The following is a 57,671-nucleotide window of genomic DNA, read 5'->3' as shown; positions in this document are numbered from 1 at the left end:
AGATTGTCAGGAAAACCGTGCATCATGACGTAAGCTGGATCTTGCCCCGGATATTCACGGGCGTAGACCATGTGGCCGTCATGCATTATGTGATGCTCGACAACCGCCGAGGCCATTGGAGGCTCAAGACCGCCTGAAGCTGCTGCGGCGCGCTTCGAAATCGCCAGGGAGAATACCAGACCGCCGGCGGCCGCGCACAGCATATCGCGACGAGACTTCAGGATTTGGTCTGCTGGATGGGTCATTTGAAAGTTCCTCATTTGGACAGACTAAATGCTGATGTTGGCTAAGTGACATCACAGCGGCATGCTTCGCCGCGAGTCTGCTCGTCCCTATGTCTGCGAAACGGGCTGATGACCGTCGAAAACGCGCTTCCAGACGCTTCCAGACTGGGGCTGCAACGATTGGAGTGGCGTCCATTACCAAGCAACGCCCAGTCGATCGCGTGGGGTACGGCGCCGCACATGCATCCGCTCGATATTTGATCGGGCCCTTGGGGCTCGCTGGCTTTGCGGTTGTTTCCGGGTCATCCCTCGTTGCGTGTCTTGTGGACAAATCCCGGAACTCGCTTCGGGTTTTGAGCAACGTAGTGACACGGGGGATTGGGCTCTAGTATTGAACCATCCTCTTTGGGACGATCCGACAGTGTTGATCACATCGTCCCCGCAAAACCTTCGCCAGCCTCGTCGAGTTGTGCGGGATTGCGAGTTTGATAGCGCTTTTGCAGCCCGGAGGTCCGAGATTGTTCAGGGTTGAAAGGCTACTCTGAGTGCCGCCGCCGGCGCCACTGAGCGGGACTGATGCCATCCAGCCTGAGGAAATGCCGCCCCAGATGACTTTGGTCGACGAACCCACACATGATGGCGATCTCGGCCAGGCTTTCCATGGTCTGGACCATCAACGATTTTGCCCGCTCGATCCTACGACTTGTGATCCACTGGTGAGGCGTCATGCCGAGCGTGACGCGAAAGGCTCGCGCAAAATAGCTCGCGGATATACCGCACTCCCGACTTAGCTCAGCAATGGAGGGATCGTCAGCGAGATTCGCCTCGATGAAGTCGCAGGCGCGACGGACTTGCCACGGTGTCAGTCCGCCGCTTGCGCGAGCGCCTCTGCGAATGTCGCCATAGGTATAAATGACGTGATCATGCAATGCTAAAGCAATATACTCCATAAAAGCTGTGGTTACCGGCACCGAATGGAGAATTGCGGGCCGTAGTGTGAGAGCTAGATGATAAAGAACCGCATCGTCTTGTCCGAGGCAAAGGGCCCGGAGACCTCCGACGCGGGGAAGGCCTTTCTCATAAGCCATGCAGTCGATGGCAGTTTGTGGCAGATGAATGCGTATGCTGTCGTAAGTCGTGTCCAGACTAACTTCGTTTCTCGAAGTTAGATCGAATAAATAAGCCTTTCCCGGATCCTGAATGACGGATTGCCGCCTGCCATCGATCGACACGATCGGATAGCGTGCAGGTGCCAATGGGACATTGAAGACGAAAGCCTCCTCGCGGGGAGATGGCACAGACAGGCCAGGCTGAGGTTCTAGGCTCTTGAAGTGCGAAAACGCAATCTCCGACGCACCTGCAATTCGAGCGGCGACGGTTGGAGGCGGCGGGATGTTGTATCCCCTGCCAATGGCGACGGACACCCGATCGGCGAGCACGCGAACCTCCTATCCGGTCTCGATCCTCTTTGGATCTCCTCGATCCGCTCCCGAGACTTGCCACGCGAAGGAAATGAGAGACATCCACCAAAGTGCAAAACGATGTCGGATGGATGATACCAACTTAGGCGCCTTCCTACCAGATCCCATCCCACCACGGCCCTATCATCCGACAAACGCAAGTGTCCGCAATAAGCAGCAGGTCCCGAGTAGCCTAGTAAGGTCCCCAGGCAGAACCGAGCGAGACTAATCGTGCGCGCGACCATGCGAGCGATGCATTCCCGGTGGTGCATCGTCGAGTGGTGCGCGCGAAGCCATCAGAGGATGCGTCAACAGATTACAAGCATATGCTCTCTTGAATATGCGAGCATATGCTCTTATGTTCTGTCTCAGGCGAATTCTCCTGAACAGGAAAGGAACAGATTATGAGCGAAGCAACCATCCTGATCAGCGGTGCAACCGGGCGGACCGGTGGCGCGGCGATCGACGAGCTCCTCAAGATCGGCAAGCACGTGCGCGCTTATGTGCGCTCGGATGACGAACGTGCGGCGGCCCTCAGACAGCGCGGGGTCGATATCGCGATCGGCGATTTCGCCGACATCGATGACATTAGGGCTGCGATGGAGGGCGCCACGTCGGCCTATTTCCTGCACCCGATCGCACCCGGCATCATCGGCGCCGCCGCGTATTTCGCTCAGGCGGCAAAGGAGGCTGGTGTCTCGGCGATCGTCAACATGTCGCAGATCTCGGCACGGCGCGAATCGGCGAGCCATGCCGCCCAGGATCACTGGGTCTCCGAACGGGTCTTCGACTGGTCGGGCGTGGCGACTACCCACCTGCGTCCCACCTTCTTTGCGGACTGGCTCGTCTATCCGCATTTCGCAAAGGAAATCTGGGCAACGCGGAAGATCGAGTTCCCCTTCGAGAACGGTCGCCATGCCCCTATTCCTACTGACGACCAGGGTCGGGTCATCGCTCACCTTCTGGCAAACCCGAAAGGCCACGAGGGCAAGATTTATCCCCTCCATGGACCGATCGAGATGAACCACACCGAGATCGCCGCCGCCATGAGCGACGTGCTTGGCGCGAAGATCGAATACGCGCCAACCTCGATTGAGGTGTTTAAGGACAAGATGGAAAATCTCTACAAGTTCCCGCCTTTCCTCGTGCAGCACCTGGTCGAAGTCGCCCAAAACTATCGTGATGGCGTTTTCGCGGGCACGAACGATGCCGTCGAGAAAATCACCGGAACGCCAGCACTCTCGGTCCAGCAATTTATCGCCAACAACCGTGCCGCCTTTGCGTGAGCACCGTCGAGGTAAGGAGCTTGAACAATGCCGAACAATCAAGGCGAGCGTCATCCGTTTCTGGACGACCTGACTGCGGACGCGGAGCTGACCAGCTCCGTGCTGCGAGGTTCCGTTATCGGACGCGACAAGATTAAGCTGGCCGTCAACACGGTCGGGACCTTCTACGCTTCGCAGAACCCCACGTTTCTCGAGACTGTTGGCTCACGCCTCTTTCTCGAATACGAGGCCGTCCTGACAAGCGGGGAGAGCCTGAACGCCGTCGTCGTTGTCGACCGGAACCCCGATGGTTCGGTGCCACGCGTCAGCGTGCGGATGAAGCCGCTTGGTGCTGTGTTGTCACTCGCCGCCAATCTTCGCGGGGCACTGTCCGACCAGTTGCCGGAAGACCTTTTTCTTTAAACCCAATGCCCGCGGGCGGGCATCGATATTGGATGCCCTGGTCTGTGGCTTTAGAGAGGTAATTTGTCATGGATGTCACCAAAGCCACCGTCTTCATCACCGGGGCCAATCGCGGCCTTGGCCTCGCCTTTGCGCGCGAGGCACGCCGGCGCGGAGCGAAGAAGGTCTATGCCGGCATGCGCAATACGAACGGCTTCGACGAACCGGGCATCATCCCCGTCCGGATCGATGTCACGGATAAAGCATCAATCGCCGCAGCAGCGGAATTGGCGGCGGATACTGATCTGCTGGTCAACAACGCGGGCATCGCTGCTCTTATCGACGGGCCTCTGGCAAACGATGCCGAAGAGCAGTCGCAGCGTCTATTCGATACCAACTATTATGGCGTCGTCCGCGTCACGCAGGCCTTCGAGCAGATCCTGTCGGCCAAGCCGCGTGCTGCCATCGTCAACGTGCTATCCGACATCGTGTGGCTTCCGCGGCCTATTTTGACACCCTATGCGGCATCAAAGGCGGCGGCATGGAGCTTTACGAACCAGCTTCGCTTTCACCTTCAAGATCGTAGCATCCAGGTTCTCGGTCTGCATGTCGGTTTCGTGGACACCGACCTGACCAATGGCATCGATGTGCCGAAGGCCAGCCCAGAGGATGTGGTGCGCCAGACCTATGACGCACTCGCCGCTGGCAAGAGCGAAATCATGGCCGACCGGGGAACGGCACTGCTGAAGAGCACGCTTTCAGCCGAGGTGCCCGGTTATATCACACCGCCGCCAGGATTGTTCTAAGCGCCAAGATGGTAGAGAAACCGCAAAGCCGCAGGCTATGGGATGCGGAGTCTTGGACATTGCGCCATACAGCCTGCGGACAATAAGCAGGATTCGAAAGGAAAACGACTTGTTGTCGGCGAACCAACCGCTTGGAATCGATCAATGCAACTGCTCCGCCATGAGAAAGGCGAGCCGGCAGATCACGCGGTTCTATGATGCCCATCTTGAGCCCGTCGGGCTGCGTATCACGCAGTTCCTGACCCTGGCGGCTCTTGACGAGGCTGACGGTGCCGCTGTCAACGCTCTTGCCGAACGGCTCGATATCGAGCGGACGGCGATGGGAAAGATGGTTGGCTTCCTGGAACGCGACGGCTTCGTCACGATCAAGCCATCACCCATGGACGGCCGAGTTCGTATCATTGAACTCACGGACGAAGGCCGACGCTTGCATGAAAGAGCGGCTCCTCTCTGGCAGGATGCGCAGCAAGAATTCGAGCGACTGAACGGTAACGCCAGCGTCGCAACGCTCCGGCAGAGCCTGAGAGAGATCGTCGTTGGCGACTTGCCGGCCCTCTCGCCCGGAGACTGAGCCTTCGGAAGAGATCCGCCGATGACGGACCAATCAAATGGACGAACGCCAACCGTCTTTGCCTATATCCTTCGGCAGGGGCTCTTCAGCAAAACACGCACATCGTTCGGGAGCCTAGCTGTCGGCCACGGCGCGTTGCAGGACCAACATTCGTGCTCTTGAACAGAATCGAACCGGCGACACCTTATTCAAATCTGAGATTGTTCACTTGCAACAGGCTTGCAGTCGATCCTTGACTCAAAAGCACCGCAACATTTTCACCGTTCAAACCGCTCCAGCATTTTTCTTTACTGCGCATTTTGCAGCTTCAGCTTTCCGGCCAGCTGACCCCTGAGCACCCTGATCTCTTCATCCAGGTTCATTTCATCTGCAGCGTGCACGATCTGGGAGGCCTGGGAACCGTTCGAAATCGCCACCGCTTCTTTGCCGCGACTTCTTTGCTTGCGCGGTGCGACTTTGACAGTTCGCCTGATCTGCGTAGCATCATCATGTGCAGCGGTGACGTCGATGCCAGTACCGCCGGATAAAGCCGGATAAGCGGCCCCGACGGGTTTGGTATCTTCGAGATCGACCTTATCGCCGCCACCGTTTACGGCTTCTTCGGAATGCACAGGCTCGACGGAAATTGCAGCGACTTGACCGTGACGAGATAGCTCTTCGCTTGCCGGTCGATCAGTGCCATTCACGCTCTCCTCGGCAGGCGCTTCAGTCGGACCCGCTATAGCCAACGCGTCCGGCGTAGCCTTCGTGGTCGAGCCATTTTCTCGCTTTTGTTCTCGCCCCGGTGAGATCAGTCGGGCAAGAATTTTCCACGGAGACGCCATCTATCCGACCTCGTGCTTTATCCCGCAAGCAGGCAGTGAGTTTTAGTTCCGGCAACGGCATCCACCGCCGCCAAAATGTATGCTGGATAAGCATGGAAATGCGGCCGGCGGTTGACCGGCTGCCTATATCAATCGAGCTTGAGCCGCTTGCGCAGATCGGCATTTTCAGCGCGAAGCTTTTCAGCCAGAAGCTTGCGCAGCCGCTGATTTTCCTCTTCCAACTGCAAGAGATCCGCCATCTCATCGATGGCCGTCATCGGCGCGGTCGGCGCTATCTGCACAGCCTTTGGAGCACGGCGCACAGGTGCGCGTTTGGCGCTCGCCGTAGCTTCGATCACCCTTGCCTTGCGCCCTCTCCTCTTCACACCACCGGTCCCGGCCAGAGCAGCTGCTGGCTCTGCCATAGCGTCAGCTGACGCGCTCTCGAGTGCTGCCGCTTTCTTGGCGCGGGGTTTGCGCTGTGTCTTCGGCGCAATAGGCGTTTCAACAACGATCGGCGCATCGGCACTGGTTGCCGTATCAGTCTCGTCGGCCATGCTCATCTCCTGTGTATCTGATGCTGTTGTTGACGCCCCGAGAGGCGGTGTCAACAACGCCTCGGCTTGATCTGGTTCCGGTAAAGACATCTCATTGTTGGATTTGCCACTCTGAGAGCTACCCGACAGAAACGGCAATGCCTCTTCCTCCAGGTCACGAGCGACGGATTTTAGATCCATGTTGCCCCAGATCGAGTTCGACCTGGCATCAAGCTTTCGCCTGCCGCTTTTGTACTCGACGGCAAAACTGCGTTGCACTTTTTTCAATACAGGAGGGCCTTGGAGGATCCGCGGGATGGTTTGGTGAAATGCTGGTATACCCGCAATAACGGTTAGCGTGCTGCCAGTCTATAGGCATGCTCATATCAGATCCACCGCACCATTCCGGGAGCAGAATTTGTAGCCAATCGAATGGAAGCTGACGACATTCTATACGCTCAACGCTCTGGAAAGGAAACGGCTACCAGCAGTTCGTCCCGAGACGTTTTCACAGGTTCCCGACGATCCATTATGCGATCATTTTAGCCCAGACCGTGAACATCCTTGCAACACGGCGTCCACCGGCTCCGTGAACAACGGCTCGCTTCGGACGGCCGCCTCGGCGCCACCCACCACGTGGATGGCCGGCATCCGAAACCCTGCACCGAAGCAGACTCAGAGCGATGTAGTGTTGGCCGCTTTGCGCCCCCATGTCGGTCATAGTTAGCGTCATTGCGCGCGCCGTAAAGCGGACATCGCTTCGCGGCGGCCTTGAAGACCTTCCTCTCAAGCATCGGCGCTCCGTATCGGTATCCTTCGTTGGTCACTCGCGCTCCTTCATCTTGATGATGAAGGCGGTCTAAATAGCCCACCCTGCCTTCTATATCGGTGCAGAACAGGCGGGAGCGGCCGTTGAACTGACCCGGATCGAAGGCGAGATCACAAGCCATCCGGCCAACAATAGGGAGGGGGCGTCAGGCTCCTCGGCGGAACTGAAGCGGAGATATCCCCTGCCGTTCAGGAGCATCCTGCGGGTTTGCACATTGGCGATTCTGGCATGTTCGAGAGCGGAAGAATAGCAATTTCGGAAAGTCATCGAAGGCAGGCTTGGCACGAGATTTTCGAAGGGCTGTTCACGTTTACCATCGCTCGCATCACGTAATATTCCTTTGCACTCCTATAGTTGAAGTTGAATGGCGAATCATTCTTCTATCGCAGTGTAATATCCACCGTCTGCCGCCGCGGTTACGCCGCGCACCGCACATATCAATACGAAACAGAGTAATGCCGATAAAATTTAATTTGCAGCTCTCGCCTGAGTGCATTTTTTCCGAATGGGATCTTTTATCTGGCCGCCAGAAGGTGGTCACAGCAATAGCGTATCTGTACCTGCAGCAGGAGAAAAACGCTCAACGTGTCATTGATGATCTTGATACGGTCACGGTCCAGCCCAAGGGGAAAATTGTCGCGAACATCGTGAGGAAGCTCACCGCCGCAAAGGGTGAGGATGTCGCACGTCTCATGGACCCCGACCCAAAGGTCCGCAAAAGCGCTCAAAACAAAATCAATTCGGACACTTGGGCGAGGGATGGATTGCTCTTTCAACATATCTCTTGGATTGCAGTCCGACTTCAAATGCCAGGCGCTCACATGACACCGCCGCATGTCCGGCAATCTGATAAGGGCTTCGACGGTTTCATCGTTGATATCGATCCAACGGACAACACACTAACCCGCCTCGTCCTTTGTGAGGACAAGGCGTCGCACGATCCGCGAAATTTAATAACGCAAAGCGTTTGGGCGGAGATACGAGACATCGTCGGTGGTGGACGTGACGATCAAATCACGGCAGGCATCATAAACCTAGTTCGAGCTCTCCCCGAGATCGACGAAGAGGAATTCATCAACGATATCTTCTGGGGTGACGACCGCGAGTTCCGGGTATCCGTTGCAACAGGAGAAGACATTCGCAAGGACGGTTTCTTCGGTCACCTGATGGAAGGCTTCGAGAAAGCCGCAGGCGGCAAACATGAGAGTCGCGTCGGAGCTGTGCTTGCATTTCCGGAGGTCCGCTCCGGACTACAAAGCCTTGCCGATGAAGTCTTACAGAAGGTTGAGGAGATCGCCAATGTTTGACAAGACTTCGCGCGATCTCCTGAAGTCTGCTCCCGGTCTACCGGGGCTCGACGCGGACGTCTTGGACGAGCTTCTGACCCAAGCACATATCGACCTCGCCACCATCCGCATGCAGCAGACCGAAGGCTTTATCGTCAACGAAGACGAAGCTTTTAATCGCGTCCGTCGGCTAGCCACCACTTTCGAAGCCTACGTTGCCCTCGAACTCCAACCCGAACGAACTAGGGCTGCGGCCTTTGTTGCCGGGACGGCTCACCAGATCCTCGCTCGCGCTAGAGTGAGCGCGGATGCGCCGTCCAATCTGTCAGGTGGGGTGGTAGATCCTGCTATCGCCAGCGTTCTTCTTTTTATGATTGCCGAACGATTGGCAGACGCCTTCGAAGCTGCGCGGTATCTGCGTGCACGTGGCGAACCGCGCGCTATCCGGCGTGCTGTAATTCTGTCCATTCGTGAGCTTGCGCGAGGTGACTTGCTCGGTCTTTCTACCCGAGATTTTGATGGCGAGGCGGTAGCGACCGATGACAGCAATGAACACGCCGTAGATCTGCTGTATCGCGAATGCGGTCGCGCGCTACAATCATTAGCTCGGGAAGCGTTAAGTGAAGACTTCAGTGACGACGCCGAGCACCGACTGAACAGAGTGATCGCACTTTCTGCCGCTTCCAGTCACGATCTACCAAATGAGCTCGCGAGGACGGCGCGATTTGGATTCTCGGGGCCACATCATCTTGCGACACTGATCTTACGTCTGATCGGAAGCCTTCGTGCCGCAATGATCGTGAAGATCCCCATACCGTCGGGCGCCGCTGCGACGTCTTGGTCAAGTTGGTTGAAAATGCAGGCAAAAGCACGCCCGTTTCTTTGGACCAATCATTTGAAAGCCATTGCCCTTCAGTACCTCGACCAGGGCCGCTCTTTAGTCATGACTTCACCGACAGGGTCGGGCAAGACGACATTGTCGGTACTGAAGATCGCGGCAACACTGTGCTCAGGAAAAAGCGTGGTTTATCTTGCCCCGACGCATGCCTTGGTAGACCAGGTCGAAAGCGATCTTACCCAGCAGGTATCAGGTCTTGAGCCCGCAGCCTCTCTGGAAGAGACGACTTTGGACGAGATCGGACAGCGTCTACCACCACTATCGGTGATGACGCCCGAACGGTGTCTCGCGCTTCTGGGATTCGCTCCCGAGTTGTTTGCCGACGTTGGCCTCCTGGTATTTGATGAATTTCATCTAATCAGTATTGACGACAAGGCACGGGCAACATCCGATGGACGCTCGCTGGATGCGATGTTGGCGTTATTGACGTTCATGGCCCGGCAGAAGAGTGCAGACCTCCTCCTGTTATCTGCCATGGTCTCGAATGGCGACGCGATTTGCGCTTGGTTGGCGGACGTCACAGGACGGCCAGTCGATCATTTCAACGATCCGTGGAAGCCAACGAGGCAGCTTCGATCCTGCGTGATCTATGATCGCGTCGAAGTAAGTGAAGCGATCGCCGCGGCTTTGCATAAGCCGACCGTAGCAGAGAGTAAATTGGTGCCGTCGTCCCCCTACGGTCTATTCTCTCTTATCCCCGGGTGGCATCCCAAACGGAAGGAAAAGTTGGTCCTGCGTAAAATGACGGGACGAAAACCTCCCCTTACAAGAACCGGCTCCCGTGCGACATCCAACCGGAATATTGTCGCCGCCCAGATCGCGGCAGACTACGTTGCTGTGGGCAAGAGAGTGCTTATTTTCTGCGCAGACGTAAAGGGTTGCGGAAGCGCAGCGAAGGAGCTTCGCAAACTCCTGCCGCCGTCAAATCAAGATCTCACGGGGGAGCAGATCGAACTTAGTGAAGCTCTCGTAGAAGAAGTTGGCTTGGCCAGCGCCACCTATGATGCATCCGGACTTCGCGCAGGAGTTCATCACGGAGATATGCTGCCGATCGAGCGAAAGCTTGTCGAGGCTTCCTTCCGGGCGGCTCGCGAACCCGGTGTTCTCGGTCTTGATGCCATAGCCGCGACGTCCACGGTCGCACAAGGTCTCAACCTGCCGTGCGACGTGGTGATCCTTGCGGGAACGGATCGGAGCGTGGAAGACGATCCAAGTGGCAATCCACGTCAGAACCTTAAGCCACACGAAATTCTAAATGCTGTCGGCCGCGCTGGTCGAGCAGCATATGCAGCGACCGGTCTGGGGATCGTCATCCCGGGCACTCCGATCGTCGCCAGCTTGGAAGGTCTGAATTTCCCTGGAAATTCGCCGTTGCCGATTGTCTTCTCGGATAACGATGCTTGCGAAGCTATCAGCGACCCGCTGGAACTTCTCTTGGATCGGATCGAAGCGGATCCCAGTGCAAAAATGGAAGGATTGATCCGCCGGCTGTCGGACGTGAGCGAGAACGCGGAATTCGGTTTCGAGCGCGTGGTGACGAGATCTTTCGGTTATTATCTTAGGTCTCTTGAGAGCGCTGAGGGCGCCAATCACTGGCTGGAAAACCGACGACAAGCGCTATTGACGGCGGAGCTAGACCTCAAGGATCCCGTTGTTCTCGATTGGCAGAAGGAGATTGCAGTACGCAACGGCGTGCCTCCCGCGCTTGTCGAACGGATCGCGGCGGCCCTTCCTGAAGCCCCGGTTTCCTCAACGGACACCGCTTCATGGATGAACTGGGTTCTGCAGATCGTTGCCACCGAGCCATTAGACCTTTTTGCGGTGGTGCGGGCGAGCGCGCTTCAGTCAATCTTTGGAAGAGCCTTTGCTTATCTAGTAGGTTCGGAAGATCCAAAGGACTTCAAGCTCCTGACCAATGCACTTGCAGGCCTTATTACGAATTGGTGTGAGGCCACTAATCTGGTCAAGATGGAGGAAAGCATTCTCAAATTCGTTCGGGCAAATGAAGGCGAAGTCTCCCAACCTGCTCGAGCGAGTTCCACGGCAACCCGTGCCCGTCGTTTTGCAATCCGACTAGCTCCGGATTTTGGATTCTTGTGCGGCCTCCTGGGACAAGTCTATCAAGGCTGGTCCACTGCAACTTCGAACTCGATCCCGCCGATTATCGACATGTTGCCGCAAATGATACGCAACGGTGACAGAAACCGTCATCATGCCGTCATTCGAGCAAGAGAGGCTAACACTACCCGGGTAAGCAGCCATAAGATCTATATGGTGTTCATGGGTGGGTTCGATTTTGATCCTACTTCGCCCATTGAAACGATCCGGGACCAAGTCGATACCGCCTATACGATGCGCGCCTTTTCCGAGGTTTTGTGATAGTTTTCGAGTTGCATTCTCCCAATTGCAGCTGCTTCGGAGCATGAGGAATGCGTGAGCAAGCGCAGGATTGTTGGAATAGGTTGGATTGCCTTGGCATTGAGGAAGTGCATTTTTCTCCGCACATTGACTCAGCGTGTTGTGCGTTCCGGACAGGTCCCGCAATGACCGAGATGTCAAGAATGCGCCCATGTCAGTCATTCAGGCGTGTTTGTACCGCTGACAGCAGTCATCGGCGTAGAGCAACTCCAAATTCGATTGCGCGAAATCCATGTCCTCTCGCAGCCGAGGTAATCGACGGCACATCAAAGCTAGGGAGAGATGCTGGACCTCGATCACTGCAAGAATCTAAGCAGGCTGTTCGAAAAGTACGCCGACAACTTCTAGGATTTGCGTCAGACGTGGCAATCCGTCTCCGCCTGATAGGCTCAACAGCACGCTTGGTGATATGCCATCTGGGTTGAGGCTTTCCAGCACGATAATCATGCCAAGCTGCCGCATGCGCTTGAAATAGCGCGCCCCCGATTCATCAACGGCGACAACGGGACGCCCGTCGAGACGGCTAAAGGCTTCAGGCGTCGTCAGCGCGTCGCGGGCTATCAAGTACTGGCCGTCAAGAGCAATCGGCTCTGCGCTGCGGCCGCTCACTGCGAAAAGCCTGGCTTTCTCCAGCAGCTTCGCGATGACGCCAAAGTCGGAAAGGGCGATAAATTCGGCATTCGCGTTAACACGCGGCACAGGGAGCTCTCGTCCTGCAAACAGCGTCCCTACAATCTTGCGGCAGGAAAGCCTCTCGCGCGGCGCGATGATGGGCTGCGCCAGCACGTAAGGGTCGACGCTCTGGCCGGTAAGGACCGCGATATTAGGGTGAGCATCCGTTTCGTTGTAACGCCGGGCAAGAAGCTTGTCGCCGAATGCAGCCGTAACCAGATTGCGCTCATTGATCTTCGCGTAGTTGCTCGTGATGATCACGTCGCCGACCCCCGCGACCGGATCGAGCGTGCCCGCCGCCAGCTGATAAGCATCATGGTTGTGGAGCGTGATGTCGACGGTTTGAGCGAGGTCTTCCATCGCGATCAGTCCAACGCCGGCGCGGCCGTCTGTGCGCGCCGCAGCGGCTATGCCCGTATGCACAAGTTTCAGTTTCCTGAGATCCGCTGCATTTCCGTTGGGGAAGGAAACGACATTGTCCATCCAGGGAAACAGGCGCGGCTCCCCCGCGTAAGCTTCATATTCGGCGTACACCTTGAAGCCCGTATGAATCTGGCTCTGAAGAGTCGTCTCCCAGAATATCTTTACGTCGCCCGCTTCGGCCAGACCGATCGTGCCATCGAAAACATGGTGCGATTCATTGATGATCTTCATCTGCTTGCCGCCGCCGCCCGATAGCGTCTTGTAGAGCCTGTCGAACGCCACATGGCTGAACGGCGCTACGCTGGCATCGCGCCGTTCTTTCAGCAGCTTCGCGAGATCGCCGATCGTCATGTCGCATACCGTGGGCTCTTCCGCGCGTAACATGATCTTCAGCAAGTCTTCGCAGTACCTACGGACATCAGCGATATATTCGTAAGCGAGCCTGTCGTTAGAGGACTTTTGTGCTTCCGCATATGCGGCCGCCAGGGCATGACCATTGACGACCGTTGCGACCTTGCTGCTGGCATTCAGGCGGGCAAGCAAACCTTGCTGTCCGGAAAGATTCTCGATGTTGACGAGAAGCTGGAAGAACTGCCGCTCATGGGTGATGAGAACCAGCTGCGCCGCTTCGATCGTAGCCGCATCCGCATTCGCAATTCGCGCCAGCTCCTGAGCCCATTTCCTTTTGTTGCGCGGATCGAACGTCACCTGGGGATCGTCGAGAAGCATCAGGGGAAATGGATTTTTGCCGAGTGCTTCGATGGTCTGCTCGCGCATGGCCAATGTGAAAGCCCAGAGAATGGCGCGAAGCCAGGAACTATTGGCAACGGTGGAGGCATCGATTCGGATGCCATGGTCAAAGCTCCCTAAAACCTGAACCGATTTCTTGCCAAGCGCAGCATCTTCGAACGAAAGGCGCTCTCTGAATTGAATACGGTCAAGCACCGACTTCATGCGCCCTGACAACGCCGAGATGGAACTGGCGGTTTCCGCTGTGACGAGGCCGCGCAGGTCTTTAAGAGGTTCAAGGGCCTCAGCGATCGCTTCCCGGGTGCGCTGACCGGTCTGGATCATAAGCCAGTCCTCGGCGTGCTTCGCCGCGTCGCGGAGCGCCTTTGCCAGATCGTCGAGTGGGGCAACCTTCTCAAGGGCTTCTTCCAGTGAAACGAGCCGGCCTTCCAGACTGGACGCCGGAAACAGGCTGTTTTCGTCGGCAATGCCTTTGAGCGCGCCCCACGCATCCACGAACGACGGCCGTTCCACAGCCCACCATTCGACCAGAGCCGACACGCGCTCAGCCCGGGACAGATATACGAGGAGACTCTGTGCCGCGGCAGGGACGTCGCCGGAAACGGCGTGGTTTACGTGGTTGAAAGCGGGCAATTTTTCCGAGAGCCCGGCGGCCGTGTTTGCAGCGAAATCCGCCATCCCCGTCAGGACCGTGGAGAAGGGCGCTTCCTCCACAAACCTTTCCCTCATGGCGCTTTCAAAGGCCGTGCGGGGCTGCATATCCGCGAGCGATGCGAAGTGCGATACAAGTGCCGCGGGGATCGTGTCCCTGATATCTTTTTCTATCGCCGCGCATGCGTCAAAGAGTTTGCGCTGCGCCGCGTCGGCTGCCGCTTTCAGGTCATCAAGTTCGGCCGCCAAGGCCTTTTGATCGGGAAGCGAGAGCTTGCCTTTGCACAATGGGCACTCGGCGTCTTCATGCTCGTGGCCTGCAGGTGCGAAATACTGGGCCGCCAATGCTTTCAGACGAAGACGCGCATCTTCACCTTGCCGTTTGTCCCACGCGATAGCCTGCCCAATTTGCGATCGTGCCCTCGTCAATATCGGCGAGAGCGCGTCGAAGAGGGAATCGGCATGCGCGGCCTTCAGGGCGGCCCACGCTTCGAAGAGAGGGATGCCTTTCACATTCTGTTGCAGGATGCCGCGCGCGCCGCTGACCGCGTTCCTAATCCGGGCGCGATGATCCGGGTTCGCCGTGTCTATGTCCGCAGCGACCTCCGCCTGGAGCGCGCGCGAGTGTGTTGCCGCGAGGGCGGCAGCACCATCCGCGAGATCGCGAAGCTCCTGCGCATAAGCCCTCTTCTCACGGTCATCGGCAATCGTCAGTACGAAACCAGCCTTACGTGCTTCCTCCGTCGCACGGTCGAGCGCCGTCTCCAGTTTCGTTTCAATACCCTGGATACCCTTGTCGGAACCGTATTTGAGAAACCGCTTGGCTTTGTGAGAAAAAGCGGCCGCGCCTTCGCCGATATCGGCGAGCTGGTCCAAGCCTGTGAGTAGCTTGACGGCTTCATAAATCGAATGGCTCTTCTCGCCGAAACCTATCCGCGCAAGACGCGCCGGCATCAGCAATCCGGTTTCGATGAGATGCGGCGCTGTCCTGAGGGCGGGGTCGATCCCGCTTTCAAACTGCGGTTCGCCCACCGGGGCCGCAATTAGCCGCCGGAACGCTTCAGCTGTGTTACCGTCATCATCCTGAAATGAAAGTCGGACCCACGCCTCAGCTGTACCGGCCAGTTTCAGCGCATTGGGAGGAAAGGCGACCGTCGGCGGCCAGTCGCCGATCTGCACGCCCGAGTCGTTGAAAACGGGTATACGCCGCCCGTCATCCTTCACAAGACCATCCTGGTCGCGACAGCGATAGCCCGTCAGCGCCCAGATTATCGCACTGGCGATCGACGTTTTGCCGGAACCGTTCTGGCCTTCGAGGCACCAGTTTTCCCTGTTTGCCGCCAGCATGAACGGAGGGCCATCCAGAAGGTTCAGGCCCCCGAAGCCTCCGGCCTCCACCCTTGCAAGTCGCCAGCGTGCTCGGCCCTCAGCCGGTGTGGCCGAAGACTGCTGCGAAGCAGGATCGAACGATGAGTTATTCCAAGCAGCAACAAGGCGCTCAAACAAATCTTCGCTGCCCGTCGCAACCTTAGCTTTGTCGGAAGACAGGAGAAAATGAAAAAGGCGCCTTGCGGCAGGCGTGGACAGCTGAATCTGGCCGGCCTTGATCTCCCCGAAGCTCTTCCAGCTGAGGGGTTCACCCGAGAGCAGCCTGTTTGTAGCCTCCGACAGTGAAACGGCCATGATTCCTCCCTGCCTCAGAAGACTAGAAGAGAAGCTGGGTGCAGGCCATCAGAAATGTCAACACCACATAACGCGATACGGTCTCAACGACAGCTATCCTAAGCTTCTCGCTGAAACCTGACTGTCGTCGCCCAATTAAGACGCTCGTCCCTATCCTTCGCCTTGAACGGATATGAACCCGCGACCCCTCAGTAGCTCACCGCCAAATCACTGAATATATGGGACAATGTCCTATGTTACGTCTATGGCGCAACTACTGAAGCATCTTGAAATTCTTGCAGGTGGTTAGAGGACACCTTCGAGCATATCATGCCGGCGCATGCGGTGACACCACCCCAGCATTAAGCGCGATCACGCCTTTTTTTGATGACCTATATCTTCGCCCGGGTAGAGGCCGTGACGTCTATCTAGCAGAACCGGCGTGTGGGTGCGGCCAACGGGATAAAACCGGTGGAGTTGCCCTTCACCATACGCTTGAACCTCATCTATCGATGCGGCTGGGGGGACGCGCCCGCACCTTCTGTTTCAGACGATCAGATGCGGATGGGGTCAATATCCGGCACCGCCCTCCCGAACCGAGTAACCACCCGATTGCTACCGCAGAGATTTTGCTTTGATGCGAGCGACGAGCAGCTCGTCGTCAACAAAGCTGTCGAGGAAGTCGTTCCATTCTTGGGATGTGCGGCGGGCATCTTTGAGCATCTGCTCCAATTCGTCCACGCCGTCGTCCGTCAGTGCGGTCACGGATTCGTCGTCTCCGGTGTACACGGAGATGATGCTGCCGTAGCTCAGATTATCATCGTTGGAGACAATTGCCTGAAGAAGCTCCGGGTCCTCTTCGAGGATTTCGGCAACAAATTTGATCGTACGGACGTAGGTGACTGTCGCCATCAGGCTGCCTTCGCGTCGATTGTGGTGATCGCCGACCAGTTCCACGGAAGCAATTCGTCTAACCGATTGATCTTGTGATCGTGGATGCGATCGAGCACGTCTGCCAGATAGGCCTGCGGATCAAGACCATTCATCTTTGCCGTCTCGATGATCGTCATGGCGCGTGCCAAGGTCTCCGCTCCCGTATCGGCTGCCGCGAAGAGCCAGTTTCGTCTTCCCAGGCCTATCGGACGCAGTGCCCGCTCGGCGGCATTGTTGTCGATCGCAACGCGACCGTCTTCGAGGAACAGACAGAGCGAAGACCATCGGCTCAATCCGTAGCGGAAAGCTGTCGCCAGATCGCTTTTGCCCGGAATGCGCGTGAGTTGAGCTTCAGCCCAGTGGCGGAATGCATCGGCCTTAGGCTTGCTCTGCTTTTGACGCGCAGCAAGACGGATCTCAGGAGGCTGCCCATTGATGCCACGCTCGATGTCGTAAAGCGCTCCGATGCGATGAAGAGCCTCTCGCGCGATCTCGGACTTGTTTGATGTCCAGATATCGTGGAAGTCTCGTCGCCAATGAGCCCAGCAGGCGGCTTCCTTGAAGCGAGATTCTCCCTTTTCTCCAGGCGCGTATAGCTTGCCATATCCTTTGTAGCCGTCAGCCTGAAGGATGCCGCTTGATTGCTTGAGGTGGCGGTGGACGTGCTCTTCTTTCCAGTCAGGAGCAAAATAGTAGACTGCACCGGGCGGGGAACTGCCTGCCCATGGACGCTGATCGCGGACATACGTCCAGATCCTGCCCTTCTTCACACCCTTGCCCAACCCCTTGTCTCGCAGCGAGCGATCCAGCACCCTGATCGGGGTGTCGTCCGCATGAAGCAGGTCACTTGCCATGACCGCCGTTTCGATCCGCTCGATGAGAGGCTGCAGAACCTGCATGGCGCGACCACACCAATCAACCATCGTGCTGTCGGGAATGTCGGCGCCCATGCGGGCGAAGATCTCGTTCAGACGGTACAGTGGCAAATGGTCGTCGAACTTCGAGACCAGAATGTACGCCAAGAGGCCAGCGCCGGCCATGCTGCCCGGTATCGGGCGGCTGGGTGCTGCCACCTGCACCATTTTCTCGCAGCAGCGGCAGGACTTCTTCAGTCGAGCAACTTCGATGACTTTCATCTGCGCGGCGATCATGTCGAGGATTTCGCTGACGTCCTCACCGACAAGACGCAATTCACCTCCGCATTCCGGGCAGCAGGAGCCAGGATCGAGCTCTCGGCGCTCGCGAACCGCCTTGTCCGAGACGCGTGGGCGCCGGCGCATGATCTTTTCAGACGTATCCGCCAAGGGAACCACAGACGCCGCCTCATCAGGTTCATCGATTGGCGCCGTACTGCCTTCAGCGGCGGCGATCAACAGATCCTCAAGCGCCAGTTCCAACTGCTCGATTTCACGCTCAATCTTTTCAGACGACTTGCCGAAGACCTGTTTCTTCAGCTTGGCAATGCGCAGCCGCAGCGTTTGGATTAACTGATCATGCGCTTGCAATGTGGCCGACATCTTCGCGTTTTCCGCCTGCAAAGCGGCAATCATTGCCTTGAGAAAGGCTGGATCGTCCGGAAGATTTGTCGTCGCGCTAGACATGATCCTGACTACCACGAGCCAGGATAAATTTCCATAAAAACCAGTGGTTTCAGTGGGATAAAATCACCCGACACGGGCCGGTGGCGCACCCCAATCAGGACGACGCCAATCGATCCCTTCCCACAACATCGCCAGTTGGGCCGACGTCAGCCGGGCAGTCCCGTCGGATGCCGAAGGCCAAGGAAACCGCCCTTTCTGCAAGATCTTGTAATACAGGCAGAAGCCCTGGCCATCAAAATAGAGCAGCTTCAAACGATCGCCACGTTTACCGCGAAAGGCAAAGACCGCGCCGCCCGTTGGCTTCTGACGCAAAACATCCTGCGCAAGCGCGGCAAGGCCTTCTACTCCCTTGCGCATGTCCGTGATCCCGCACGCAAGATACACCCGAACGCCGGTCCCAGGTCCAATCATGCTGCTTCCACTGCCCGGATAACCTGCGTCAGGACGCTGAGGGCCACCGAACTCTCGAAGCGAAGGGTGCGGCCGCAGCTCAATCGTAGCTCGATCATTCCGCAGCAGATCTCTCTGCCTTCAGAGACATCGGCCTGAGCCGCACTCAGCCCGACCGGAATGAACACCGCATTCCCTGACGTCGAGAGCAGCCCCTTCTTCTTCAACTCGCTGCGCCAGGTGTAGATCTGCTGCCGTGTGACATCGTGACGACGAGCTACCTCGGTGATCGTGGCTCCAGCTTCCCCAACCGCCGTAACAATCGCGAACTTGTCCTCGTTGCTCCACCGACGTCGGCGTTCTTGCCCAAGAATTTCTACGCGCATCGCAACCTCGCCTAAGACACGTCGCTAACGACGTCGTTAAACACGTCTCTTAGGCCATCAAGATCTCAGGCGGCAGGCGGTGCCAATCGGGCGGTTACCGAACCGAACGCTTGAACGAGGATTCAGCATCGGGCGATTGCTGACAACATCGTTTCGGGGTATTGGGACTGGGGAGGCGACAGTATCGCTGATCACTCGATAACATAGACTCGTCCCGAGTCTGAAGGCGGTCGAAACGCTAACCGACGTGTAGCAATATTTTCCTACATCTATTGACTTTTCGTTAAAACTGGTTTAACATGGAAAAATCGACGTCTGCCCAAATAGCAGCGTCGTTATCGCGGCAAGTCTGCGCCGAAGCAAGTTAATTCCTAAGCAGTCTCTAACTTGCATATTGGGGCAGTGTTGTCAACACAAATGTCAACACAAGGAAACCAACATGGAAATACGCAATGCCCAGTAATGCCCTCACGATTGAGTGGGGTGAAGATGCCCTGAATGACATCAATAAGATGGTCGATTTTATTAGCGAATCTAATCCGCAGGCTGCGAGGAGGCTGGTTGATCAGATTGAGCAAAGCGCGGATCGCCTGCCGGCTTTCCCGTTGAGCTATCGGATCGGTCGGGTTGCCGGCACCCGCGAAATGACGGTCGGAAAGCATATTGTGGTCTACACCGTTGGTGAGACCGAAATCCTTATTTTCCGGGTTCTGCACTCGGCTCAGCAGTGGCCCTAAGAAGTGAAGCTCTGGCGCGTGTAACACGCGCCAGAGTTTGTTATTTTGTTTTTGCGTCGAGATTAGCTCGGATCGCTGCCATAGCTTGAGCGTGCGGTATTCTCGGGCGAGTATCTTCCATGGCTTCTTTGACTTTAGCGCGAAACCACTCATCATAGGCTTCAGGATCACTCGTTAGGCCGACAGGAAGAGCGCCTTCCTTCTCAATCCTGGTGAGGAGAATCCTTACCGCGTCTGAGATTGTAAGGCCGAAGTTCGCCAAAATCTCGGAAGCATTTTGCTTTAGCTGATCGTCGATACGAACATGAAGCATTGAAGTCTGAACGCTCATCTGGGTCTCCTTGGTGCGGATATTTGTATCTCATATGAGATACAAACGCAAGAATTAAAGTGGCGGTGGCCGCTGAAAGGTTCCGACCTTAGCCGTCCATCCCATTACTTGCAGCCAAGAGGTCACCCGCAGCAGGCATTTAACGCGAGTAAATCCGGAAAGTCCGGCATCTGTTACCACAGCCGCGGTCGGGCATCCTGAACATTCTTCTCGACCTGACCCTTCTCCCAGCCCGCAGCAGGATTGCAGAACTCAGGTGCAAAGACGTAGTGGTTCGTCATCGCAAGGAACCGGATGTTGACCTGTCGCTCCTTGCCGCGGCCGACGCGATCGACCGCGGTCTTCATGTTGTCGTAAATGCCGCGACCAGGCACACCGCCGAACACGCGGAACCCATGCCAATGAGCGTCGAAGAGCATCTCGTGCGTTTGTAGCAGGTAGGCCCTGACCAGAAATGCCCGGCTGGCCATTGACGATGGAGGAGAGCGTGGCGCTCAGGTGAACGGATCGCGGGAAGCCTACAGGTCTCGATGAGCGACGCGATGGTCGCCCAATTCTCTGCTCCCGCGTCATATATCGCCAAATATTGGGCATGTCCGGCAAAGAGTTCAGAGCTATCGGGCGGATGGTCCGCTCGACGGAATTGTTGTCAATCTCGATGCGGCCGTCGGTCAGGAAGACACAGAGGTTGGTAGGCACAGGTCGAGGTCACGGGAGATGAATTCGGCTGCCATTGTCGACACGAATGGCGACGAGATAACCGATCTGCCGGCAGACGCTCAAGCGTCTGAACCACATCCTCTCCCCGGTAACTGACGCGGGGATCATAAGTGGGAAATTCCAGGTCTGAATGGCCTAATTTATTGGAGGCACGTCACTATTTCGAACATGAAGTCTTTGATGCAATATCGTCACGGTCAATCGGCAGGTCACAATTGACCGCACCGGCAATTGTTCGCAACATGCGATTTAGGTTTGGTAGAGTGCCTGTTTGCCGACCCAAATGGGCTGCAAAGAACTGTTCATACAACGGTGCCTTATTGACAGCCACGCCCTGCCGGGCGGGAAGAAGATAGCGCGAACTGTACGGCCAAGAAGGCTCTACAATGGACAGATATACACTGTCAGATACTGCCAAGCGGATGAAGCGAAGGGCGAGGTCCTTTTTTCGCCCAGTTAATTCAGCGCCAATAGCAAGCGCATCGACCCAACCGACACCGACCGGCTTCTTCATCGGATCGAAAGGCGGCAACGACCTCACACCAATGTCATCCTCGCCTAGACAGCCGGAAGTTGTAAGGCAATTGTCCGCCTCTTCTCTTAGCCCGTAGTGAATCGTCTCGGAATAACCAATGTAGACAGCTGCCTCGCCACGTATAAAAGCGCGGGCGTAAAAGCCTGTGCTATCATGCATCTTATCGCTTCTACAATAGCCATTAGGGCAACCCGCCACAATGTCGCGAAGATAGTTCATTGCATCGCTATTGATCGGCATTCCTTCAGCAACCTGTTTTTGCGCCTCCGCAAGACCAACAATTTCAGATAGCGCCGTAAGATACCACTCGCCTAGAGTAGACCGGCCCTTGAGATCAACGAGCAGTGCTTTATCTCGTAACTTGAGAATTTCAATTATCTCCTTCCAAGTCGCCGCATTCCTTATTTCAACGTCATCTTTTCGGTAGAACATAAAATTCCCACAGAGCCAATGAGGTACGCCATACACCTCATCCTGCCGGGTAACAGCTTGAATGCCTTCAGGCGCGAAATCATCGAAAGGTAAATCGATAGGTGCTATCTTTCCGAGAGCAATGAAGTCGCTCAGAAGTATCGTGTCGATTTCATAAACATCGGCGTCTACGAACTGAAAACCTTTTTTGTCAGCTTCGTCATCCGTATAGTATTCGTACGTCGCGTTGGGTGTGGAGACCAGTCTCAAGTCCACACCAGGATTTTCGCATTCGAAAATAGACTCCAAGTTGTGGAAAAATGTCAAATTATCGGGAATGAAGGGGTACAGTGCCACCCGAAGGGTGAGTGGTTCAATGGTTCCTTTTGTCGACGAAGTTCCACAATCTTGGTCAGCCGCCGCTTGTAAGTGCGTCGGAGATAATGTGAGAGTGACGAGCAGCACGAACAATATCGGGGTCAGGACCGATACTTGAGATGGGCGCATGAATAGTTCCTCCTCTTGAAGGTGAGGCGATCCCCGCCTGCAGTTGCGGTTTTCCACACTCCGCTAAAGCCTTCCTGTTCACGCCCTACCAGTCACAGTCATGATTAAGTTCCAATGGCGTAACGCTTCGCTTGAAGCCTCCGGTTCCTTAGTAACGAAGTCTGAGGCGACAGGAAGGTATTTACTAGTTGCGCGCGCTTCCTATATACACGCAATACTGAATAATAGGAACATGTGCTTTATTTCGCAGTCCCGCCTCACAAAAGAATGATAACATACCATGTCAGTGAGGACCTCTTTATCTATTGAAAGAGAGCGAGAACAACCGCGCCATATCGAGACCCGTCTCCTCATGGGGCAATACTTGTACGTGGAAATAATAATGCATCCCCGCGTGCGACTGGACGGGATTTTATGCCTGGAGCCACAGTTTCATTACTGAAATGGTTCACGCGGGCCAAAGGAAATTGGGGTCTGCGCGAATAAAAAAAAGCGCTTAAGCTATGCTCATCGCGCGGCATCTGTGACCACAGCATGCGTAAAGTGTCGGTTCAAGGTCTGTCATGAGGGGATAAGGATGCGTCGGCTTTCGATGACTTTGCTAATCATCTTCACTACGTTTTGCATCCCTAAAATCGCGTGCGCGTACATTCTCACACTTACACACGTTAGTGATATGATTGACACTTGCCCCGGTGCAAATAATAAAAAGGCAGCCACCGTTAAGGGAGAGGTATTTGCTTTCCTTAACTCATCTTTTGCAAGTGGAACGGCGAATCTGCTTTCGCTTAAAAGAACCTTTATCCTCAGTGAGGGAGGCTTCAAAGATGAGGAGTTCCAGCACCTCGCCAACTGTGCGACCGAGAAGGCGATCGAAGTCCTTGAAAAGGCTGGAGTGAGGCTTCTTCGTAGCATTCGGGATTTTGATACCGAATACAAGTATAGAAGCTTTGTTTTCTTTCCAACGTCGTTTTTTGACTCGGTGTCAGCCTATGTCCCCGTTAGAGTTCGAAGAGGACACAGCACTATAATCGAGATCAACAAGCTTTCTTGCGAAGCACAATTTGCTGTCGCATATGTTGTTTACCCCTTTGACTCGCTCCAGCCGGGGTACGAGCCGTCGCCTGACGTCCAGCAGCCAACCCAAAGCAATTTTACAATTACTTTGGGCCGCGACTCTCCGGAAATCACAAAAGCAATTTCAGAATCAAAGACCGTCAACGCCAACGAGCCCTATAAAAGCGCTTACCTTGGCTACATCAACTCAAACCCGAACGAGCTTTGGGTTTGGATATTTCTTTCGAGCAAAGATAAGTCGTGCTCGACGCAGATTTCTGTGAGCGAGGATTCGAAGTAGCGGAATTTTCGGGCCGCGTTCACGCCGCTAGCAGCGACGGTGATGCGCTGTAGCCCTTAAAAGAAGGCATTTCCACAACGGCGGCGCTGGATACCAGAAGGCGAAGGCCAACAAGGAGCGCAGGGGAAACAAATAAATCTTCGTTGGTCCGAAACCGGTAGCTGAGATTGAGTATCGACGCTGGGAGAGCTGGCTCGGGAAATTTGAACAGCGGGGATAAGTGGAATTTCTGCCTGACTTCGGCTTAGATGCCGGGAACAGGAGAGACCATGACGAGACGACCGCGCCGGAACCACAGCCCGGCTTTCAAGGCAAAGGTGGCGCTGGCTGCCATCCGAGGCGAGCAGACGCTGGTGGAGTTATCCCAAAAGTTCGACGTGCTGCATGCCAACCAGATCAAACAGTGGAAGGACCAGCTCCTTGAGGGGGCGACAGGCGTTTTCGGCGATGAAACCAAGGCGGAGCCGACGGGTCCAACCGTCGATGTCAAAACGCTTCATGCCAAGATCGGCGAACTGACACTGGAGAACGATTTCTATCCGGTGCGCTCGGCAAGGCGGGATTGCTGGGCGGAAAGAATGGATCGACCGCGAGCATAAGCTATCCGTCGTGCGCCAGGCGAAGCTTCTCGGCTTCAGCCGTGGCAGTGTCTATTATCTGCCTCGTCCAGTGCCTGACGGCGATCTTGCACTGATGCGCCGGATCGACCAACTGCATCTCGACTACCCGTTTGCCGGAAGACGAATGTTGCAGGGGCTTTTGAAAGGTGAAGGGATCGAGGTCGGGCGGCTGCAGTCGCCACGCTGATGAAGAAGATGGGTATCGAGGCGATCTATCGTCGCCCGAACACATCCAAACCAGCGCCACGTCACAAAATCTATCCCTACCTCCTGCGAAAGCTGGCAGTCACCCGGCCCAACCAAGCCTGGGCAATGGACATGACCTACGTTCCGATGGCTCGCGGTTTTTGTCTATCTCTGCGCCGTCGTGGACTGGTTTAGCCGGAGGGTTCTGTCGTGGCGGCTGTCGATCACGATGGAAGCAGCCTTCTGCATCGAAGCAGTCGAGGAAGCGCTGGCCCGTTATGGCAAACCCGACATATTCAATACTGACCAGGGCTCGCAGTTCACCTCGATGGACTTCACCGCCGTGCTGAAGAAGGCGGAGATCGCCATCTCGATGGATGGGAAAGGCGCATGGCGAGACAATGTCTTCGTCGAACGGCTCTGGCGGTCATCAAATACGAGGAAGTCTACCTCCACGCCTACAAGACTGTGTCCGAGGCCCGTGTCGGCATTGGCCGATATGTGACCTTTTACAACACCCGACGTCCACATTCATCCCTTGACCGGCAGACTCCGGATCAGGCTTACTTCAACGCGCTGACACCGATGATGGTGGCAGCATAATCAAGGCGGAAATCCACTTAGCAAAACGCCCGAAACTGTTCAGACAAACCGAGCCAGCTCTGTTACAATCTTCGAGAGAATTCATTTTGAAAATCAAACATGCCTTTGTAGTGTAGCTTTGAGACCTGGGGATGCGCGGTATTGGCTAGTACGTATACGTACTGACAGACCGGCAAGAAGACGTGGCTGCTGGGATGGTGAGTCAGAGCTTGGATTTGTCACCGCGGGTTCTTTACTTGAATCCAGCCTATGTCCACGCAGTTGCCCCACCTAATGTCGTAATCTTTGAAAGCGAGCTGAGGCGAGCGGTCTTTTCCAATGACGCGCTGCATCACATCGTAAGATCGATCATCGAAAATAAGAACGAGGAGGAGGTCATCCAGGAGATTAGTGGCGTTGCTAATCGTCATGAAGCTACTTTTTACCTGCGTTGGCTGGAAAGAGAGGGCTTCATAACCCGCAAACCATTCGATGCTTCGCCTGATCGTATCTTTTGGTCGCTCTTGGATCGCTTACCGAGGCGCCTTCAAGATCCCAGTGCCGAAGTCATCTCCTTGGGAGCCCCGGGGGCGGATTTACTTCGTGAGCTTCTTCTGGACGCAGGCGTCAGAATCCATCCTGCAGGGTCGCTAAAGGTCGTCTTCGCCCAAGATTACTTGAACCCTGTACTTGAGCGTATCAATGAGGAGCGCCTCGCAGATTTCAGGCCTTGGCTGCTAGTGCGGCCAACCGGCGTGAAGCCTTCGATCGGCCCTCTTTTCCTCCCCGGAGAGACAGGTTGCTGGAAATGCATGGCGAGCCGACTTGCGAGCGGAAGGATCTTTCAAGCAGAAGCACCTCGAAATCCGATTCAGTCTCCCCTAGGCGCGATAGGCGCTACAATTTCTGCTGTGACAAACTTAGTCGCTGCCGAGGTTCTGGGGCTATTGCAAGAGGAGAAAGGATCCTCGCTGCAGGGGAGGATTGTTCGCCTCGATCTGGCCCGCCTAGACACTTTCAGCGAAGAAATAGTTCGAAATCCAGACTGTACGGCTTGCTCTCAGATTCAGTCTCCCGCACCGCTCGAGATTTCGTCCGCTGCGACAGTTTCCCCTTCAAGTCCAGACACCTGGGATACCTCCGAACCATTGGTCAAGACGGGATATGAGCGCCATGTTGGTTCTCAAACAGGTGCGATTCGGTCAATACAGCGTGTTAACGTGCCGCAGATGCCCGATGTTCATGTCTACGCTTCGTCGGTAAATCACCTCCAGGAACTGGATCCGGGGGCTGTTGCGGCTAAGGGCTTCGTAGTCGCTGCCGCCGGAAAAGGTTTTACCGCTGAACAAGCCTGGAAAAGCGCCTTGTTTGAGGGGTTGGAAAGATTTTCTGCGATCTACGAGGGGCATGTCAGCGATGTCAAAGCAAGCGCCCGCGCATTGGGACAGGACTGTCTTTCTCCGAACGAGCTGTACCACTTCAGCGAAGCTCAGTTCCAAATGAGGCGCGAGTGGAACAGAAACTATCGCCACTTTCAGCCCATTCCTGAACCCTTTCATCCTGACGAAGAAATTTCGTGGGTTCCTGCGAAGTCACTCACGAGCGAAGCAACCAAGTACATTCCCACGGCCGCAGTCTTCTTCCATCCCCCCGAAGAAAAGAACACGTCCTCTTGCTTTGCGGATTCCAACGGTCTAGCCGCAGGACCGACCTTCAGATCAGCTTGCGCCCGTGCTTTGACGGAACTGATCGAGCGCGATGCCATTGGTATCTGGTGGTACAATCGGGTGACTGCCCCATCCATAAACCTGGACTCGATCTCCGACGAAATATTTCAGCTGCACCGGCGACAGCTCGCGCGCCATAATCGCGCTTTGCGCGTTTTCTCCATTGCATCGGAAAGCGGCCTTCCGGTTTTCGTTGTCATTTCCTGGGACGAAGAACAGTTTGCGCAAAGACTAGCGGTTGGAATGGGGTGTCATCCAAACGCAAACGAAGCTCTCAGAAGCGCGCTCGCAGAGCACAATCAAAAAATGCCTGTCTTATTTTCGGAGAGCGCTGCAAGAGCGGATGGACTTAGCTTGCTTTGGGAGACGATTGCTGCCGTCGGGACCAAGGAGCTGCTCTTTCTAAATGAAATCGAGAGTATCTCATTCCACGAAGCATTTGCGGATAGTGAGGAGGACACGGAAGAGTATTCATTGGAAAAAATCATCAAGAAGATTGGAAGTCCGGAAATTTTTGCGGTTGAGCTCACAAAACCTCAAATTGGATTACCCGTCGCGCGGCTCTTTGTGCCTGAGATGAGGACGTTTTGGAGAAGGACAGGGCCCGGCCGACTGTATGATCTACCCGTAAGAAGGGGATGGCTAAAGCAGCGGCTCAATGAGCATGAACTTAACCCGATCACCTTGGTGTTGTGACGATGTTGGATAGTCAGACTTGGGTCACGCCAGAACAGTTCGCGCGATGGAAAGAGCAGGGTTACCTCGTCTTCCCGCACATGTTTGCTGGCGATCGACTAGAGTTGATCAGAGCCCACTTCGATGATGTGCTGAACGGAATCTACAACCTCGAGCGACGACCAATTCTTCCGTTCGCCGGCGCCAATCGTGGCAATGCTACAAGAATTGTCGACAACCCTCACTGGGCAGACTCTGTCATAGCAACGGTCGCGTCAGACAAGCGCATCGGAAAGATTGCTGCGTCCCTCATGAATACTCGAGCTGTCAGGCTTTGGGCGGTGCAGCTCCTCTCAAAGCCCCCTAGCCACTCGAACGAGAGCGTCGTTGGATGGCATCAAGACTACGATTACTGGGAATGCGCTTCGCCACCAGAATTGGTCACAGCATGGCTTCCCCTTGATGATGTCGGGACAACTAACGGGACCCTCAGCGTCTTTGAAGGGTCTCATCTAAAAGGGCACAAACGCCTTAGGGCCTTTATGAACACCAATCTTGATCCTGTCGAAGCGGCTGACGGCATTTTTGAAGAGCTCGCTGAAAGGGAATTATCATTGTCTGCGGGCCAAGTTAGCTTCCACCATTGTTTAACCCTTCACGGTAGTCGCCCAAACAATTCTGAGAAGCCGCGTAGAGCTATTTCGATCCATATGATGCCTGACGGAACATCCTATAAAAGTGGTACTCAGTGTGACAAACACCCGAATGTATTCCTCTTGGGACGAGAGGATGGCAGTGCCTTCGAGGGTCGGCATTTCCCTATCATTTACAGTACAGACAATGACGAGTGAATTGTAATCGGCATATTGATTCTTTCTACCTATAGTAATATCGTCAAATCGGCTGCACTTTGGTCCAGTCGCAACCTTTTGCTGGGAGGAGAACATGGCATCTGGTGAGGACGAAAAACGCCGCATGCAGGCAAATGAAAAAGCCTGGTCGGAAGCCGTCGCCCGTGTTTGGCTTGGAGATGATGCTTTCAAGGCTCAGTTGATAGCTGACCCACGAGCCACACTGGAAAGCTTGGGTGCCAATCTTCCATCAAGCGCCAAGATTAGCGTCAAGGAAGACGGCAGCGATGAATTGACGTTCGTTCTCCCCCGGCGACCGGTGGGACTTGGGCAACTTAGCGCCGGGGATGTTGTTGAACTCTATGGCACTTGCCCATGCACCGTTTGTGCAGTTCCGACCAACAAAATTTGAATTGGCGCTCTGCATATCGGCTCGCTAGCAACGGTTGCTCGTGGTGAGGAAACTGCCGTGCGTCTGAAATATCGGCTGCTTTCTAAAGGCGTGCCGCCGCGTAGAACTGAACTCGTTGTGCCTGGTTGGGCTGGCGAAAGAAAGTTGCCGCGCGACGGAGCCACACCTCAACCATGGCATTGCCAACCGTTTACCGAGGGCTCTCTGTATGGGCTAGAGCTTCTCTATCCCTATGATACTTCGTGCGAGGTCGTCGGAAGGAATGGCCAGACAGAGTTCGTTGGTGATTTCAGCCATGAGGTTGTGCCCGGTTTGGTCTGGCCACCTTTCAGGATTGCTAATCCTGGCCATTACTCTCTAGGTACCCTCATCGACCTTCAAGTACCTCAGGGCTACGCTCTAAGAATCGAGCCTCATCCCAAATTCTTCAATGACCGGACGGGAACAACGCCTGTAGCGGTCATCGGGAACCTGCAGACGGCGTGGTGGCCGATGTACTTTTTCGCCACCTTCAAATCTCCGTTGGACGGCCAATCTCATATTTTCAGAAGGGGTGAACCCTACGCCCAAGTGATCGTCGTACCAGCGAGATCGGAATACGAAGTAGAGCCGATGACCCCGGACGAAGCGTCTGGTAGAGAAACCCAAGCCCGACAAATCATGCGGCATAGGGATGAAATTTCTCGGCACAGGTGGATCTCATCGGACGGATTTCAATTCGATGATGTCTATAAACAAATATCTCGTCGGACGTTGCCAGACGAAAAACCCGATGATGAAGCCATAGATGATCGCGGAACCTAGAGGTCCGAGCGCGTTCCGAGCAAGAACTCCCCAATCGGTGGCTCATCGATGCCGAGCCCCGCGACTGCGGAGAAAAGTGTCGAATTGCCGCCACCCAGTGCACACGGGGCCAGCTTCATGGCAGTCGCAACAAGATACATCGTTTGATAGACAGCACCAGCTTCCTTCAATGCGTTTGCGTATGCGACCCGTCGATAATGGCGAATCATCTCCAATCGCGCGGTGAGGAGCAAAGCAACTTGAAAATTGTCAGGGTGGACGTTGCCTAGGTGGGCGTATGCGGCAATGGCCCGTCGCAACAGTTCATCGTCTTGCCGTCGTGCCGCGAGTTGATGAGCTACAGGGTCGTAGAAGTACAGCCCCGATGGCAGATTAATACACCGCCCAGCTAGGACATAAATGGAAAGTGGAAAGCGCGCACCTGCGCTAGGGTAAGGTCTGCGTCCACGAGGATGCCGTTCATCGGTGCTATGAACCGCGCTCCTGTGCAAAAAGAGTGCCAGGTTGTCAAGGGAAAGTTCCGCGCGTCCGTGCGTGCGCAGCGATTCCCGCGTTGCTAGTAGTTCAGAAAAGTCATTGATCGAAAGTTCGTCCGCTGCGCCTGGCTTTGCCAATTGAAGGACAGGCCGCTCCGAAATCAACTGCGGGTTGGCTTCAGACCCCAACTCGGTGTCAGCCCTGCCGTACGGCAGCATTACGGGTCCGAACCTACTCCAAGTGTGAAAGAGCCGGTCATGGAACTCCCAATCATGCACGGCTTCCTCACATCTGGTTGCCATGCCAGAATCGATGAGGAGCTCGGCGATCCCAACTCTTACTGAGCCCACTCCCTCTTTTCGTCGTAATTCGAAGACGTTGAAAGGGGCGCGAAATGAAAAGATCAATCCAAGGAGTTCTTCATCGTGGACAACGAGCCGCGAAGATGTCTCAGGCGACTCCAGCACCACTTCTTGATCAACAACTCTACAATAAGCGAACCGGGAGAGTGAAAAATGTCCACACATTTCACGCGAACGGCGGTCGCCTCTAAAACCCAAGCCGATGCGCGAGACAATCTCATTGCCGTTAACTTTCAGGGTCCAGGTAAGTAGGCCGCGGTCTACCAGTATCGATATTGCCTCTTCTAGGATGAGTGCCGCGTATCTATCCGACGCGTGCAACCCAATGTTCAGCTGAGCTTTCGGCAGCTCTGAGCGAGCGAGTTGGGCAAGGATATGTTGTAGCTCCTGTGGATGGTGAGGAATATTGAACTGCGCCGCCGCATCCGCTGAATACCACGGTTTTGCGCGTCCATCGGTTATCGACGCTCCAGTAGAAATACTAAGAAAGCTTTGAATTGTCATTCGGTCTACCGTGCATCGCCTGATCGTTCCAGTAGTGCCAGAGTGATCCCAATTGCTCAGCGTCTCCTCGCGCCTGCCGCGTGCTTCGAAACCGCACAAATGCCATGTAACGAATGTCCTCGCTCAAATTGACCGCAGGACAATGAAACAGAAGGTAGTGGCAGAGAACAACATCCCCAGCTCTCGCTTCGACCTGCAATGGCTCCGTCTCGGGAATTCCAATGACCATTTCACGCAGGAGAGAAAATTGTTTTGTTTGCAGGAGTTGCTGCGCGTCATGCCTCGCAAAGAATTTAGCTGCAGCGATATGAGATTTAGGCCAAACCGTAAAATTTCCGGCAAACTGGCGCGTCACGTCAGACAGATAAATTCCCGCCAGGATGTTGAAGTTATCCAAAAGGTCGTCACTGGCAAACCCGTCTATGTGTGGATGGAAATCGCTCTGACTCCCTCTTTCATCCGGAAACCTCAAGGCTATCTGAACGCCAAACTCGGCCGTTTCGCCGATGATCGAATTTATGATGGAGCGGACACCAGTCTTTTCGACCAAATCCTGAAATTCTGGCGCGAAGCGCAGGTCCGGACAAAAGGTATCTGAGGCGAAATCGCGCAATCGCACGCGGGGAAGTCCACGGCTGAGTGCGGGTAGTCGGACATCGGCACACCACAGATTAACCGACCTGAGCGCTCGCCGGACCAGTTCACGCGATCCAATTTCCTCGCGTGTGATCAGACACCAGCCTTCTTCTTTCAATTGTGTTCGTTGTGTTTCGCTCAATAAGTACATTGCAGTGTTGCTACATGAGGTTGCGGTATCTGCGGCCTAGGAAATCTCTGAATATGTATCCGCCGAGAATTTGCTCCGTATCGGAAACGAATCCATGCTCCGGCAGGAGTCCTGACCGTCCATCTTTCACCAACTCTAGATAATTCCAGATACGGCAAGTGTTCGATGCGTAGCGGATGTTGCATGACTTGCGCGTCCGCCTTGGATTGGCGGGTGGTATCGTGCCATGGAGCAGCGACGGATCAAATATTAGCGCATCGCCCTTCTCAAAAATAACCGGCGAGGGCCGGATGGGTTGTGTACGCAGGGCACGCTCGACAAAGCCGCGAGCGATGACCGCCACTTTGTCGAGTAGGTAAGACCACGTTTCGAGTGATACTTTGCCACCAACCGCGACCTTGATCATTGCTGCCAGGGTGAGATCATCCTGGATGGCAGAATTCAAAAGAGAGGGCAATTCTGCCCAGACTCTGTGGCTCTCTGGCAAAAGCCACATGGGACCCGCGTCGACACTAATATCCTCCAGAGCTATCCATGCGAGCACGAATTTGTCAGCAGGCTCGGTGACGAACTCAAAATTATGCAGATGCGGACTTAGGGGAAGTCTTGGATCAACGTCTCCGGCCAACGGCGAATGACCGAAAGTGGTGGTGAAGAGGGCGGCGGGTTCCGCTTGCAAGATTTGACGGAGACAGGCGACAAGAAGCGGCGCAGCCTGCAAGTTGAGTGTTCCGTCGCATCTTTCCTGAAACGCATGCAATGCTCGAAGGCGGCAAACTTGCTCGCGCAGAGTCATCGTCGTGATGGGGCTATCGATCGGGTTTTCCCGAGCAAACTGCTCAGCACCTGCGAGGTGAGCATCGATGACATCGGCGTGGACAGCACCTGCGATGGCCACAAACCCTGATCGCTCGAACTCAGCTCTTACGCCTTCATCATATCTCTTCGCAGTTATTATTCCGGCGCAGTCGTATTTGGTCAGTACTGGATCCATGCTCCCCGCCAATAACTAATCCCCATGGTCCACAGTAGCATTCATTTCCCCTGGTCCGTGTCTTGAAATGCTATTTCTGCGGTAGTCTAGCGTATGCGTCCCAACTCGCAAGCTATGCTAGACACCACGCTCGATACCTCCCTCTTCCAGTCAACTCACGCAGCCCGAGTTCGCCAACAATTCTGAGCGCAGCCTGCGGCGTCACCCCAAGCCCCTTAGCAACCATGCCCGCCGACACAAGCGGCTTGTTGATAACTAGCTCGATTAAATCCGGCAGCTTGGATGTAGCAGGTCGACCAGCGAGCTTCCGTTCGTTCCATAATTTGCCGCGCGAGCGCCAATCGCTCGTGCTCCTTCAGCCCGCTTTCGGCGGCCGCCGTCAGCCCATGAGCGATGGCGAGCAGGCGGGTCTCCCGGTCGCGATGCCGGCGCCGATCGACGGGAATGGTTTTCAGGCCGAGATTCAAGGCTGCGAGATGGGCGCCGGTGGTGACCCCAACCTGACGCAAGATCGATGCTGAGAGCAGACGGCTCAGCCAGGGGGCATGCTGCAGCACCGAAATTTCGTTCCAGGCATCCAGCACAACTATCGCCTGCAGCACCGTCGGCAGGTCCTGGATATGCCGCAGCACGCCGCGCCATTCCTCCAGCCGCGCGTCCTCGTCCCTGTCGAGATCATAAACCAGTGGAGCCTTTTCCCTGCCGCCGGCACGGCCGGGTCGCTTCGCCTCTTCGATCGCGGCCTCCGAGCGGGCCAGGACCGCATCGATGGCGGCATAGTCAACACCAGGGAGGTTGGTGTCATCATCGCCATCCTCCCCCTCCCCTTCTCGTTCGGACTCAACTGTGCGCCCGGCGCCGTTGATGGCCCGGCCTTGGTCGATGTCCTCAGATGTTCCCGACGAAGCCTGCCGGAGGCTGCGGAGACCGTCGGCCGACAATGCCCACCCTGGCGGCTGCGCCGCAATCCGCCGGCGGGTGCGCAGCACGTCGCGCGCGATGGACAGTTCATGGGTCGGTGTGCGAATATCCTTCGTGGCGTCGTGGAGGACAAGGTCTTCAAGATGCACTAGTTCGCCGTCGATCCACAGCGAGGCGCAGGCATCGGCTGCATGCGTTCGAGCCACCCCTGCCCGACGGCTGAGCGGGCGATGCGCTCATCCAGACGCGCGAACTCCGCCGGCGCGAAAAGCCGGCTGCATCAGGCCACCCATGCTGATTTTCGCGAGAACGTAATGCATTGAAATCATAGTAAACACGCAATTAACCAGAAGCGATATCGCTCATTGCTTCCGCTGCTGCTGATGAATTCGGATTGCAGTTCTAACCATCGATAAGTAGCTCTTATCGATGTGAGATTGATTTCAGGGCGCAAATCGGGGCCATGGGGACCGCCACGGCGCCCGTGGGCTCCCTCGCCTCACCTGCCCGGCCGCGCCAACGACCTCGCGATATCGACGATGTCGTCACGCGAGGCGGTTGGATCCTCTTTATTCCAGGCAACACCAAGCCCGATCCTGAAGTCGATGCCTCTGACCGCCTTCAGCTCGAAGGCCCGGTTCGGCAGGCCCTCGGTCCATTCCGGCGCAAAGCCGATGCCAAGGCCGGCCGAGACCAGCGACACCAGCGAATAGGTGTCGTCGCAGCTATAGGCGATGTTGCGGGTCAGATCATATTCCTCGAACTTCTCGTTGAAGTACCGCTCGGTGTAGGAGAGGTTCTTGCGATTGAAGGCGATGATCTTCTCCCCGCGCAGATCGTCGATGCCAATCTCGGCCTGCTCCGCCAGTGGGTTGCTCCTCGCCACCGCCAGCAGGTACCGCTCGTGGGCGATCGAGGAGAAGCGCAACGAGCCGATGTTTTCCACCGGTCGGATGAAGCCGAGATTGATCTGGCCGTTCTCCAGGCCGCGGATGATGTCGCCGGTATTGCCGCTGGAAATATGGATACGGATATCCGGGTACTTGCGGGCGATCTTTCCAAGGAACGCCGGCAGCACGCCGGTGGTCGCCGGATAGACGGTGCCGATCCTGATCTGCCTTATCGTCTTGCCGGCCACCGCCCTGGTGATCTCGGCGGACAGATCGACCTCGCTGAGGATGCCGACGCAGCGCTCGTGGAAGATCTCCCCTGCCCGCGTCAGTTCCACCCGTCTGGTCGAGCGGATGAACAGCGCGCAGCCGAGCTCCCGTTCAAGCGCCTGCACATGGTTGGACAACGCAGGCTGGGCGATGCGCACCTTGGCGGCCGCCCGGCCGAAATGCAGTTCCTCGGCCACCGCGACGAAGTAGGAGAGCTGGCGTAGTTCCATCAATCACCGCACATATTGTTCTCAATAGGCACCACGTATCGTACATAGACCCGTGTGGTTTGTCATGAACAAAATGTGGTCATGGAGCCATTCTCTTCAAATCTCAAACGACGCGCTGAACAACTTGGCATTTCGAACGCGGAGGTAGCTCGTCGCGCTGGCCTTAGCGACCGCCGCTACGGAAACTACATTACCGGCCGTCGTGAACCGGACTTGGCAACCCTCGTTCGCATCGCTTCGGTATTGAACGTGAGCATCGACGAGTTGCTTGGTAACAACGCTGAGGAGAACGTCAGAACGACGGATGAGCTGTTCCATGAAAGATTAGCCGTGGCGCTCAAGGCACTTCAAAGCGATGACCTTCGAAGACTGGTCGTGATGATCGAGGCGCTGGCCACCCAAAAATAACGGATGGATTACTTTTGGCAGCCTTTTCCCGCCGATGAATTGGCTGCGGCCTGGTTTTCTCACCGAGGCAGCCAACCGCGGTATTCCCCTCCCGGAGGCAATGGAACAGTTACGCCATCGCTCGGTTCAGCAGGCATCTAGTTATTTTAACAACGCGACGCGGCGAAGCAGGCGGGCCGCCCGGATGCTGTAGTGCTGATTTCCATAACCAACAAGCATCAATGTGGGCTACGTCAATCGACGGTTGCCATCAGAGTTTTGAACCGTGCCGAGATCGTTCAGCAATGCTGGACAGATCGACTTTCTTGCCCGCGACATCCGCAACGATCCTCAATGTGCCACCGAGTGACTCAACGTAGTCGCGAAGTGTGGAAAGCTTCATATCCGCACGTTTTTCTAGCCTCGAGACGTTCGTCTGCTTAAATCCGGTCCCGGCAGAAACCTGTTCTTGCGTCCGTCCGGCGAGCGCCCGCAGTTCTCGCAAATTGTGCGCCGTGACAAGTTCCTCAGCACGCTTTACAACAGCGTGCTGTTCGGCTTCGGGAAGCGTCTGTAGCAGCTTGTCGAGGTCATCCATGTTTCTTCTCCAACTCGCTTAAGTGCTCGTCGTATCGTTTGTCCGCCAGATCAATCAGTCTTTTGTAGAAGAGTTTCTGGCTCATGCCGCTCTTCGCTCCGCCGCAAAGGACGATGGCTTTTCGCTCGGGATCAAAAGCAAAGGCGAACCGCCATTGAACCTCTCCTTTTCATCGAGCGTCGTTTCGACCTGTGCTCTGTCTGGAAAACGCGGAAGCCGTCCGAGGATACCAGGCGTTTATCGACGGTCATAGCTTTTTGGCCGTCAAATGACGGACGCGGCTCAGCAGGAGGGGCCGGGGGATCAGTCTATGCGACTGCCTTCGGCGGAGAAGAGGTGGACTTTCTCGGATTTGGGCGCGAGGTGGATTTGCTGGTCAGGTTTTAAATCCACCCGCCGGTGCAGCACGATGGTTGCCGTCTGCGTGCCGACACGCACCGAAAGATGGGTCTCCGCACCGGTTGGCTCGACAGTCAACACGGTGGCCGGAATGCCCGTCTTCGCAATGTCGAGGTCTTCCGGGCGGATGCCGTAGGTGCGCGCCGCGCTTTGGCTCAATCGCGGCGGAAGCGGCAGGCAAACACCGCCTCCGATACGGAAGCTGCCATCACTGATGCCGCCCTCGAAGAGGTTCATCGACGGCGAGCCGATGAAGGCGGCGACGAAGGTGTTATCCGGGCGGTCGTAGAGATCGAGCGGCTTGCCGATCTGCTCGATGCGGCCGGCGCGCATGACGACGATCTTGTCGGCCATGGTCATCGCCTCGATCTGGTCGTGGGTGACTTAAACGATGGTGGTGCCAAGGCGCTGATGCAGCTCCTTGATCTCGCTGCGCATGGTCACCCGCAGCTTGGCGTCGAGGTTGGACAGCGGCTCGTCGAAGAGGAACACTTTCGGATGGCGTACAATGGCGCGGCCCATGGCGACGCGCTGGCGCTGGCCGCCGGAAAGCTGTTTCGGCAGGCGCTCCAGCAGGGGTTCAAGTGCGAGAATGCCGGCGGCCTCGCTCACCAGCTTGTTGATTGTCGCCTTATCGCGCCCCTGCAGCTTCAGGGCAAAGCCCATATTTTCGCGCACCGTCATGTGCGGATAGAGCGCGTAGGACTGGAACACCATGGCGATATCGCGCTCCTTCGGCGCGACGTCGTTCATGACGCGGCCATCGATGCGGATTTCACCGCCGCTGATATCCTCTAGCCCCGCCAGCATGCGCAGAAGCGTGGACTTGCCGCAGCCGGACGGCCCGACGAGCGTGACGAACTCACCGTCCTCGATATCCGCGGAAACCCCGTGGATGCCGGAGGCCGCGCCGTATTGCTTCTGAACCCGGTCGATTGCTACCGATGCCATTGTCTGTCCTCCCTCACAGTTTCAATTGCCAGACGCCGGCCCCGGCGACGGCGCCGGCGAGCGTTGCCGAACGTGCGGCGGCAAAGCTCGGAATGCGTTTGGACCCCGTCCAGCGACCGTTGTCAGCGAAGACCTCGATGGAGCCGGCATCGAGGAAGATGCGCAGGCTCGACGGTTTCGCGCCGGCGGCGACGTAACGCGGCGGCCTCATACCGGTGCGGGCGTCGAAGACAATCGCCAGACCATCGGCGTCGAGTTTCACGCCGAGATCGACATCCGGATGATCGAAGGTGAGATCGAAGGAGGCGCCCGGCGCGGTGAGATCAAGCACGATCTCGACGGCGCCGGTGCCGAGCGGCACGGTCTTGCCGGCGGCAAGCGCGGTGTCGTCCAGCAACCGATGGCGTAGGCTTTCGACGGCTGCGACCGGCGGGGTCAGCACGGTGTCGCCGTCGAGAAACATGCGGCGCGGCAGGGTCATGGCCGTCGGGAAATCGTCCTTCTTGGAAAAATCCGTCCAGTTGGCGAGCCAGGCGATGCCGACCGGCTCGTCGCCATCAACGAAGGCCTGGAAAGCATAGGCATCCGAACCGAAATCCAACTCCTGCACGAATTCCGCGACGAAGGTGCGGCCATCGAAACCACCGACGGTGACGGAGGTGAGGTTGCGGCGGCCGGTGGCCGGGTCGCGGCTGGTGAGCAGACCGAAGATCAGCGCCCAGCGGGTTTCTGCGTTTTTGCCGGAAAGCGGCACCATGCAGGGGCATTCCGCCGCCGTCATGCCGAAACCGTCCTCGCGATGGAGGATGCCGAGGAAGGTCCAGCCATCGGCGCCTTGCGCGTCTGCGGTTTCATAGAGCAGTACGACGCCGCCCTGCCTGTCGCGGCTGCCGAGCAGCATCTTCCAGCGCCCGTCCGGGCCTTTGAAGACATAGGGGTCGCGGAAATCGGTGGTGAGGTTCAAGCCTTCCGGGCGCAGCGGCATCACGATTTCCGACGGGCCGGCGACGATGCCGTCGCGGCTGACGGCGGAAAGCTGGATTTGCTCTTCCGGTAGACGGTCACGCACATGCTCGGTGTAGAAGACGCGGATCTCCTCGCCTTCCGGGCCGGTGCCGGGGATCGCCGAGCCGGAGAAGGCGCCGCCGCGGCCATCGTCCTTTTCCGATAGATGCGCCGCCGGGAAGAGGAACATGGGCAAATGCGTCCAGCGGACGAAATCCTTCGAGACGGCATGGCCCCAGTGCATAGTGTTCCAGCGCGGCTCATGAGGATAGTGCTGGTAGAAGAGGTGAGCGTTTCCGCCGAACCGTCCAAAACCGTTCGGATCGTTCATCCAGCCGAAGGGCGGGCGGAAATGGTAGCTGTCGGGTACGTCGGGGGCGGAGGTGCGGGCATCGCTGTGCAGGACGCGGATGCCCGCCTTCATCACGGTTTCCGGCCGGAAGGCGTAAGCGACGGAGAGCGCTGTGGTTGTCGCATCATAAGACAGCGTGGCACGACCGCCTTTCGCGAGCGTCACAGCGAAGAACTCAAATTCCCCTGCGCGGTGGGTCGAGGGCTCGCCGATGTCGTTGCCATCAACGGCGACGAAGAGCTTCGCCTCGCCGCCGGCATGGCGCGCCTTCAGCCAGAGATGCAGCACCGTACCTTCGGGCAGTTCCGCTTCAATGGTTTCAGGTGCTGACGTTTCGGATTTTGCCTGCAGAGACATGATCAACCTTTCACGGCGGAGCCGACGAATGAACTGACGAACCAGCGCTGGAAAGCCAGATAGAGAATGAGGACCGGGATCATCATCAGCACCGAGGCGGCCATGGCGCGGTCCCAGTAGATACTGTCCTGTCCGAAGAAGGTGGCGATGGCGACGGCAATCGGCCGTGCATAGTCGGTCTGGGTGACCAGCGTCGGCCAGAGATACTGGTTCCAGCTTTCGATGCCCATGAGGATCGAGACCGTGGCGAGCGCCGGCAGGCTGAGCGGCATGTAGATCGACCGGTAGATGCGGAAGGTCGACGCGCCATCCATTTCCGCCGCTTCATAGAGTTCTTTCGGCAGCTGCGCGAAGAACTGGTAGAAGAGGAAGACATAGAGCGGGCTTGCCACCCAGGGCAGGATCTGCACCGCGAAGGTATCCGTCAGCCCCGCCCGCGACATCATGACGACGAGCGGCATGATGATGCTTTCCTGCGGGATGACATAGAGCGCGACGACCAGCGCCAAGAGCGCCGCCTTGCCGCGCAGCGAGCCCCAGGCGAGAACGAAGCCCGCCATGGAATTGACGACCAGTCCGGAGACGACAGTGGCGACGAGGATCACCAACGAATTGAAGAGATATCGGCCATAGGCCAGTTCGCCGGAGAAATGGGCGACCTCCTTGTAGTTCGACAGCGTCGGGTCGCTGACCCAGAAGGCGCGGAAGCTGCCCATGTCAGCGAGGATGCGGAAGCGGTCGTCCTTCAGGCTGGCGATCAGTAGCATGAACAGCGGCGAGATCATCACCAGCGCGATGACCAGGATGCAGAGACTCTGCACGATGCGCAGGCTTCTCTTGCCGTCGCCCCTTGCGATTGCCAGCGGGACGGGCTGGGTCAAAGCGAGATCAGACATCGAAGCGCCTCAGGAGTTTGCGTTGCAGGAGCGCGATCAGAAGAACGATGACGAAGAGGATGACGGACACGGCCGATGCGTAGCCGAGTTTCTGCTCCTCGAAGCCGGCGCGCACCATGTAGTGGACAACGGTTTCGGTGCTTTCGTTCGGGCCGCCCTGGGTGAGGATTGCCACCTGCGTATAGAGCTTGAAGGCCTGGATCGTGGTGATGACCAGCACGAAGACATGGGTCGGGCGAAGGCCGGGCATGGTGACGTGCCAGAAGCGGCGCAGCGCGCTTGCCCCGTCGATGCGGGCGGCATCGTATAGTTCTTCGGGAATGCCCTGCAGGCCGGCGAGATAGATGATCATCTGAAAGCCATAGGCCTGCCAGGCTGAAAGCAACACGATGGAGAACATCGCCCAGTTGGGGTCGCCGAGCCAGTCGATTGGCTGAATCGTGCCGCCGGAAAGGAAACCGACGATCTGGTTGAGCGGGCCGCTCGGGTACTGGAAAAGCGTGCCCCAGATGACGCAGACCACCACCATGGAGGTGATCGCCGGCAGGAAGAACAGGCCGCGCAGCAGGTTTTGCATCGGCAGCTTCTGATGCAAGAGGAGCGCGGTCAGGAAGGCGAGGCCGCACTGCAGCGGCAGCACCCAGGCGGTGAAGCGCGTGACGTTCCACAGCGAGGTCCAGAACAGCGGATCGGTGAAGACGCGCTCGAAATTCAGGAGGCCGACGAAGCGCACCGGCGTCGGGCGCGGCACGAGCGGCTGGTTGGTCATCGCCGTCCAGAAGGACAAGAGGAACGGCGTGATCAGGAATATCGCCATAAGCAGAAAGGCAGGCGCGATCATCGCCATTTCCTGCCAGAGCCGCTTGTTGTCGCGGCGTTTGGCCGGACGTCGCAAAGCGGGCGTGGAGGTCTGTTGCAAAGTCATTGTTTCCTCCTCATCGGTCATCCTCCCGAGATAGTCCAGGGCCGGCAGGACGAGCCGGCCCCGTCAAAACCCCTTACTTCTGCTCGTCGAAGGGCGGGTAACCGGCGTTGTCCTCGATATCCTCGTCGATCTTCTCGGCAGCGGCCGTCAGCGCTTCCTGCGCGTCACCACCGTTGAAGATCTTGTCGACGGCCTGCATGAAGGCCGAGGTGATCGTCGGATAGGCCGGGTGCGGCGGACGGGCGACCGCGGTCTTGGAAGCCTGCTCAAAGGCGACGGCGAGCGGACCGCCTTCCGCATAGAGCGGGGATTCGGCGGCGAAGCTTTTCAAACCCGGATAGGCGGACTGGGTCTTGGCGTACTCCCGGTACTCCTTGTCCTTCAAAAGGAAGCTCAGGAACTTGCCGGCGATCTCAGGGTTTTTCGAGGTCGCGGAAATGCCCCAGATCCAGGTTCCGTTCGGGCTCACGCCCTTGTCGCCGATCTTCGGCAGCGGCATGACGACGATATTGTCCTTCATCGCTGCCGACGCCTCCGCGTAGAACCAGTGACCGCCCATGGCGAGCGCGGCCGGCTGTCCCTCGGCGTAGAACTGGTTGGTGCCTGACGAAGTCGGTACGACCCAGCCTTTCTTCACCCAGTCCTGCATCATCGTCAGCGCCTTGACGCAGGCCTCGCCATCGAGCGTGCCGCTGGCCTTCCAAGTCTTGCGGTCGATCAGGTCGCAGCCGGCGCTTTCGAGCAGGGGGCCGTAGGCATAAGTGATCCATTCGGTCTTGATGCCGTAACCTCGGAAGGTGTCGATCGGCCACTTCACGCCTTCGAGCTTGGAAAGCTTTTCGAGATAGCCTTCGAATTCCTCGCGGGTCCAGGCATCATCGACCGATTTCGGAATGCGGGCGCCAATGGCATCAAGATATTTCTTATTGCCGTAGAGCACGACCGAGGAGTCGGTGAGCCCGATCGCATAGAGGTCCTTGTCGATCGGATAGGTGCCCTGGGCGATATTCGAATCCGTCATGTCATCGAGCAGGTCCTTGTCAATCAGCGGCTTGACGGCCTGTAGATAGCCGGACCAGACATAATTGGCGAGGAACGGAGCATCGAGTTCCATGATATCGGGCAGCTGCTTGGCCATGACGGCGGCGCTGAACTTTTCGTTATAGGCATCGTGCGGCGCGTAGATCATCTCGATGTCGACATCGGGATTGACGGCCTCGAAGCGGGTGGCAACGTCGCCATAGGCCTTTACCCAGCCGGGATCACCCTGGTGCATGACGTGGATGACGGTCTTCGCCTCGGCGAAACCGGCGGTCGCGACCAGGGTAGCGGACGCTAGGAGTGCGGAAAGTAAACGATTACCCATCAAAATCCTCATTTCGTATTCTCCTCCTGTTTGGCACTATTCGATGTTCAGACGGATGCCCGTTCGACCAGATGGAACGGCAGTTTCCGCAGATGCGGCGGTTCGGGCTGCTCCGCCAGGAGGATCTCCATGGCAAGGCGGCCCATGGCGCGGTGCGGCAGGGCCATCGTCGTCAATGGCGGGTCCAGCCGCGAGGCCAGCTCGACCTGGTTGTCGAAGCTTGCCACCGCGATATCATCCGGAATGCGAAGGCCGGCACGGGCAAGCGCCGCATAGACTTCCATCGCCACGCGGTCATTGCCGCACAAGATGGCGTCAGGCCGTTGACCGGATTTCAGAAGCGCCTCCACATGAGAGGCAACAAGGCTTGGCGCGCGGTCGCTGTAGACGCTGCGGCGCACCGCCGGCAACACGCCGACGGGCTCAATGCCCCCCTCCTCAAGCGCCGCACGAAACCCCATCTCGCGTAGCGTGCCGGCGAGAATGCCCGGCAGGTTGATAAAGGCGATGCGACGGCGGCCGGCGACGAGGAGATAACGCACGATCTCCCGCGCGCCGCCCTCTTCGTCCGGGACCAGCGCGGTGACGCGGCCGGTAGCCTCGCGGCAGTTGATCATGACGCCGACGGCGCCCGCCAACCTGTCCGGCAGGGCGACATCCTTGTGGTACATGGCGGCATAAGCAACCGCGCGCGGCCGGAACTGCTGCACCTCGTCGAGCACCGAGCCGATAGACTGGCCGCTGCGGTGGTTGACCGCAAAGACCGCCATGCCGGCGCTGCGGGCCGCCCCGTCGAGGCCACGTAAGATCTCGGTGGCGAAGGGCGACGTGATGAGGCCGTCGGAGACGACTCCGACCAGCGGTAGCCAGCCCTGACGCACGCCACGCGCCGCAAGGTTGGTCACGTAGCCGAGTTCTTCCGCAATAGCCTTGACCTTCTGGCGCGTATCGTCCGACATGCGGGCGGAGCCGCCGTGCAATGCGCCGGAAACCGTCTTCACCGAGACTCCCGCACGTTCCGCGATGTCAGAAAGAGATACTGCCACGATCCCCGCCATCCTCCTTGGGTTATCGATTACCCAATACTCGCGGTGGACGTGTTTTGTCAAGCGGCTTTTACGCGCACTGGCCGGCGTTCCGAACACCTATCTGTCAATCGGCGAACAAAACCATGCGAGCCCAGTTTCGGCTTTCCGATCCGGTCACTGCCGCGTTAAAAGTGGAAGGAGTGTATGATGCGTCGCGCCGCAATCATCGATAAGGCACGTTCATTTGCGATTTTAAACGCAGAAAAGACGACCGCATTTCGCCGACCGGGAACCGGCGACCGCCAGTGCCTGGCTGCTCCAGCAGCCCCAGATCGAGATCGTCGCACGAGACGGCGGTCGTGATATGCCCGGACAACCGCACAAGCCCTGCCACACGCAGATCAGGTTGCCGACCGCTCGCATGAGAACGCCAGCCACGCCTTTCTTGACGCGGTGCGCAAGTCGATGCGGCAGGTCGCCGCCCGCCTCGGGTAATCGATACGCTAACTGGGGTTCTCCAAGCGGTTTGTTTTGCGCCACTCTTCGTATTCTCCGCGGGCATCGTCATGCAGCGGATAGTATCGCTGCAACGACCCGCCCTCCATAAGCTTCACTCGCGAGAACTCCTCCCAATCGTGATGCTTTTGCGACTCTTCGATTACCTTCGAGGCCATTGCGACTGGAAGCACCACCACCCCATCATCGTCGGCGACGATGATGTCGCCGGGGATTACCGTGACACCGCCGCAGGCGATCGGAACGTTGACCGCATTGGGATAGATGCTGGTCTGCACATGGTAGTTGGGAGTCCAGCCACGCAGCCATAGGGGGAGATCTAGCTTCTCGACATTGGGCCGATCGCGCATGCATCCGTCGATTACAATGCCAGCGCCGCCTCTGCCTTTGAAATACGTCGACATCATATCGCCAAAGACACCCGAACTCATATCGCCGCGCGCGTCGACCACGACCACATCGCCCTCCTGCGCGTGATAGAGCACGTGCCGGTGCAACTGCGTCTCCGGATCGGCATATTCCCCCTCGGTGAAGAGGTCTGGCCGCTGCGGCATGAACTGGAGCGTCAGCGCCGGCCCAACGATCGACTTCCCGCGGTTCTGCGGTACGGGACCGACCATGTGCGGATTGCGGAAGCCCATGTGGCCAAGCGTGCCGGAAACCGTCGCGGCGCCGATTTCCTTCAGTGCGTCGATCATATCTTTGGGAGGTCGCGTAATGTCGGAAGTATGCGTCATTTTAGACTCCGGTGATGATCTACCAGTTCGTAACAGAACCGTCGCGGCGCTTCAGGTGAGGTGCTTCCCAGAACCGAAAGCTCTCCGCCTTGACCGCCTCTTCGTTGACCTCGACGCCGAGCCCCGGCAGGTCGCTGACCGGATACTCGGGGCCGTCAAGCCGCGGTTGCACGGGGAAAAAGTCGGAATTGTCGAAGCCGAGCTTTGCTTCGGGCGCCCTGGTCTCGAGCCAAGCGAAATTCGCCACCGCGGCGGCGAGATGGATGGTCGCGGCCGTGCAGACTGGGCCGAGGGGATTGTGCGGCATCAGGTCCACATAGTGCGCCTCGCTCCAACCAGCGACCTTCATCGCTTCGGTGAGCCCGCCCACATTGCAAATATCGAGCCGGTTGAACTGATGGATGCCACGCTCGATGTAGGGCAGGAACTGCCACTTGCTGGCAAATTCCTCGCCGATGGCGAACGGGATGTCGGTCATCGTGCGCAGGGATTCGTAGGCCTCCGGTGTCTCGTCTCGTATCGGCTCTTCGAGGAAATCAATCACGCCACGGCCGAGCTTGTTACAGAAGCTCGCCGCCTCTGCCACCGATAGCCGATGATGATAGTCGATGCCGAGGACGACGTCGTCGCCCAGCGCCTCGCGCGCCTTGTTTAGCATCGTTGCGGTCGCGCCGATCGACTCCCGCGGCTCAAAGAAGTCCTTGCTGTTTTGCCCGATGGGGAAGAAGCGGATCGCCTGCCATCCTTGTGCGCGTAGTTCGCGGGCTCGTTCGATGGCAACATCGCCCTCGGCCTCGTCACCGGTCGAGGCGAAGGTAGGAATGCGGTCGCGCTGCTTGCCGCCCAGCAGGTCGTAGGCCGGCACCCCCAGCGCCTTGCCCTTGATGTCGTGAAGGGCAATGTCGATGGCGGAAATCGCCGCCTGCAGAACGCGCCCGCCTTCGAAGTATTGGCTACGATAGACTTCTTGCCAGATCCGACCAATCTGCATCGCGTCGCGGCCGATGAGAAACTCGCGATAGTGCTCGATCGCGCCGGCCACGGCCTTCTCGCGGCCGCTCAAGCCGCTCTCGCCCCAGCCGAAGATGCCGTTTTCAGTCTCGACCTTGACCAGCATCTGGTTGCGCGTTCCTACCCATACTGGATAGGGCTTGATCGCCGTGATTTTAAGCTTCGTAGTCATCCACGTCCTCGTTTCACACGCATCCGCTTGGTCTCAGTTGGCCTTGAGGGCCATTTCTGTTTCGCCGTCGAACAGATGCATCCGCTCCTGGTCGAACTCGAGCCAAATCTGCTCGTCGGGCGCAACGGCAATGGTCGGCGGCACGCTGACGTTGACGATGGCGCCAGACAGCAACGCCTGTACGAAGGTGACGTCTCCGGTCGGCTCCACCGTATAGGCCTTGGCAGGGATGCTTCCTGGCACCGCACTCTTGTGCAGCTTGATCGCCGAGTGACGTGCGCCGAGCACGACTTTCTTGGTTGTTGCCCTCGCGACCTTCTGGGCGTTGTGTGGCGAGAGCTCGAAGTGCCAGCCCTCCGCGCTGGTCAACACAGTGTTGCCGCTTGCCGTTGATGCCTCCAGCGGAACAAGGCTCATCGCCGGGCTGCCGACGAAGCTGGCGACGAACATGTTCACGGGATGGGCGAAGACCTGCGCCGGTGAATCGTATTGCTGCAGGTAGCCGCCGTTCATCACCGCCATCCTGTCGGCCATGGTCACCGCTTCGAGCTGGTCGTGCGTCACGTAGATGATCGTCGCCTTGAGGTCCTGGTGGAAACGCTTGATCTCTGAGCGCATCTGCACGCGCAGCTTTGCGTCGAGGTTGGAGAGTGGTTCATCCATCAGAAATACCGCCGGATCGCGAACGAGGGCACGGCCGAGCGCCACGCGCTGCTGTTGCCCGCCCGAAAGTTCGCGTGGCTTGCGCTCGAGCAGCTGCGTCATGTCGAGCACGCGCGCTGCTTCCTTGACCTTCCTGTCGATCTCGTCCCTTGGCAGTTTGCGCATCTGCAGCGGGAAGGCCAGGTTCTTGTAGACCGATTTCTGCGGATAGAGCGCGTAGTTCTGGAACACCATTGCGATGTCCCGGTCCTTGGGGTCGAGGTCGTTGACCACCCGGTCGCCGATGACGATGTCGCCAGATGTAATGGGGATGAGCCCCGCCACAAGATTGAGCGTGGTTGTCTTGCCGCAGCCTGAAGGGCCGACGAGCGCAACGAATTCGCCGTCGTTGACCGTCAGCGAAACGTTGTTGACAGCTTTGAAGCTGCCATAGGTCTTGACCAGATCGTTAAGGACCACGTGGGCCACCGGCAACTCCTCTAGTGCTTGACTGCGCCTTCCGTGAGGGCGCGTACGAAGTATCGTTGCAGGACAAGGAACAGGACCACGACGGGCACGCTCATCATAAAGCTGGCCGCCATCAGGCCCGGAAAGTCCGTCGTATTTTCCGAGAAGAAGCGCTGGATGCCGACCGGCAGTGTCAACTGCTCGTTCTTGGAAAGGAAGGTGTATGCGTAGATGTATTCGTTCCACGCGCCGATAAAGGAATAGATCGCCGTGGCGATGATTCCTGGCGTCGAGAGCGGCATCACGATCAGGACAAAGGCCTGGAACCGCGTCGCGCCGTCGATGCGCGCCGCCTGCTCGAGCTGCACCGGAACGTTGTCGTAAAAGCCCTTGAGGAGCCAGATTGCCAGCGGCAGGCCAAATGTGAGGTAGGTGAGGACGAGTGACGAATGCGTGTTAACCAGCCCGATCGCGCGCATCAGGATGAAGAGCGGCACGAGAAAGATCACGGCCGGGAACATGTTGCGGAGCAAGACGGCGAAGAACAGAAAGTTTCGGCCCGGGAACGTGAAGCGCGAAAACGCGTAGGCCGCAGGTACTGCCACGATGACCGAAAGGATGGTCGTGGCGGTGGAGACGAAAAGGCTGTTCCAGAAGAAGCGGAGGAAGTCCTGGCCGACGCTGTTTTGCGGATCGAGCAGTTTCTGGTAGCTGGCAAGGGTGGGTTGGTCGGGCCACCATTGCGGCGGGAATTGCATGGCCGCGAAGCCGGACTTGATCGAGGTGATCAGCATCCAGATCATCGGCAACGCCGTGTAGAGCATCATGAAAACGAGGAAGATGCGTCCGCCCCACCGCCATCCGTCGATGCGCATGCGGCGACGGGCTTTAACCCGAGGAGCAGTCTCGGCAACCGTGCTCATGCGCTCCCATCCTTCCGCTCGTTGCCGCTCAGAGCACGGACGTAAAAGTAGCCGAACGACATCAGGATCAGGAACAGCAGCACCGAATAGGCCGATGCCACCCCCCAGCGCTGGCGGCCGAAGGCGAGCTCATAAATGTGGGTGATCCAGATGTGCGATGCGTTCGACGGCCCGCCGCCGGTCATGATCCAGGGGATGATGAATGAATTGAAGTTGGCCACTGCCAGCAGAAGGATCGTCACCGTAGAGACGTTTCTCAAATGCGGGAAAGTGACGTGCCAGAACCGCTGCCATGCATTGGCTCCGTCAACTTTTGCGGCGCGCAGCAACTGATCGGGAACCGTCTGCAGGCCAGCCATCATCATGATCATGGCAAACGGAAACTCCCGCCAGATATTGACGACGATCAGGGAGGGCAGCACTGTGCTGACGCTGTCGATGAAATTCGGAGGCCTGTCGGCCAATCCGAGGCCGACCAGCACCGCGCCAATGATCCCAAAGTCCGAATGGTAGATCCACTTCCAGATATAGGACGCGGCGACAGCGCTGATGACCCAGGGAATAATCAGGATGGCCCGCAGGATGCCGCGGCCGATAAAGTCGCGATGAAGCGCCAGGGCGCAGGCAAACCCCAGGACAAATGAGATCAAAGTGGATCCTAATGTCCAGATCAGAGTGTTCGAGGTGACTGTCCAGAACACCGGACTTGTGAGGATGGCGGTGTAGTTGTCGAAGCCGATAAAAATCTTGTCGCGGAGCTGCAGGCCAGGCGGTGTGTTGAAGAACGACAGCTCGATCGTATAGTAGATCGGATAGGCTATGACGATGAGCATCACGGCGATCGCCGGAAGCACGTACGCGTAGTCAGCGCGATGCTCCCAAATCTTTCGCAGCACGCCGTGCCCGTCAGGTTGCAGTCTTCGGCGCGCCTCGGCCTTGCCAGTCAAGATCGTCACTGTGCCCTGCCCTTGTTCTTCGGAAGAAACCGGCTGCGGTGGAGGCGCAGCCGGTCAGTCGGCAGGCGTGGACTAAAGTCCGCCGTCCGTCAGGTCTTTTACCTTCTTGGCTGCGTCGTCCGCTGCCTGGTCGACAGTCATGGCTCCGGTGAGGGCATTCTGCAGCATGTCCGGGACGATGATGTTCATGATCTCGGGGGAGTGTGGCAGCGCCGGAAACGGGATCCCGTATGGCAGCATCGAAGTCGTGACATCAAGGAACTTGATACTGTCCAGGCGTTCCTTCATCCATTTGGTCTTGAAGCCGTTAAGGTTTCCCGGGTTCGAGCCGGCATAAGCCATTTTCAGCGACCATTCGGGGCTTGCCCACATGCAGCTGATAGCCTTTGCAGCCGGCTCGTCGACCTTGCCGCCCTCGACATATTCGGGCTTCAGGATGTGAATGTTCGAGCCGCCAAACACGACGGCACGCTTGCCGTCGGGGCCAGTCGGAATCAGGCCGTAGCGCATATTGTCGATGACGGTCTGCGCTTTGTCCTTGTCGCTGCCCGTCGTCTTTTTCTGCAGGTCGAGCATGACGTTGTAGTCGGACGGGTGCGAGACCATCATGCCGAGCTGGCCAGCGAGGAAGAGGGGCTGGTTATCCGCCTGCTGATTGGTGAGCGCCGAAACCGGAACCGACTTGTCGCGAACATACATATCGTAGGAGGCTTGCAATGCCGCTTTGCTCTGCGGACTATCGAGCTGGACCTGCTTATAGGTCGGGTTGGCGGTCGCTTCGTCGAAGACGCCGCCGCCATAGGCCCACAGCTGCGGCATGAAGCGATACGGCGTATTGCCGGCGTTCTTGCGCGCCACGAGGCCGTAACCGGCAATGCCGAGCTTGTCGTGGATCTGCTTGGAATATTTGACGACGTCGTCCCAGGTTGCCGGAGCCTTTTCCGGATCGAGGCCTGCACGCTTGAAGACGTCGGCGTTCCAGATGAACGCCATCGTCTCGTTGTTGGTCGGGATGCCGTAGGTCACCCCCTCCCAGGTTACGGCCTTCATTGCACCGGGCCAGAAGTCGTCGGTCGAATATCCTACGTCCTCTGGTTTGAGGGGTTCCAGATAGCCCTTCGAGGCGAACTCGGTGCCGCCCAGGATTTGCAGACGCACCGCCATTGGCGCTGCATTGCCAAGGAGCGCGGTACGGAACTTGTCCAGCAGGTCGTTATAGGTGAGGGCTTGTTCCTCAAGCTGGATGTTTGGATAGGTCTTGCGGAAGGTCTCGAAGAACTCCTTGTAATACTGGCGCAGGAGGTCGGGGTCACCCTCGAACACGCCCTGATACCAGAAAGTCAGTCGCCCCTTGTAGTCGAGGGGGGTGACCTTGGCGCAATCGCCCGCCGTGTCAAAGTCCTGTGTGCCGGCAATGGAGCGCACATATTCCGGCGACCACTTGCTCAGGTCGACCGGCGCGCCCAGTGCAGACGCGGACATCAACGATAGCATCAAAGCAGTGGATACAGTTGCGCGCACGGCGGCACCGCCGAGTGAAATCCTCGTCATAGGTATCCTCCAGGTTCTCCCAAGCCGCTTTGCGTCGAGGCAAGCGGTCTTTGCTCCCGGCCGCGGGACTTCCACCCAATGTATCCCTTCGACCAGATCATACGTTTTCAGATTGTAGATTGCCTGTCAATTGAAGAAATCGTACATTGTTTCGAGAAGTCTTGCGTGATATCGGACCAATATGTGTATTGATTGGGGACCGTCTTGGCCGAAACCAGCGATTTCAAAGCAAAGCCCCCCGAAGGGATCGACCCCATCGGGGCCTCCAGCGAGGGCGCCTCGCTTTATCAACTGATCAGGGAAGACATCATCGAAGGGCGGCTCGCTGCCAACGAGCGGCTTGTGGTCACCGATCTCGCCCGGCGCCACGGTACCTCAACCAACCCCGTGCGCGAGGCTCTGCAACTGTTGCGTGGCGAGGGCTTTGTCACCCTCGTTCCCAACCGCGGAGCACGCGTGCGGCCCATAGACCAGGATTTTGTTCGGGACATCTACGAGATCGGAGTCTTGATCGAGCCGGCCCTGACGCGATGGTTCGTGAATATGGCCACCGTCGAAGACATTGCTGAGCTCGAACGAATCCAGGGCCTGATTGAAGAAAACGACTTCGCCGACACGTTCAGGCACAGCGAGCTGGACACCGCCTTTCACACCGTCATGTACCAAAAGCACTACAACCGCCATGCCGCCGAGCTTTGGTGGAAGCATCGCGAAGTGCTTCGAGCCGTGAGCCGGCGTTTCAACTTCACGCTCGCCCGGCGTGCCGCGATCCTTAGCGAGCATCGCGAGCTTATCGCGCATGTAAAAGCGGGAAATGCGAGCGAGGCAGCCGAACTCATTGCACGCCATGTCGAGGGCTCCGGCCGGCACATCCTCGAACACATGCGTGCGCGTAACGCCGCTCGGGCAGGATAGAATACATAGCCTGGGATATCGTTATCCCGACCACTTAAGCAAAGGCAGTCGAGATGAAAATCACCAGCGTTCGGCCGTGGCTAATCAGATCCGATGCTTCTTATTGGGGAGAGTTTCTGTTCGTCGAAGTGACGACCGACGAGGGGGTGAGCGGCTGGGGAGAGATCACCACCACGACAAGGCTCGCCAATCGCGCCCTCTGCACGATCCTGCGCCAGATCGGTGCCGCTCTGACAGGCGAGGACCCGGCGCGTATCGAGTATCTGTGGCACAAGATTTTCCGCAGCTTCACCTACATGGGCAGTCGCGGCGCCGCAGTCGAATGCGTCAGCGCCATCGACATAGCCCTTTGGGACATCCAAGGCAAAGTCTTGGGCAAGCCGATTTACGAGCTGTTGGGTGGACCGGTACGCGATGAAATCGCGCTCTACACCCATCCCAACCAGGCCAAGTTCACCAGCAAAGAGGCTGTGGTCCGGGAAATTCGAGACATCGTCGAGTCCGGCCACACTGCGCTCAAGTTCGATCCTTTCCCATACCAGGGCCGCAGCGGCGATGGACAGGCGCGCGAACAGCGGGACGGCTACCTCGACGGCAGCATGACCCGCAAGGATGAGCGCGAAGCCGCCGAACTCACGGCTTTGATCCGTGAAACGGCGGGCCCTTATGTCGACATTCTCATCGATGCGCATGGCCGGTTCGACGTTCCCACCGCCATTCGCCTTTGTCGGAGCCTCGAGGAAGCTGGTCAGATCGACTGGTTCGAGGAGCCCTGTCCACCGGAGAGCCTCAACGCTCTCAGACAGGTCCGTGAGAAGGTCAGCGCACCTATCTCGTGGGGCGAGCGCGGCCATACGAAGTGGGATTTCGTGCCGGTGCTCGAAAACAGGCTCGCCGACTACATCATGCCTGATGTCACCTGGACCGGCGGCATTACCGAACTCAAGAAGATTTCTGCCCTATGCGAAGCCTACTACATCCCGGTCTCGCCGCATGACGCCGCAGGACCGATCAACGTGGTTGCGGGAGCGCAGGTGATGATGACCGTTCCCAACTTCTATAAACTCGAAACGTCGGAGTGGAACCTCGGCAAATACGATCATCTTATCGACAGACCACTCGATGTTTCGAACGGCAGCCTCAAGCTTACGCCCAAGCCTGGTCTCGGCATTGAAATGAACCGCGACTACCTTCAAAATCACGAGATAGAGCTGGATTAGCAAGTCTCGATTAGCAAGTCTCTATGCCGCCGCAGCCGTGCGCGCACGAACCCCGCCGACAGAACGAGGATAGATCATGCCAGAGGCAGATGGAGCCGACGAGGCGCTTAATCGGGTGAATACGCATTCCAAGCCGTCCGACCTTCGCATTACCGACATGCGGGTAGCGGAAATTGTCGGCGCGCCGTTCACTTCAGTGCTGCTCAAGATTTACACGAACCAGGGCATCGTCGGGCTTGGCGAGGTGCGCGACGGTGCCAGCGCCACCTACGCGCTGATGCTGAAGAGCCGGTTGCTTGGCGAGAACCCTTGCGACATCGACCGCCTGTTTCGCCGGATCAAGCAGTTCGGCGGGCACGGCCGGCAAGGCGGCGGCGTATCGGCGGTCGAAATCGCGTTGTGGGATCTTGCCGGCAAAGCCTATGGCGTCCCCATCTACCAGATGCTCGGGGGCCGGTTTCGGGACAAAGTGCGCGTGTACTGCGACACCGATGCCACCGTGCCCAGCGGCACCGAGACCGGCAGGCGCCTCAAGCAGCGCATGGAGCTCGGCTTCACCTTCCTCAAGATGGATCTGGGGCTGATGCAGATCGCAGATGTGCCCGGTGCGGTCGTGTCTCCTGCCGGTTCCCTTGAAGGGTACCGCAGCCACCCCGGCCGCGGCCCGCTGAAGACCATTGAAGAGCGGCGCGTGCGTAACGCTACGTATGATTTGCATAACGTCCCGCACCCGTTTACCGGCCTCCACTTTTCCGACAAGGGCCTCGACTTCCTTGAGCAATACATTGCCGAGGTTCGTGAGGTCATTGGCATGGATATTCCGCTCGCCATCGACCATATCGGCCACATCTCGGTGCAGAACGGCATTCGTCTTGCCAGGCGAATTGAAAAATACGTGCCAGCCTGGCTCGAGGATGTGATCCCATGGCAGTATACCGAGCAGTACCGACAACTGCAGGACTCAACCACAGTGCCGATCTGCACTGGCGAGGACATTTACCTCAAGGAGGGCTTCGAGCCTCTGCTCAAGAGCGGCGGTATCTCCGTTATCCATCCGGACCTGCTCACCAGTGGGGGCATCCTCGAGACCAAGAAGATCGGCGACATGGCGCAGGACCATGGTGTCGCCATGGCCATCCACATGGCAGAAAGTCCAATCGCTGCGATGGCCGCCGCACACGTGGCGACGGCGACTGAAAATTTCATGGCGCTCGAATACCATTCCGCCGATGTCGACTGGTGGGACGATATCGTCACCGGCCTTCCCAAGCCGCTGGTGAAGGACGGGTTTATCACTGTTCCGGATAAGCCGGGCCTGGGGATTGACGACGTCGTCGACGAAATGATCTCGCAACATCTGCAGCCGGGCGTCACCGGCATCTGGCAGCCCACGGATCGCTGGGACGACGAATATTCCTGGGATCGCACCTGGAGCTGAGGCGAAAAGGAACGAAGATGAAGATCACCGATCTGCGCTGCGCCGTTATCGGCAAACATCCGATCGTCCGCATCGTCACGGACGAGGGCCTCTATGGCTTGGGCGAAGTCGAGTTCACCAAGTCCTACCTCAAGCCCTTTGTGCTGCATTTCCGCGAAGCGCTGATCGGCGAGGACCCGACCGACGTCGAGAGAGTGATGCTGAAGATCCGCCAACGCGGCTCTTTCAAGCCCTACGGCGCGGCGGTAAGCGCGATCGAGCATGCGCTGTGGGATATTGCCGGTAAGGCGGCGGGCGTGCCCGCCTATAAACTGCTCGGCGGCAAGGTGCGCGACAAGGTGCGCGTCTACAACGGCTCGATCCGCCAGAAACGCACCGGCGACCGGCCGGAGGATTACGCCGCTGACGTCAAATGGATGATGGAGCAGCCGCAGAACTTCTTCATGGTCAAACAAGGGATCTCGTTCCACTCCAACATGAAGGACACCATCGAGGATTTCCACTACGGCGTGACGCAGAAGAAGGCCGGCTATCACGGTGCCATGGATCAGGGCGTAATCAGCGAGCGCGGCTTCAATCACATGCTCGACTGCGTGATCGCGATGAAGGAAGTGCTGGGCGACAAAGTCAGCCTGGCGCTCGACTGCGGTCCGGGCTGGATGCTGCCCGATGCGATCAAGTTCGCGCGCGCGGTCGAGAAGTACAATTTGATGTGGCTCGAGGACATGCTGACCGGCGACTACGTGCCGTGGGTCAATCCGCAGGCCTATCGGGAACTGACAATCTCCACCTCGACGCCGATCCACACTGGTGAGCAGATCTACCTGCGGCACAATTTCAAGGAACTGATCGAGACGCAGGCGGTACGCGTCATCGGCCCCGATCCAGCCGATATTGGCGGTATTGCCGAGCTCAAATGGGTCGCCGAGCACGCCTACATGCACTCGATCCTGATGGCACCGCACGGCACAGCTAACGGCCTGCTGGGGCTCGGCGCATTGATCAATGTCTGCGCCACCTTGCCGGCAAATTATATCGCCTTCGAATATCCGAGCGCCTCCGACCCCTGGTGGGAGGATCTGGTCATCGGCTTGCCGGCGCAGATCGTGAAGGACAGCATGGTGGACCTACTGGAAGCGCCGGGGCTCGGCCTCGATATCGACGCCGAGGCGGCCAGGCGATATCTCAGGGAAGAGGATGCTGGCTTCTTCGACTGAACCTCTCTCGAGGGCGCATTTTCTGCGCCCTCGTGTTCTACTCAGCCGATGGCCATAAGGCTTGCATTGCCGCCGGCAGCTGCGGTGTTGATCGAGGTCGACACCTCCTCGAGCAGCCAATTCAGGCAATAGGCTTCGGGATCGCTCGCCAATTCCTCGCTCGTCGCGGCCTGGACCAGCAGCAGCGGACCGGGCAGGTGAGCGATCTTCTGATTGACGGCGAGAACCCTGTCGCGATCCCCTTCGACGAGGGCACCTGAGAACGGCCCGTCCTTTTCCCAATCCGAGGTCCAGGAAATTCGGCTGGCGACAGCCGATGGAAGATCCGCCAGCACTGATTTCGATAGGGAACCCGTGTCGACGACGATGTGGTTGCCGGTCGATAGGGCTGCGGCGATCTGGCGATGAAGCCCGCCTTCGGTCTGCGGCACGAGGAGAATACGACCGCGGGGATGGAGCGCGTAGAGATTGAGCTCGCCTACCGGACCGGTGAGTTCGCGTTCGAGCCCGAGCGCCGAGCGGCTCGCATATCCACGCGCCACTTCCCCCTCGCCCGACAGGCCCTTCTTGTCGAGCCAGACGATGTAGTCACGAAGGGCGAGGTCCGTATGAACGGAATCCTGCTGCGGCGGCACGGGCGCACGCTGCACCAGCCGGCCGATATAAAGCGGACCGCCGGCCTTCGGACCCGTTCCCGACAGGCCGCGGCCGCCGAACGGCTGCACGCCGACGACGGCGCCGATGATGTTGCGGTTGACGTAGAGGTTTCCAGCCTTGATGCGACTGGTCACATGCGCGATCGTTTCATCAAGCCGGGTGTGAAGCCCGAATGTGAGACCATAACCCGATGCGTTGATGTCGTCGATCAGACGGTCGAGCCCGTTTCGCTTGAAGCGGATGACGTGCAGGACCGGGCCGAAGACCTCCCTCGTCAGGTCTGCCAGGGATTTGATCTCAATGATCGTCGGCGAAACGAAGGTCCCCGCCGCAGCACTTTCGGGCAGCGGCAGCTGATCCACCTTGCGGCCCAAGCCGCGCATATGCTCGATATGCTGGTCGATCTCCGTCTTTGCGCTGTCGTTGATGACTGGGCCGACATCGATGCTCAGCCGATCGGTACGGCCGATCGTCAGTTCGCGGAAGGCGCCCTTCAGCATATTGAGGGTCCTGTCGGCGACATCGTCCTGAAGGCAGAGAACCCTGAGCGCCGAGCAGCGCTGACCGGCGCTGTCGAAGGCAGACGCAATGACGTCGGCCACCACCTGCTCGGCCAAAGCCGAGGAGTCGACGATCATGCCGTTCTGGCCGCCAGTTTCGGCAATCAGCGGAATCGGTTTGCCGCCTGCCGACAGCCGTTCCGCCAGCTGCGCCTGGATCATGCGGGCAACTTCGGTCGACCCGGTAAACATGACGCCTGCCGTCTCCTCCGCCCCGACCATGCCGGCGCCGAGACGGCCGCTGCCGGGCACAAACTGCAAAGCACCGACGGGCACGCCCGCCTCGTGGAGGATCTTCACGCTTTCCGAAGCGATGATCGGCGTGACGCCGGCCGGTTTTGCAAGCACGGGATTGCCTGCCACCAAGGCTGCGGCGACCTGCCCGGTGAAAATCGCCAGCGGGAAATTCCACGGGCTGATGCAGACGATCGGGCCGAGAGGCGCATGCGAAGGGCCCAGCGTCTTGCGCGCCTGCTCGGCGTAGTAGCGCAGGAAGTCGATGGCCTCACGCACTTCGCCGACGGCATTGGCCGCCGATTTACCGGCCTCGCGCATGACGATGCCCATCAGCACCTTGATGCGGGCCTGCATGATGTCGGCGGCCCGCTCCAGGCAGGCGGCACGCTCGGCCGGCGGCACGGCAGCCCATTGCGGCGCATGCTCGGCCGCCATGCGAACGATGCGCGCAGCCTCTTCGACCTTCACCTCGGTCACCGTGCCGACGACATCACGGTGATCGGCAGGATTGAGAACATCACGCGTCACCCCATCCGTAGAGCCGTCGGCAAGGAGCGGAAACGCATGCCAGGGGGCAGCAGCCGTGGAGACGAGCGCCTCAGCCAAATCCGAAAGGGTGGCCTCGTTCGAGAGATCGAGACCATCGGAATTGGTCCGGGCGTTGCCGTAAAGAGCCTTCGGCGAGGCGATCTGCGCGTGGGGCGCTCCAACGACCGGCATGGATGCGACGATTTCGGCGGGATCGGCGATCAGTGCCTCGACCGAGACATTCGGATCGGAGATGCGGTGCACGAAGGAGGAATTGGCGCCATTTTCCAAAAGACGTCGAACCAGATAGGCGAGCAGCGTCTCATGCGTTCCCACAGGCGCATAGATGCGGCAGGGCCGGTCGAGTTTTTCCTTTCCGACGACCTCGTCGTAGAGCGGTTCGCCCATGCCGTGCAGGCATTGGAACTCGTATTTGCCGACGGTGAAATCAGGGCCCGCCAGACGATAGATCGTGGCGAGCGTCTGGGCATTATGGGTGGCAAATTGCGGGAAGACCGCATCTGGAGCATCGAGCAGCTTGCGCGCGCAGGCGACATAGGCGACATCGGTGTAGATCTTGCGGGTATAGACCGGATAGTCGTCGAGACCGTCAAGCTGGGCGCGCTTAATCTCCGCATCCCAGTAAGCGCCCTTGACGAGACGGACCATGACCCGGCGCTCGGAGCTGCGTGCGAGATCGATGATATAGTCGAGGACGAAAGGGCAACGCTTGCCATAGGCCTGCACGACGAAGCCCAGCCCGTCCCATCCGGCAAGATCAGGGGCAAAGCAAAGCTCCTCAA

The 57,671-nt window shown here is 57.8% G+C and carries 45 protein-coding genes and 8 pseudogenes (2 of these 53 running past the window's edge); 19 read left to right on the top strand and 34 right to left on the bottom strand.

The features are described from left to right. Positions 1-245, bottom strand: partial view of an alpha/beta fold hydrolase gene (locus AC244Q_RS26490; RefSeq protein ID WP_164902287.1) — the 5' end (the start) only. 754 nt of this gene lie to the left of the window's left edge; the window shows 245 of its 999 coding nt (coding positions 1-245); the start codon lies at positions 243-245; its stop codon lies beyond the left edge, outside the window. A 515-nt stretch (positions 246-760) separates the two neighbouring features. Then, positions 761-1,663: an AraC family transcriptional regulator gene (locus tag AC244Q_RS26485; protein ID WP_128406162.1), complete on the bottom strand. Its 903-nt coding sequence runs from the start codon at positions 1,661-1,663 to the stop codon at positions 761-763. Between the two features lie 425 nt (positions 1,664-2,088). Between AC244Q_RS26485 and AC244Q_RS26480 the strand changes: the two genes are divergently transcribed. From AC244Q_RS26480 to AC244Q_RS26465, 4 genes are all read left to right on the top strand, one after another. Continuing rightward, positions 2,089-2,970: an NmrA family NAD(P)-binding protein gene (locus AC244Q_RS26480; RefSeq protein ID WP_128406163.1), complete on the top strand. Its 882-nt coding sequence runs from the start codon at positions 2,089-2,091 to the stop codon at positions 2,968-2,970. A gap of 27 nt (positions 2,971-2,997) precedes the next feature. Continuing rightward, on the top strand, positions 2,998-3,372 hold the full coding sequence (locus tag AC244Q_RS26475; RefSeq protein ID WP_128406164.1) for a hypothetical protein: 375 nt from the start codon (positions 2,998-3,000) through the stop codon (positions 3,370-3,372). A gap of 68 nt (positions 3,373-3,440) precedes the next feature. Then, positions 3,441-4,157 carry an SDR family oxidoreductase gene (locus AC244Q_RS26470; RefSeq protein WP_128406165.1) on the top strand — a complete coding sequence of 239 codons (717 nt, stop codon included), beginning with the start codon at positions 3,441-3,443 and terminating at the stop codon, positions 4,155-4,157. A 109-nt stretch (positions 4,158-4,266) separates the two neighbouring features. Continuing rightward, positions 4,267-4,728 (top strand): MarR family winged helix-turn-helix transcriptional regulator, encoded by a 462-nt coding sequence (locus AC244Q_RS26465; protein ID WP_128406173.1) that lies wholly within the window; start codon positions 4,267-4,269, stop codon positions 4,726-4,728. Between the two features lie 287 nt (positions 4,729-5,015). On the opposite strand, the gene AC244Q_RS26460 is transcribed toward AC244Q_RS26465, so the two are convergent. Both AC244Q_RS26460 and AC244Q_RS26455 read right to left on the bottom strand, forming a co-directional pair. Then, positions 5,016-5,552 (bottom strand): hypothetical protein, encoded by a 537-nt coding sequence (locus AC244Q_RS26460; protein WP_128406166.1) that lies wholly within the window; start codon positions 5,550-5,552, stop codon positions 5,016-5,018. A gap of 128 nt (positions 5,553-5,680) precedes the next feature. Beyond that, complete coding sequence (locus tag AC244Q_RS26455; protein WP_128406167.1) at positions 5,681-6,355, bottom strand: MreC domain-containing protein; 675 nt, start codon at positions 6,353-6,355, stop codon at positions 5,681-5,683. A 996-nt stretch (positions 6,356-7,351) separates the two neighbouring features. Between AC244Q_RS26455 and AC244Q_RS26450 the strand changes: the two genes are divergently transcribed. Together AC244Q_RS26450 and AC244Q_RS26445 are read left to right on the top strand one after the other, a co-directional pair. Continuing rightward, positions 7,352-8,203 carry a hypothetical protein gene (locus tag AC244Q_RS26450; RefSeq protein ID WP_128406168.1) on the top strand — a complete coding sequence of 284 codons (852 nt, stop codon included), beginning with the start codon at positions 7,352-7,354 and terminating at the stop codon, positions 8,201-8,203. Next, complete coding sequence (locus tag AC244Q_RS26445) at positions 8,196-11,459, top strand: DEAD/DEAH box helicase (RefSeq protein WP_128406169.1); 3,264 nt, start codon at positions 8,196-8,198, stop codon at positions 11,457-11,459. Before AC244Q_RS26450 ends, AC244Q_RS26445 begins: the two co-directional genes overlap by 8 nt. Positions 11,460-11,807: 348 nt before the next feature. Here the strand turns inward: AC244Q_RS26445 and AC244Q_RS26440 are convergent, their stop codons facing one another. The 5 genes from AC244Q_RS26440 to tnpA form a co-directional block, all read right to left on the bottom strand. Beyond that, a complete protein-coding gene (locus AC244Q_RS26440; protein ID WP_128406170.1) occupies positions 11,808-15,677 on the bottom strand; it encodes an ATP-binding protein in 3,870 nt (1,289 codons plus the stop codon). A 594-nt stretch (positions 15,678-16,271) separates the two neighbouring features. Next, the gene (locus tag AC244Q_RS26435) at positions 16,272-16,568 is read right to left on the bottom strand and encodes a hypothetical protein (protein WP_128406171.1); all 297 of its coding nucleotides are present in this window, start codon (positions 16,566-16,568) and stop codon (positions 16,272-16,274) included. Next, positions 16,568-18,190 (bottom strand): IS66 family transposase, encoded by a 1,623-nt coding sequence (gene tnpC, locus AC244Q_RS26430; protein ID WP_487764141.1) that lies wholly within the window; start codon positions 18,188-18,190, stop codon positions 16,568-16,570. The genes AC244Q_RS26435 and tnpC overlap by 1 nt, the downstream gene beginning before the upstream one ends. A 63-nt stretch (positions 18,191-18,253) precedes the next feature. Next, positions 18,254-18,601 carry an IS66 family insertion sequence element accessory protein TnpB gene (gene tnpB / locus AC244Q_RS26425; protein ID WP_003554417.1) on the bottom strand — a complete coding sequence of 116 codons (348 nt, stop codon included), beginning with the start codon at positions 18,599-18,601 and terminating at the stop codon, positions 18,254-18,256. Beyond that, positions 18,598-18,966, bottom strand: coding sequence for an IS66-like element accessory protein TnpA (gene tnpA, locus AC244Q_RS26420; protein ID WP_128408055.1), 369 nt, complete (start codon positions 18,964-18,966; stop codon positions 18,598-18,600). Before tnpA ends, tnpB begins: the two co-directional genes overlap by 4 nt. Positions 18,967-19,418: 452 nt before the next feature. On the opposite strand from tnpA, the gene AC244Q_RS26415 reads away from it, so the two are divergent. Next, positions 19,419-19,703 carry a type II toxin-antitoxin system RelE/ParE family toxin gene (locus AC244Q_RS26415; protein WP_128408054.1) on the top strand — a complete coding sequence of 95 codons (285 nt, stop codon included), beginning with the start codon at positions 19,419-19,421 and terminating at the stop codon, positions 19,701-19,703. A gap of 40 nt (positions 19,704-19,743) precedes the next feature. Here AC244Q_RS26415 and relB read toward each other — a convergent pair whose 3' ends face one another. The 5 genes and pseudogenes from relB to AC244Q_RS26390 all read right to left on the bottom strand — a co-directional run bounded on the left by relB (position 19,744) and on the right by AC244Q_RS26390 (position 22,207). Then, positions 19,744-20,034 (bottom strand): type II toxin-antitoxin system RelB family antitoxin, encoded by a 291-nt coding sequence (relB, locus tag AC244Q_RS26410; protein ID WP_128408053.1) that lies wholly within the window; start codon positions 20,032-20,034, stop codon positions 19,744-19,746. 176 nt (positions 20,035-20,210) lie between these two features. Then, positions 20,211-20,498: pseudogene (locus AC244Q_RS26405) on the bottom strand (IS21 family transposase); the annotation flags it as partial. A gap of 41 nt (positions 20,499-20,539) precedes the next feature. Continuing rightward, a pseudogene (locus AC244Q_RS26400) lies at positions 20,540-20,721 on the bottom strand (IS66 family transposase); the annotation flags it as partial. An 11-nt stretch (positions 20,722-20,732) separates the two neighbouring features. Continuing rightward, a pseudogene (locus AC244Q_RS26395) lies at positions 20,733-20,869 on the bottom strand (IS3 family transposase); the annotation flags it as partial. A gap of 42 nt (positions 20,870-20,911) precedes the next feature. Then, a complete protein-coding gene (locus AC244Q_RS26390) occupies positions 20,912-22,207 on the bottom strand; it encodes an extracellular solute-binding protein (protein WP_128408052.1) in 1,296 nt (431 codons plus the stop codon). A 676-nt stretch (positions 22,208-22,883) separates the two neighbouring features. Here AC244Q_RS26390 and AC244Q_RS26385 point away from each other — a divergent pair. From AC244Q_RS26385 to AC244Q_RS26360, 6 genes and pseudogenes are all read left to right on the top strand, one after another. Further along, a complete protein-coding gene (locus tag AC244Q_RS26385) occupies positions 22,884-23,564 on the top strand; it encodes a hypothetical protein (protein ID WP_128408051.1) in 681 nt (226 codons plus the stop codon). A 269-nt stretch (positions 23,565-23,833) separates the two neighbouring features. Further along, positions 23,834-24,973, top strand: a pseudogene (locus AC244Q_RS26380) (IS3 family transposase). A 209-nt stretch (positions 24,974-25,182) separates the two neighbouring features. Then, positions 25,183-27,375, top strand: a complete 2,193-nt coding sequence (locus tag AC244Q_RS26375) for a TOMM precursor leader peptide-binding protein (RefSeq protein ID WP_164902411.1) — start codon at positions 25,183-25,185, stop codon at positions 27,373-27,375. 2 nt (positions 27,376-27,377) lie between these two features. Further along, positions 27,378-28,205 (top strand): phytanoyl-CoA dioxygenase family protein, encoded by an 828-nt coding sequence (locus AC244Q_RS26370; protein ID WP_128408048.1) that lies wholly within the window; start codon positions 27,378-27,380, stop codon positions 28,203-28,205. 94 nt (positions 28,206-28,299) lie between these two features. Beyond that, complete coding sequence (locus AC244Q_RS26365; RefSeq protein WP_113182459.1) at positions 28,300-28,617, top strand: nitrile hydratase subunit alpha; 318 nt, start codon at positions 28,300-28,302, stop codon at positions 28,615-28,617. Between the two features lie 57 nt (positions 28,618-28,674). Next, positions 28,675-29,421 (top strand): hypothetical protein, encoded by a 747-nt coding sequence (locus AC244Q_RS26360; protein WP_128408047.1) that lies wholly within the window; start codon positions 28,675-28,677, stop codon positions 29,419-29,421. Here the strand turns inward: AC244Q_RS26360 and AC244Q_RS26355 are convergent. From AC244Q_RS26355 to AC244Q_RS26335, 5 genes and pseudogenes are all read right to left on the bottom strand, one after another. Then, a complete protein-coding gene (locus tag AC244Q_RS26355; RefSeq protein WP_128408046.1) occupies positions 29,418-30,764 on the bottom strand; it encodes a SagB family peptide dehydrogenase in 1,347 nt (448 codons plus the stop codon). The genes AC244Q_RS26360 and AC244Q_RS26355 overlap by 4 nt on opposite strands. Beyond that, positions 30,742-31,518, bottom strand: coding sequence for a phytanoyl-CoA dioxygenase family protein (locus tag AC244Q_RS26350; protein WP_164902410.1), 777 nt, complete (start codon positions 31,516-31,518; stop codon positions 30,742-30,744). Before AC244Q_RS26350 ends, AC244Q_RS26355 begins: the two co-directional genes overlap by 23 nt. A 43-nt stretch (positions 31,519-31,561) precedes the next feature. After that, on the bottom strand, positions 31,562-32,545 hold the full coding sequence (locus tag AC244Q_RS26345) for a phytanoyl-CoA dioxygenase family protein (protein WP_128408044.1): 984 nt from the start codon (positions 32,543-32,545) through the stop codon (positions 31,562-31,564). Positions 32,546-32,657: 112 nt separating this feature from the next. Next, positions 32,658-33,795, bottom strand: a pseudogene (locus AC244Q_RS26340) (RHE_PE00001 family protein). Positions 33,796-33,965: 170 nt separating this feature from the next. Next, positions 33,966-34,856, bottom strand: coding sequence for a LysR family transcriptional regulator (locus AC244Q_RS26335; protein ID WP_003562162.1), 891 nt, complete (start codon positions 34,854-34,856; stop codon positions 33,966-33,968). 81 nt (positions 34,857-34,937) lie between these two features. Between AC244Q_RS26335 and AC244Q_RS26330 the strand changes: the two genes are divergently transcribed. Next, entirely contained in the window at positions 34,938-35,264 is a 327-nt protein-coding gene (locus AC244Q_RS26330) for a helix-turn-helix domain-containing protein (protein WP_003562163.1), read from the top strand. A 43-nt stretch (positions 35,265-35,307) separates the two neighbouring features. After that, a pseudogene (locus AC244Q_RS26325) lies at positions 35,308-35,457 on the top strand (integrase); the annotation flags it as partial. A gap of 57 nt (positions 35,458-35,514) precedes the next feature. On the opposite strand, the gene AC244Q_RS26320 reads toward AC244Q_RS26325, so the two are convergent. The 14 genes and pseudogenes from AC244Q_RS26320 to AC244Q_RS26255 form a co-directional block, all read right to left on the bottom strand. After that, positions 35,515-35,841 carry a helix-turn-helix domain-containing protein gene (locus AC244Q_RS26320; protein WP_003562165.1) on the bottom strand — a complete coding sequence of 109 codons (327 nt, stop codon included), beginning with the start codon at positions 35,839-35,841 and terminating at the stop codon, positions 35,515-35,517. Further along, positions 35,834-36,004, bottom strand: a pseudogene (locus AC244Q_RS26315) (type II toxin-antitoxin system RelE/ParE family toxin); the annotation flags it as partial. The pseudogene AC244Q_RS26315 and the gene AC244Q_RS26320, both read right to left, overlap by 8 nt. Positions 36,005-36,144: 140 nt before the next feature. Continuing rightward, positions 36,145-37,191: pseudogene (locus AC244Q_RS26310) on the bottom strand (ABC transporter ATP-binding protein). 13 nt (positions 37,192-37,204) lie between these two features. After that, entirely contained in the window at positions 37,205-38,905 is a 1,701-nt protein-coding gene (locus AC244Q_RS26305) for a glycoside hydrolase family 32 protein (protein WP_128406435.1), read from the bottom strand. Positions 38,906-38,907: 2 nt separating this feature from the next. Further along, complete coding sequence (locus AC244Q_RS26300) at positions 38,908-39,801, bottom strand: carbohydrate ABC transporter permease (RefSeq protein ID WP_003562168.1); 894 nt, start codon at positions 39,799-39,801, stop codon at positions 38,908-38,910. Next, on the bottom strand, positions 39,794-40,726 hold the full coding sequence (locus tag AC244Q_RS26295) for a carbohydrate ABC transporter permease (protein ID WP_003562169.1): 933 nt from the start codon (positions 40,724-40,726) through the stop codon (positions 39,794-39,796). Before AC244Q_RS26295 ends, AC244Q_RS26300 begins: the two co-directional genes overlap by 8 nt. A 73-nt stretch (positions 40,727-40,799) precedes the next feature. Further along, positions 40,800-42,092: an ABC transporter substrate-binding protein gene (locus AC244Q_RS26290; RefSeq protein ID WP_128406436.1), complete on the bottom strand. Its 1,293-nt coding sequence runs from the start codon at positions 42,090-42,092 to the stop codon at positions 40,800-40,802. Positions 42,093-42,139: 47 nt separating this feature from the next. Continuing rightward, positions 42,140-43,150, bottom strand: coding sequence for a LacI family DNA-binding transcriptional regulator (locus tag AC244Q_RS26285; protein WP_128406437.1), 1,011 nt, complete (start codon positions 43,148-43,150; stop codon positions 42,140-42,142). Positions 43,151-43,623: 473 nt separating this feature from the next. After that, positions 43,624-44,373: a ribonuclease activity regulator RraA gene (locus AC244Q_RS26280; RefSeq protein ID WP_003562172.1), complete on the bottom strand. Its 750-nt coding sequence runs from the start codon at positions 44,371-44,373 to the stop codon at positions 43,624-43,626. 19 nt (positions 44,374-44,392) lie between these two features. Continuing rightward, positions 44,393-45,556, bottom strand: coding sequence for a mandelate racemase/muconate lactonizing enzyme family protein (locus AC244Q_RS26275; protein WP_128406438.1), 1,164 nt, complete (start codon positions 45,554-45,556; stop codon positions 44,393-44,395). A 33-nt stretch (positions 45,557-45,589) separates the two neighbouring features. After that, positions 45,590-46,687 carry an ABC transporter ATP-binding protein gene (locus AC244Q_RS26270; RefSeq protein ID WP_003562175.1) on the bottom strand — a complete coding sequence of 366 codons (1,098 nt, stop codon included), beginning with the start codon at positions 46,685-46,687 and terminating at the stop codon, positions 45,590-45,592. Between the two features lie 11 nt (positions 46,688-46,698). After that, a complete protein-coding gene (locus AC244Q_RS26265; RefSeq protein WP_128406439.1) occupies positions 46,699-47,589 on the bottom strand; it encodes a carbohydrate ABC transporter permease in 891 nt (296 codons plus the stop codon). Beyond that, entirely contained in the window at positions 47,586-48,545 is a 960-nt protein-coding gene (locus AC244Q_RS26260) for a carbohydrate ABC transporter permease (RefSeq protein WP_128406440.1), read from the bottom strand. The genes AC244Q_RS26265 and AC244Q_RS26260 overlap by 4 nt, the downstream gene beginning before the upstream one ends. A gap of 72 nt (positions 48,546-48,617) precedes the next feature. Next, positions 48,618-50,096 carry an ABC transporter substrate-binding protein gene (locus tag AC244Q_RS26255; protein WP_128406441.1) on the bottom strand — a complete coding sequence of 493 codons (1,479 nt, stop codon included), beginning with the start codon at positions 50,094-50,096 and terminating at the stop codon, positions 48,618-48,620. Between the two features lie 204 nt (positions 50,097-50,300). On the opposite strand from AC244Q_RS26255, the gene AC244Q_RS26250 reads away from it, so the two are divergent. From AC244Q_RS26250 to AC244Q_RS26235, 4 genes are all read left to right on the top strand, one after another. Then, on the top strand, positions 50,301-51,011 hold the full coding sequence (locus AC244Q_RS26250; RefSeq protein ID WP_003562179.1) for a GntR family transcriptional regulator: 711 nt from the start codon (positions 50,301-50,303) through the stop codon (positions 51,009-51,011). Positions 51,012-51,064: 53 nt separating this feature from the next. Then, the gene (locus AC244Q_RS26245) at positions 51,065-52,231 is read left to right on the top strand and encodes a mandelate racemase/muconate lactonizing enzyme family protein (RefSeq protein WP_128406442.1); all 1,167 of its coding nucleotides are present in this window, start codon (positions 51,065-51,067) and stop codon (positions 52,229-52,231) included. 76 nt (positions 52,232-52,307) lie between these two features. Next, positions 52,308-53,669 carry a mandelate racemase/muconate lactonizing enzyme family protein gene (locus AC244Q_RS26240; RefSeq protein WP_128406443.1) on the top strand — a complete coding sequence of 454 codons (1,362 nt, stop codon included), beginning with the start codon at positions 52,308-52,310 and terminating at the stop codon, positions 53,667-53,669. 17 nt (positions 53,670-53,686) lie between these two features. After that, positions 53,687-54,886, top strand: coding sequence for a mandelate racemase/muconate lactonizing enzyme family protein (locus AC244Q_RS26235; protein ID WP_017995967.1), 1,200 nt, complete (start codon positions 53,687-53,689; stop codon positions 54,884-54,886). Between the two features lie 41 nt (positions 54,887-54,927). Here the strand turns inward: AC244Q_RS26235 and putA are convergent, their stop codons facing one another. Continuing rightward, positions 54,928-57,671, bottom strand: partial view of a trifunctional transcriptional regulator/proline dehydrogenase/L-glutamate gamma-semialdehyde dehydrogenase gene (putA, locus tag AC244Q_RS26230; RefSeq protein WP_128406444.1) — the 3' portion only. The gene runs 964 nt beyond the window's last position; the window shows 2,744 of its 3,708 coding nt (coding positions 965-3,708); its start codon lies beyond the right edge, outside the window — the gene reads right to left on this strand; it ends in the stop codon at positions 54,928-54,930.

Source organism: Rhizobium sp. CB2179 (assembly GCF_057653455.1).
Note: the sequence above shows the minus strand (reverse complement) of the source record. Positions and strands in the feature narration are given on the sequence as shown.

What these genes read in the sequence shown, in the direction of transcription:
- AC244Q_RS26475 (WP_128406164.1), top strand. Translation starts at nt 2,998, where the DNA reads ATGCCGAACAATCAAGGCGAGCGTCATCCGTTTCTGGACGACCTGACT.
- AC244Q_RS26435 (WP_128406171.1), bottom strand. Translation starts at nt 16,568, where the DNA reads ATGGCGACAGTCACCTACGTCCGTACGATCAAATTTGTTGCCGAAATC.
- AC244Q_RS26305 (WP_128406435.1), bottom strand. Translation starts at nt 38,905, where the DNA reads ATGTCTCTGCAGGCAAAATCCGAAACGTCAGCACCTGAAACCATTGAA.
- AC244Q_RS26320 (WP_003562165.1), bottom strand. Translation starts at nt 35,841, where the DNA reads ATGGATGACCTCGACAAGCTGCTACAGACGCTTCCCGAAGCCGAACAG.
- AC244Q_RS26285 (WP_128406437.1), bottom strand. Translation starts at nt 43,150, where the DNA reads ATGGCGGGGATCGTGGCAGTATCTCTTTCTGACATCGCGGAACGTGCG.
- AC244Q_RS26470 (WP_128406165.1), top strand. Translation starts at nt 3,441, where the DNA reads ATGGATGTCACCAAAGCCACCGTCTTCATCACCGGGGCCAATCGCGGC.
- AC244Q_RS26280 (WP_003562172.1), bottom strand. Translation starts at nt 44,373, where the DNA reads ATGACGCATACTTCCGACATTACGCGACCTCCCAAAGATATGATCGAC.
- tnpB (WP_003554417.1), bottom strand. Translation starts at nt 18,601, where the DNA reads ATGATTGGACCTGGGACCGGCGTTCGGGTGTATCTTGCGTGCGGGATC.
- AC244Q_RS26415 (WP_128408054.1), top strand. Translation starts at nt 19,419, where the DNA reads ATGCCCAGTAATGCCCTCACGATTGAGTGGGGTGAAGATGCCCTGAAT.
- AC244Q_RS26330 (WP_003562163.1), top strand. Translation starts at nt 34,938, where the DNA reads ATGGAGCCATTCTCTTCAAATCTCAAACGACGCGCTGAACAACTTGGC.
- AC244Q_RS26255 (WP_128406441.1), bottom strand. Translation starts at nt 50,096, where the DNA reads ATGACGAGGATTTCACTCGGCGGTGCCGCCGTGCGCGCAACTGTATCC.
- AC244Q_RS26235 (WP_017995967.1), top strand. Translation starts at nt 53,687, where the DNA reads ATGAAGATCACCGATCTGCGCTGCGCCGTTATCGGCAAACATCCGATC.
- relB (WP_128408053.1), bottom strand. Translation starts at nt 20,034, where the DNA reads ATGAGCGTTCAGACTTCAATGCTTCATGTTCGTATCGACGATCAGCTA.
- AC244Q_RS26300 (WP_003562168.1), bottom strand. Translation starts at nt 39,801, where the DNA reads ATGTCTGATCTCGCTTTGACCCAGCCCGTCCCGCTGGCAATCGCAAGG.
- tnpA (WP_128408055.1), bottom strand. Translation starts at nt 18,966, where the DNA reads ATGCGCGTAGAAATTCTTGGGCAAGAACGCCGACGTCGGTGGAGCAAC.
- AC244Q_RS26365 (WP_113182459.1), top strand. Translation starts at nt 28,300, where the DNA reads ATGGCATCTGGTGAGGACGAAAAACGCCGCATGCAGGCAAATGAAAAA.
- AC244Q_RS26355 (WP_128408046.1), bottom strand. Translation starts at nt 30,764, where the DNA reads ATGACAATTCAAAGCTTTCTTAGTATTTCTACTGGAGCGTCGATAACC.
- AC244Q_RS26460 (WP_128406166.1), bottom strand. Translation starts at nt 5,552, where the DNA reads ATGGCGTCTCCGTGGAAAATTCTTGCCCGACTGATCTCACCGGGGCGA.
- AC244Q_RS26390 (WP_128408052.1), bottom strand. Translation starts at nt 22,207, where the DNA reads ATGCGCCCATCTCAAGTATCGGTCCTGACCCCGATATTGTTCGTGCTG.
- AC244Q_RS26370 (WP_128408048.1), top strand. Translation starts at nt 27,378, where the DNA reads ATGTTGGATAGTCAGACTTGGGTCACGCCAGAACAGTTCGCGCGATGG.
- AC244Q_RS26290 (WP_128406436.1), bottom strand. Translation starts at nt 42,092, where the DNA reads ATGGGTAATCGTTTACTTTCCGCACTCCTAGCGTCCGCTACCCTGGTC.
- tnpC (WP_487764141.1), bottom strand. Translation starts at nt 18,190, where the DNA reads ATGTCTAGCGCGACGACAAATCTTCCGGACGATCCAGCCTTTCTCAAG.
- AC244Q_RS26345 (WP_128408044.1), bottom strand. Translation starts at nt 32,545, where the DNA reads ATGGATCCAGTACTGACCAAATACGACTGCGCCGGAATAATAACTGCG.
- AC244Q_RS26480 (WP_128406163.1), top strand. Translation starts at nt 2,089, where the DNA reads ATGAGCGAAGCAACCATCCTGATCAGCGGTGCAACCGGGCGGACCGGT.
- AC244Q_RS26450 (WP_128406168.1), top strand. Translation starts at nt 7,352, where the DNA reads ATGCCGATAAAATTTAATTTGCAGCTCTCGCCTGAGTGCATTTTTTCC.
- AC244Q_RS26275 (WP_128406438.1), bottom strand. Translation starts at nt 45,556, where the DNA reads ATGACTACGAAGCTTAAAATCACGGCGATCAAGCCCTATCCAGTATGG.
- AC244Q_RS26240 (WP_128406443.1), top strand. Translation starts at nt 52,308, where the DNA reads ATGCCAGAGGCAGATGGAGCCGACGAGGCGCTTAATCGGGTGAATACG.
- AC244Q_RS26440 (WP_128406170.1), bottom strand. Translation starts at nt 15,677, where the DNA reads ATGGCCGTTTCACTGTCGGAGGCTACAAACAGGCTGCTCTCGGGTGAA.
- AC244Q_RS26385 (WP_128408051.1), top strand. Translation starts at nt 22,884, where the DNA reads ATGATTGACACTTGCCCCGGTGCAAATAATAAAAAGGCAGCCACCGTT.
- AC244Q_RS26445 (WP_128406169.1), top strand. Translation starts at nt 8,196, where the DNA reads ATGTTTGACAAGACTTCGCGCGATCTCCTGAAGTCTGCTCCCGGTCTA.
- AC244Q_RS26335 (WP_003562162.1), bottom strand. Translation starts at nt 34,856, where the DNA reads ATGGAACTACGCCAGCTCTCCTACTTCGTCGCGGTGGCCGAGGAACTG.
- AC244Q_RS26245 (WP_128406442.1), top strand. Translation starts at nt 51,065, where the DNA reads ATGAAAATCACCAGCGTTCGGCCGTGGCTAATCAGATCCGATGCTTCT.
- AC244Q_RS26295 (WP_003562169.1), bottom strand. Translation starts at nt 40,726, where the DNA reads ATGACTTTGCAACAGACCTCCACGCCCGCTTTGCGACGTCCGGCCAAA.
- AC244Q_RS26265 (WP_128406439.1), bottom strand. Translation starts at nt 47,589, where the DNA reads ATGAGCACGGTTGCCGAGACTGCTCCTCGGGTTAAAGCCCGTCGCCGC.